The organism is Photobacterium sanguinicancri, from assembly GCF_024346675.1.
GTDB classification, from domain to species: domain Bacteria; phylum Pseudomonadota; class Gammaproteobacteria; order Enterobacterales; family Vibrionaceae; genus Photobacterium; species Photobacterium sanguinicancri.
The window spans coordinates 3114264-3171934 of record NZ_AP024850.1; the positions used below are offsets into that span (position 1 = coordinate 3114264).

33 protein-coding genes, 1 tRNA gene and 2 rRNA genes are annotated in these 57671 nt (G+C 45.9%); 25 read left to right on the forward strand and 11 right to left on the reverse strand.

Features of this window, described 5'->3' with window-relative positions:
* Positions 1 to 312 precede the first annotated feature (312 nt).
* Complete coding sequence (arcA, locus tag OCU87_RS14375; RefSeq protein ID WP_048900329.1) at positions 313 to 1032, forward strand: two-component system response regulator ArcA; 720 nt, start codon at positions 313 to 315, stop codon at positions 1030 to 1032.
* A 48-nt stretch (positions 1033 to 1080) separates the two neighbouring features.
* Here arcA and OCU87_RS14380 read toward each other — a convergent pair.
* From OCU87_RS14380 to OCU87_RS14400, 5 genes are all read right to left on the reverse strand, one after another.
* A protein-coding gene (locus tag OCU87_RS14380; RefSeq protein ID WP_261856952.1) for an IS3 family transposase occupies positions 1081 to 2285 on the reverse strand; the annotation gives its coding sequence in 2 pieces (ribosomal slippage) (positions 1081 to 1898 and positions 1898 to 2285; 1206 coding nt in all).
* A gap of 129 nt (positions 2286 to 2414) precedes the next feature.
* Positions 2415 to 2903, reverse strand: coding sequence for a hypothetical protein (locus OCU87_RS14385; protein WP_141226241.1), 489 nt, complete (start codon positions 2901 to 2903; stop codon positions 2415 to 2417).
* Complete coding sequence (gene arcB, locus OCU87_RS14390; RefSeq protein ID WP_261857443.1) at positions 2900 to 5254, reverse strand: aerobic respiration two-component sensor histidine kinase ArcB; 2355 nt, start codon at positions 5252 to 5254, stop codon at positions 2900 to 2902. The genes OCU87_RS14385 and arcB overlap by 4 nt, the downstream gene beginning before the upstream one ends.
* 163 nt (positions 5255 to 5417) lie before the next feature.
* Entirely contained in the window at positions 5418 to 7247 is a 1830-nt protein-coding gene (locus OCU87_RS14395) for a GGDEF domain-containing protein (RefSeq protein WP_241148991.1), read from the reverse strand.
* 159 nt (positions 7248 to 7406) lie between these two features.
* Positions 7407 to 8342, reverse strand: coding sequence for a TIGR01212 family radical SAM protein (locus OCU87_RS14400; protein WP_261857444.1), 936 nt, complete (start codon positions 8340 to 8342; stop codon positions 7407 to 7409).
* 623 nt (positions 8343 to 8965) lie between these two features.
* Between OCU87_RS14400 and gltB (OCU87_RS14405) the strand changes: the two genes are divergently transcribed.
* From gltB (OCU87_RS14405) to OCU87_RS14445, 9 genes are all read left to right on the forward strand, one after another.
* Positions 8966 to 13513 carry a glutamate synthase large subunit gene (gene gltB, locus OCU87_RS14405; RefSeq protein WP_261857445.1) on the forward strand — a complete coding sequence of 1516 codons (4548 nt, stop codon included), beginning with the start codon at positions 8966 to 8968 and terminating at the stop codon, positions 13511 to 13513.
* Entirely contained in the window at positions 13506 to 14978 is a 1473-nt protein-coding gene (locus OCU87_RS14410) for a glutamate synthase subunit beta (protein ID WP_062691242.1), read from the forward strand. Before gltB (OCU87_RS14405) ends, OCU87_RS14410 begins: the two co-directional genes overlap by 8 nt.
* 433 nt (positions 14979 to 15411) lie before the next feature.
* The gene (gene gltB / locus OCU87_RS14415) at positions 15412 to 19875 is read left to right on the forward strand and encodes a glutamate synthase large subunit (RefSeq protein ID WP_261857446.1); all 4464 of its coding nucleotides are present in this window, start codon (positions 15412 to 15414) and stop codon (positions 19873 to 19875) included.
* Between the two features lie 13 nt (positions 19876 to 19888).
* The gene (locus OCU87_RS14420) at positions 19889 to 21301 is read left to right on the forward strand and encodes an FAD-dependent oxidoreductase (RefSeq protein ID WP_261857447.1); all 1413 of its coding nucleotides are present in this window, start codon (positions 19889 to 19891) and stop codon (positions 21299 to 21301) included.
* Between the two features lie 147 nt (positions 21302 to 21448).
* A complete protein-coding gene (mtnN, locus tag OCU87_RS14425) occupies positions 21449 to 22147 on the forward strand; it encodes a 5'-methylthioadenosine/S-adenosylhomocysteine nucleosidase (protein WP_062691240.1) in 699 nt (232 codons plus the stop codon).
* A complete protein-coding gene (locus tag OCU87_RS14430) occupies positions 22147 to 23103 on the forward strand; it encodes a cobalamin biosynthesis family protein (protein WP_062691239.1) in 957 nt (318 codons plus the stop codon). Before mtnN ends, OCU87_RS14430 begins: the two co-directional genes overlap by 1 nt.
* A gap of 39 nt (positions 23104 to 23142) precedes the next feature.
* A complete protein-coding gene (btuF, locus tag OCU87_RS14435; protein WP_261857448.1) occupies positions 23143 to 23946 on the forward strand; it encodes a vitamin B12 ABC transporter substrate-binding protein BtuF in 804 nt (267 codons plus the stop codon).
* A 54-nt stretch (positions 23947 to 24000) separates the two neighbouring features.
* Positions 24001 to 24609, forward strand: a complete 609-nt coding sequence (locus OCU87_RS14440; RefSeq protein WP_094956472.1) for a TRIC cation channel family protein — start codon at positions 24001 to 24003, stop codon at positions 24607 to 24609.
* A gap of 176 nt (positions 24610 to 24785) precedes the next feature.
* Positions 24786 to 25202 (forward strand): VOC family protein, encoded by a 417-nt coding sequence (locus OCU87_RS14445; protein ID WP_261857449.1) that lies wholly within the window; start codon positions 24786 to 24788, stop codon positions 25200 to 25202.
* A gap of 70 nt (positions 25203 to 25272) precedes the next feature.
* Here OCU87_RS14445 and tyrS read toward each other — a convergent pair whose 3' ends face one another.
* Positions 25273 to 26460, reverse strand: a complete 1188-nt coding sequence (gene tyrS / locus OCU87_RS14450; protein ID WP_062691237.1) for a tyrosine--tRNA ligase — start codon at positions 26458 to 26460, stop codon at positions 25273 to 25275.
* A gap of 128 nt (positions 26461 to 26588) precedes the next feature.
* Here tyrS and OCU87_RS14455 point away from each other — a divergent pair, with 128 nt between their 5' ends.
* Positions 26589 to 27908, forward strand: coding sequence for a peptidoglycan DD-metalloendopeptidase family protein (locus OCU87_RS14455; protein WP_261857450.1), 1320 nt, complete (start codon positions 26589 to 26591; stop codon positions 27906 to 27908).
* Between the two features lie 111 nt (positions 27909 to 28019).
* Here OCU87_RS14455 and erpA read toward each other — a convergent pair whose 3' ends face one another.
* Together erpA and clcA are read right to left on the reverse strand one after the other, a co-directional pair.
* A complete protein-coding gene (erpA, locus tag OCU87_RS14460; RefSeq protein WP_048900320.1) occupies positions 28020 to 28361 on the reverse strand; it encodes an iron-sulfur cluster insertion protein ErpA in 342 nt (113 codons plus the stop codon).
* 59 nt (positions 28362 to 28420) lie between these two features.
* A complete protein-coding gene (gene clcA / locus OCU87_RS14465; protein WP_390960838.1) occupies positions 28421 to 29755 on the reverse strand; it encodes a H(+)/Cl(-) exchange transporter ClcA in 1335 nt (444 codons plus the stop codon).
* A gap of 340 nt (positions 29756 to 30095) precedes the next feature.
* On the opposite strand from clcA, the gene hemL reads away from it, so the two are divergent.
* The 14 genes from hemL to OCU87_RS14535 all read left to right on the forward strand — a co-directional run bounded on the left by hemL (position 30096) and on the right by OCU87_RS14535 (position 53011).
* On the forward strand, positions 30096 to 31394 hold the full coding sequence (gene hemL / locus OCU87_RS14470) for a glutamate-1-semialdehyde 2,1-aminomutase (protein WP_062691358.1): 1299 nt from the start codon (positions 30096 to 30098) through the stop codon (positions 31392 to 31394).
* Positions 31395 to 31783: 389 nt separating this feature from the next.
* Entirely contained in the window at positions 31784 to 32869 is a 1086-nt protein-coding gene (locus tag OCU87_RS14475; protein WP_083540989.1) for an AI-2E family transporter, read from the forward strand.
* A gap of 106 nt (positions 32870 to 32975) precedes the next feature.
* Complete coding sequence (gene rsmC / locus OCU87_RS14480; RefSeq protein WP_261857451.1) at positions 32976 to 33995, forward strand: 16S rRNA (guanine(1207)-N(2))-methyltransferase RsmC; 1020 nt, start codon at positions 32976 to 32978, stop codon at positions 33993 to 33995.
* Between the two features lie 339 nt (positions 33996 to 34334).
* Positions 34335 to 37721 carry a response regulator gene (locus OCU87_RS14485; RefSeq protein WP_062691234.1) on the forward strand — a complete coding sequence of 1129 codons (3387 nt, stop codon included), beginning with the start codon at positions 34335 to 34337 and terminating at the stop codon, positions 37719 to 37721.
* A 917-nt stretch (positions 37722 to 38638) separates the two neighbouring features.
* The gene (locus OCU87_RS14490) at positions 38639 to 40318 is read left to right on the forward strand and encodes an ABC transporter substrate-binding protein (protein WP_261857452.1); all 1680 of its coding nucleotides are present in this window, start codon (positions 38639 to 38641) and stop codon (positions 40316 to 40318) included.
* Between the two features lie 140 nt (positions 40319 to 40458).
* Positions 40459 to 41445: an ABC transporter permease gene (locus OCU87_RS14495; RefSeq protein ID WP_062691232.1), complete on the forward strand. Its 987-nt coding sequence runs from the start codon at positions 40459 to 40461 to the stop codon at positions 41443 to 41445.
* A gap of 2 nt (positions 41446 to 41447) precedes the next feature.
* Positions 41448 to 42473 carry an ABC transporter permease gene (locus tag OCU87_RS14500; RefSeq protein ID WP_062691231.1) on the forward strand — a complete coding sequence of 342 codons (1026 nt, stop codon included), beginning with the start codon at positions 41448 to 41450 and terminating at the stop codon, positions 42471 to 42473.
* Positions 42473 to 43444 (forward strand): ABC transporter ATP-binding protein, encoded by a 972-nt coding sequence (locus tag OCU87_RS14505; protein WP_062691230.1) that lies wholly within the window; start codon positions 42473 to 42475, stop codon positions 43442 to 43444. The genes OCU87_RS14500 and OCU87_RS14505 overlap by 1 nt, the downstream gene beginning before the upstream one ends.
* Before the next feature lie 26 nt (positions 43445 to 43470).
* Positions 43471 to 44466: an ABC transporter ATP-binding protein gene (locus OCU87_RS14510; protein WP_062691229.1), complete on the forward strand. Its 996-nt coding sequence runs from the start codon at positions 43471 to 43473 to the stop codon at positions 44464 to 44466.
* An 81-nt stretch (positions 44467 to 44547) separates the two neighbouring features.
* Positions 44548 to 46284, forward strand: a complete 1737-nt coding sequence (locus OCU87_RS14515) for a glycoside hydrolase family 9 protein (protein WP_261857453.1) — start codon at positions 44548 to 44550, stop codon at positions 46282 to 46284.
* A complete protein-coding gene (locus OCU87_RS14520; RefSeq protein WP_261857454.1) occupies positions 46277 to 47176 on the forward strand; it encodes an N-acetylglucosamine kinase in 900 nt (299 codons plus the stop codon). The genes OCU87_RS14515 and OCU87_RS14520 overlap by 8 nt, the downstream gene beginning before the upstream one ends.
* Positions 47176 to 49101 carry a beta-N-acetylhexosaminidase gene (locus tag OCU87_RS14525; protein WP_261858392.1) on the forward strand — a complete coding sequence of 642 codons (1926 nt, stop codon included), beginning with the start codon at positions 47176 to 47178 and terminating at the stop codon, positions 49099 to 49101. Before OCU87_RS14520 ends, OCU87_RS14525 begins: the two co-directional genes overlap by 1 nt.
* A gap of 32 nt (positions 49102 to 49133) precedes the next feature.
* Positions 49134 to 51539: a GH36-type glycosyl hydrolase domain-containing protein gene (locus tag OCU87_RS14530; protein ID WP_094956464.1), complete on the forward strand. Its 2406-nt coding sequence runs from the start codon at positions 49134 to 49136 to the stop codon at positions 51537 to 51539.
* 59 nt (positions 51540 to 51598) lie between these two features.
* On the forward strand, positions 51599 to 53011 hold the full coding sequence (locus tag OCU87_RS14535) for a phosphoglucomutase/phosphomannomutase family protein (protein WP_261857455.1): 1413 nt from the start codon (positions 51599 to 51601) through the stop codon (positions 53009 to 53011).
* A 1185-nt stretch (positions 53012 to 54196) separates the two neighbouring features.
* Here the strand turns inward: OCU87_RS14535 and OCU87_RS14540 are convergent.
* The 3 genes from OCU87_RS14540 to OCU87_RS14550 form a co-directional block, all read right to left on the reverse strand.
* Positions 54197 to 54273, reverse strand: a tRNA-Asp gene (locus OCU87_RS14540).
* A gap of 66 nt (positions 54274 to 54339) precedes the next feature.
* A 5S ribosomal RNA gene (gene rrf, locus OCU87_RS14545) occupies positions 54340 to 54455 on the reverse strand.
* A gap of 120 nt (positions 54456 to 54575) precedes the next feature.
* Positions 54576 to 57468 (reverse strand): 23S ribosomal RNA (locus OCU87_RS14550).
* Positions 57469 to 57671: the final 203 nt, after the last annotated feature.

Here is a 57671-nt window from a genome sequence, read left to right on the forward strand (position 1 = left end):
TCTGTTTGATATAAATCAAGAAATACCAAGAAAGCGGTAAGGAAACAATACACCATTATTGTTAGCGTGCTGTTAAGTGCTTAGAATCATCGCCATCCAAGGGAATTGTAAGCCAATGTCCGAATTTCGGACGATTTTGTCGTTGTTTAATGAAAGTAACGGTATAAATTTAGGATGGCGTACCACACAGGTAGTTATATCCGCAATAAACTGCGTTTTTTTGTAGAAGACTTTGCCTGTATGTGAATTTTTTTTATAGAATTTAACTATTCTGTGTTTGACCAGATTCAGTTTTTTAATTAGGTACTGCCAATGCAAACCCCTCATATTCTAATTGTAGAAGACGAGCACGTAACACGTAACACCCTTAAAAGCATCTTTGAAGCTGAGGGTTATACTGTCTTTGAAGCAAATGACGGCGCAGAAATGCACCAGATGCTTTCTGAGCACCATGTACACCTAGTTATCATGGACATTAACCTTCCGGGTAAAAATGGCCTATTGCTTGCGCGTGAATTACGCGAGCAAGGTGATATGGCACTGATGTTCCTAACTGGCCGTGACAACGAAGTGGATAAGATCCTTGGTCTTGAAATTGGTGCTGATGATTACATCACTAAACCATTCAACCCTCGTGAACTGACTATCCGTGCACGTAACCTACTGACTCGCGCAATGAATCAAGGTTTACCAACTGAAGATAAAAAACTTGTAGAGCGTTACGAGTTCAATGGTTGGTCACTTGAAATCAATAGCCGTTCACTAGTAAGTCCAAGTGGCGATCAATTCAAGCTTCCACGCTCTGAATTCCGTGCGCTACTTCACTTCTGTGAAAACCCAGGCAAAATTCAAACACGTGCAGACCTTCTTAAGAAGATGACTGGTCGTGAGCTTAAGCCACATGACCGCACTGTTGACGTAACGATTCGTCGTATCCGTAAGCACTTTGAGTCTGTTGCTGACACCCCTGAAATCATCGCGACAATTCACGGTGAAGGCTACCGCTTTTGTGGTGACTTAGGCGAAGAATAAGCCCAGCGTTTATTTGACCCGTCCTGATATGGGTTGACACTTGATTGACTAAAACGCTCGATGTATTTCATCGGGCGTTTTGTATTTTAGAGCTGTGTGAGGCCTATATTCATTATAGATTTTTACTGATTCGGCGACCATTTTCTTTGCTTCATCTAAATCATTCGGCTTATTCAACAGATACTCCATCTTCAGTATTCCGTTGATCCTCTCTGCCAACGCATTCTGATAACAGTCATAGCCATCAGTCATTGAGCAAGATACATCATACTGTCGATGCAACTCTTGGTATTCAACAGAGCAGTACTGAACACCTCGATCTGAGTGATGAACAAGCTCACCTGTATTCTTCCGCTCTTTCAACGCGTTTAAAAAGGCCTGCTTGACCGTGCGAGCTTTCATATCATCACCTATGTGATAGCCCACGATTTTTCTTGAGTAAGCGTCCGTCACTAAACTGAGATAAGTACTACCACGTCGCGTTGCTAGATAAGTAATATCGGCAACCCATAATTGCTCTGGTCTTTCCGGTATTAAGCCTTCTTTGATTCGATTTGGATGGCAGTAAAAGCGATGATTACTGTTTGTGGTTCGATGATAAGCCCTTCGATTTTGCACTAATAATCGATTCATTCTCAACAGAGAGAATAAGCGGTCTCGCCCGATTTCAATATCGTTCTGAGCAAGTAAATACTTGATCTTACGAGTCCCTATACGAGGGTGCATCATCCTTTGATCCTTCACGAAACCGAGTACTGATTCATCTTTCTTTGTTTGATGAATTTCTGCAACACAGCGCTTGTAGAAGGCTTGTCGTGTAATACCTATGAAGTGACAAGCTTTAGTGACGGTCAACTTTCTGACCGTTTTTTCCTTAATAACTCGGCCTTGCGCTTCTTTGAGATTCGGACACCGAAATCTCGATCCATGACTTTTACTACCGCTTCAAAGAACTCAGCTTTGAGCTGAGTCTCTTCCAATTGCTGCTCGAGTTCTTTGATTCGTTGCTCTGGGGTTTGAGTTGAGGAAGGGTTTGACATAGTCGCTCCTAACGCTCTCGATTGTTCTATTCCTTTAGACCAATCTAGTTGACCATGTTTGCGAAGCCAAACTAAAACGGTAGAGCGACCTTGGATCCCATAACGCTCTTGAGCTTGCTTATAAGTCATTTCGCCTTTTTCAACTTGGCTTACGACTGCCAATTTAAAGGCAAGAGAATAATCTCGTTGAGTACGTCTACTTGTTGTTTTCATGACACTCTCCAATTTCATGTTGGAAATGTGTCAACCATATTTAGGACGGTACAATTCCATAAAAAAAGGCACTGAGAAGTGCCTTTTTTGTTTCTATACCCCGCCATAAATCACATCAAAACAGCGTCGTTAGAAAACCTGATCAATTTTGACTTGGCGCTGTGTCAGAGTCATTTCTTTACCTTGATAGTTTAAGGTTAATGCCACATTAACCACCGTACCTGCTGGCCAATTTGGACCTTTACGCAGCATCACTTCAAACTCATTATTGTCCATCGCATTGACTTCAAGCTGACTATTCGCCAGCCATTGCTGATCATCAGTTGCCAATAACACTTGCTTCACAGTGACATCCGTTGGCAATGCTTTATTAGTCGCACTCACAACTTTAACCGATGCAAGCAAGGTACCTTGCTGGTTGTCCCCTTCACCCACGACTGGCATGCTATTAAGCCACAAATAGCTATCAAGCTTGGCTGGGGTTTCTGCTAGCATAACTTGACCTGGTGATTGCCAGATATCGCCTTGGGACGCTGATTGCGCCCCATTTGAACTACTGCATGCCATTAGCACCATACTGCTCGCTAGCACGCCTGCCATTTTCAATCCCTTCATCATCTATCCTCTTGTTGTGCAAGCCAATTGCGCAGCACTTGCAGATCAGGTTTATAGCCGTTTTTAATTTCATCAACCCAGTCGTTAATGTTTTCCCACCACGCTGGTAGCTCAGGTGATTGTGCTTTTTGGGCGACTTGCTGAATATGTTTCAAACCAATAGAGCCAGCGGCACCTTTGATTTTGTGCGCTTCAAACTTAATACCATCTTTATCTTTGGCTATCATGTTTGAATCGAGGATCGCGATATAATCAGGCATCATCTTTTCAAACATTGCGATACTTTCATGGACGGGTTTAGTGCCAACAATATCTACGTAAGACTCGAGCATTTCCAGGTCCAGTAATTGATTCATGATTTCATCGCTCTGCGGAACCGTCGGCTCAATCTCGTCAGCTTCATAATCAATTGGACAGGTCAGTACTAAGTTTTGAATCACATCGGTAATGGCTTTCACGCTCAATGGTTTACTTAATGCTTCATCCATTCCTTTCGCTAAATACTCGCTCTTATCACTGATCACATTCGCCGTCAGTGCCACTAATGCGGGTAAGTAGTCGTACTGCTCTCGCAGCTGCTGAGCAATATCAAAACCTGTCATATCGGGCAATTGAATATCCAGTAACACCAGGTCAAACGCTTCAGGATCGAAGATCGCTAACGCTTCATCCCCGCGCATTGCAACTGTCACCTCATGGCCTAAACTTTCAAGCAGTGCTTTGGCAACAGTGATGTTCAGTTCAATATCTTCCACCATTAAGATGCTAAGACTGGCTTGCGGGATCTCTGGCATGGTTTCTTCTTCCGCAGCCATTTCCACTACGGGTACGCGGATGGTCACAGTAAATGTACTGCCTTCACCCACGTCAGACATCACCGTAATATCACCGCCCATCATCTGCACTAACTGGCGAGAAACCGCTAATCCAATCCCAGTACCGACCGCATGTAAGTTGTCGTTTTCATCTTTCACTTGGTAGTACATAGCAAAGATTTTATCGAGTTCATCGTGCGGCATACCAATACCACTGTCTTCCACCTCGAAAATAATTTCGGCTTGATCATTATCCACCAGCTCACTGCTCACAGATAACACAACCCCACCGTCTTTGGTAAACTTGGTCGCATTGCTGATCAAATTCCACAACACTTGGCGTAGTCGTGTACTGTCAACTTCGATGCATTTCGGTAAATCAGACAAACGCTCTAAATCAAACCGCAGGTTTTTCTGCTCAGCCATCAAGTTAGAGATATTTTCCATCTCATCCACAAATTCATGTAAATCGAGCGGTTTAGGCAGTAACTCTAGTCGACGACGGTCAGATTTATCCATATCGATTATGTCGTTAAATATATTACCCAGCGTTATCGCACTAACGTGAACGGTTCGCATGTAGCCACGTTGCTCTGCATTTAACTTACTATCAAGCAACATGCGGCTAAGGCCAACAATGCCGTTCAACGGGGTACGAAGCTCATGACTAATCGTGGAAATAAAGGCAGTTTTATCACGGCTCGCTTTCTCTTGCGCATCTTGATACTGCTTGCGCTCAGTAATATCGCGACCAAAACCCATCAAGCCTAAGCGACGCCCATCTCGGCTGTAGAATGGGACTTTTCGGAGTTCGAATACCGCCTTGTGTCCATCAGGGTATTCCAACCATTGCTCGTAAGTGAGCGACACATTTTGATTAAATACTTGCTGATCGGTTTCCGCTATTTTGCTAGCAACCTCTTCGCTGTAAACATCCCAAGGTGTTAAACCCACCAGCTCTTTTTCTGTTTTACCCGTCAGTTCTTGCATCGCACGATTACAGCCAGAAAAACGACCTTTTTCATTGCGGTAATAAATTAAATCAGGAGAGGCATCAAGGAAGGATTTAAGCAATGCACTTTGTTCGGCGAGTTCTAACTGGGCATTCTCACGCTGATAGACCTCATTTTCGAGATCTTGCATCGCTATCTGACGCCCTTCCTCTGCTTTTTCACGTTCTTCAATTTCGGAATTTAACTGGCTGATATTCTCTTGCAACTGGTTATTAAGCTGCATATCACGAGAGCGCATTTCTTCTAATTTAGTGACGAGTTTAGATAACCGTTGGCGAGAGTCTTCAAGCTGATCAACCACGACAGAAAGAAAATAGACTGCCCATGGTGTGATTAGCAGGCCAAAGAACACCGACCTGACAATATCAATGTCGTTTACTTCCCCTTGTAGCACCAAGGTAACGCCAACCTGCACGACCACCGCTAGCGCTACAAGCGCCAAGGCCAGCAGCAAGCTAAATCGGACAAGTCCAAGCTTGACCAGTAAATCGACATAGAACTGGGCCAGCACTTTGATTTGTTTCATGATTTAATCCATTATTCACAGCATAACTCTCATCATAAGTGCCTGTGGCTATTTCCCCAAGGAGAAGTGGCTCAGTTCGCGTGATCCAGAGCAAAAAAAAACCTGCTTGCGCAGGTTTCTTGTTATGGATAAATCAATTCATTACTGTCGTAAATCACCATCGCTAAAAATCATTATTATCTGACATCACCATGGTGCAGTTTCGTCCTGAAGCCTTCGCTTTATACAGCGCAATATCAGCCATTCGCACGAGTTCACCGTAATCTTGATTAGGCACTGGCGTGACAGTGGCTACGCCCAAGCTGACAGTCAGTACATCTGTTACTTCAGAGTAAGCGTGTTCAATCGCTGCTTGAGCAATTTTTCGGTGTATATTTCGAGCTACCATTTGGCCACCGTTTAAATCAGTACAGGGCAATAAGAAAGCAAACTCTTCACCGCCGTAACGTGCCACTTCATCCGTTTCACGTTTAATGACTTTACTTAACGTTCTCGCCACGTCCAATAACGCTCGATCCCCTTGTTGATGACCGTAGTTATCGTTGTACGCTTTAAAGTTATCGATATCACATAGGATCAATGTCAGCGGCTTTTGCTCGCGAATATGACTGTGCCACATTTTCCGCAAGTGCTCATCAAAACTGCGGCGATTAGGGACTTTCGTTAAACAGTCAATGAAGCTCAGTTCTTGCAGCTCCATAATGGCATCTGCTAACTGCTGCTGAGCATGTTTACGCTCAGTCACATCACGTCCCATCACCAAGACACCAGCAGTCCCTTCAATCGGGTCTCGATAAGGCGATGTGGCGACTTCATACCAAATGGGTTTACCATCTGGCAAAATAACGTAATCTTCTGTTTTAACAGTGATACCTTCCCTAATAACTTGCTCATTGACAACCCTGAACTCACGCCATTTATCAGGATCCATCACTTCAGAAGCATTTTTCCCCAGTAACGACTCTTGGGTTTGGCCTAGCGCACGGGCAAAGGGCTCGTTACAACCAACGTAAATCCAATGTTCATTATATAAGCCAATGGGGTCTTGGCTGGCATTTAAAATCGTATCCAATAAGTTATTACGGTGCGCGAGTGCCTGCTCGGTGATTTCCCGCTTTTCAATTTCTTGCTTCAAGCTTTCTTGCATTTCATGCCAATCTGTTACGTCATGGCTGATGCTTAACGACCCGAGAATTTCGCCAAAACCACCGACCAAAGCCGTTTTATTGGTTTCCAATAAGCGACTCGCACCATCTGGTGATGTCGTCCATGTATGAGCTGAATTATTTTTCAATGAGACTTCAATGCTATCGATCAACCCTTCACTTTCACGGCCACGCCAAAAACGGTCAAACGCTTTGTTGGTTCCCATCACCTTGCCCGATTTATCTTGGAAATATACGAGCTCGGATAATGAATTCAGTACCCCCTGCAGCACACGATGCTCTCGCAGACTTGTTGTTTCGGGGGATGTGGCAGTGTTAGACGGTGAAACAAACAACAGCCAAGCGGGTTGCCATTTATACCGTGTATATTGCCCTGCAACTAACACTGAGCGTGGTGCTTTACCGAAGAGCTCTAACTCTTCCTCCCAGTTATTAAAGGTCGATAACGCCATATGTGGACGCAAAATATCACACATCATGTGTGCTTCTATTTCAGGGGGATAAAAGTAGTTATTACCTACTTTACGTATGCCCAACAAGGCTCGGCTGGCCTTATTACCATACATAAGTTTGCCGTCTTTACTGCTCACGATCAAAGTGGCAATAGGCAAATGAGTCAACATTGAATACAGTTTTCTAAAAGTAACCGCTTCAGCATTATGGAAGACGAGTGCCAAGATTGAACCAGCGAAGACAACCATCGCAAGAATCAAAGCAAATAGAAATAGGGGTTGATCGAGCAGCGAAGTCGCCGCGTGTGCAATGGGAGAGAATCCGGCGAGTAACAAAAAACAGGCCATGTGAACGGAAATTTTAGGCGGCGTCATAGGTCTGAACAAATTACCTTAGAGGATGTACGCTCATATTCAGCGTGCTGATAAGGCAGCACGCTATTTACTTGCAACGTAATAGAATGCTTACGTTACCACAATCCTCTGCGGTTTTTGAGTATTTACAACAAACCCACTCAATCAAAATGATTCAATTTATTTCACAAACGGTTCGTAAACAAAAGGAGTATCAAGGGCTGCGCCTTGACCGCCATGCTTATCGAGGTTACGGCCAATATCTGTCATCGCTAACCATCGGTTTTCACACCATTCAGGCGCTAATAACGTCGGACGTCGAGCACTCGCGGATACACGATGATAAATCACCTCTGGTGGTGTTAAACGGATCATTTCCGAGGCAATGTCAGTGTAATCGTCTAAGCTAATCGCTGTCAGGCGATCAGCCTTCCACGCTTGGCCCATTTTACTGCCTTCCACAATATGGAGTGGATGCAGCTTAATACCATCAACCCCTATCGCGACCACTTTATTAATGGTATCGAGGTTATCCGCTTTGGTGTCTCCCGGTAATCCCACTATCAAGTGAGCACATACCTTAATACCTAATGCGCGTGCACGTTGAGTAATCGCTTGGTAACACGCAAAATCATGACCACGATTAATGCGCTTAAGGGTTTTATCATTGGCGGTTTGCAAACCCAACTCAAGCCAAATTTCATAACCTTGCTGATGATATTCAGCCAGTAAGTCCAACACGGCATCAGGGACACAGTCAGGACGAGTGCCAACGCACAACCCCACGATATCGGTCGCTTGCAAGGCTTCTTCATACATTTTCTTTAATGTTTGTACTTCAGCGTAGGTACTGGTGTATGCCTGAAAATACGCAAGGTAACGTTTCGCACGGTGAATTTCCCCCGCACGTTGATCCAGCTGTTGTTCAATCGGAAGATATTGTGCTTGCTCATCAGCAAACGAGGCAACATTACAAAAAGTACAACCGCCACGGCCTATTGTGCCATCACGGTTAGGGCAACTAAAGCCACCATGTAACGTTAATTTATGTACTCTTTCACCATAGCGGCGCTGCAAATCTTGTCCAAATGTATTTACGAGTTCATGGAGCTGCATTGGGTCACCTGATTATTCAGCTATGGAAAAATAAGCCGCGCAGCGTAGCACCAATCCCCACGACCTAAATTGTGTTAAGACAAGAAAAACACGTAAATCCCCCAGACTAAATCAGCGTCTCCTCCCGTGTAAATAAAATACGACAAAAGAAGCCGCTAAACCTAGCCATTAACCACAAACTAAACATGGTTATGTAATATTCAAGACTGAGTTATATGCAGAATGAGAACGATTACCGAATAATTACGCATTGGTCCAACGCTTACATGCAGCCACAATGAACAGAGTCGATTAATCACGCTATTTTTTGTTGGTAATTAAAGTATCAAAACTGTAGGATAGTTACACTTATGTGCAAATAATGAGCAACATTTGTGACATAAAACCCGCTAAAAGCAGTGAATTATGTCACTAGTTCATTAAATCACCGCATATCTAATTACCAGAATGGATGTGCTGCAAAATTAAGTTTGCTAAATGATTTACACGTCATCCCACAGCAAGCGCACCGTTTTGTTCACGGGACAGGTAGTCCATACCAAGTGAGCAAAATGTGACGATATAACGATTAGGGATAACACAAACCTGGGAAAAGGTTTGTTGAACACTGGAAGGATGTATCTATGACAGATCAAGAGCTTAATGCTCAGGGGCTTTATGTACCTGAATTAGAGCACGATGCCTGTGGTATCGGCTTTGTTGCCCATTTAAAGAACCGTAAATCCCACGAGATTGTAACCCAGGCCCTTGATATGCTTGCCCGCATGGAACATCGCGGCGGCCAAGGGTGCGATCCATCAAGTGGTGATGGTGCCGGTATTCTTCTACAAAAACCGCACGAGTTCTTACTCGAAGAAACCGTTAAGCTCGGTATCAAATTGCCCTCTTTTGAGCAATATGGTGTCGGTGTGGTGCTCTTTCCAAAAGACGAGCACAAACGTCAACAGTGTCGCGACATCCTAGAGCGCAATGCTAAACGTCTAGATCTCGACGTGATTGGTTACCGCGTGTTACCCGTCGACAACTCGATGATCGGTGAAGACCCACTCAGCACTGAGCCTCAGTTTGAGCATGTATTTATTACCGGTGGTGCTAACCTCGATCCTGCAGTACTAGAACGTAAACTTTATGTATTACGTAATTACACTGTACGCGTATGCCTAGAAAGCGTATCGAATATTGGCGATGATTTTTATATTAACTCACTGTCTTATAAGACTTTAGTATATAAAGGCCAGCTCACAACAGAGCAAGTGCCACAGTATTTCCTTGATCTACAAAACCCAACTATGGTGACAGCACTGGCTTTAGTGCACTCACGCTTCTCAACCAATACATTTCCTCGCTGGCGTCTCGCACAGCCTTTCCGTTACATCGCACATAACGGTGAAATAAACACCGTGCGCGGTAACTTAAACTGGATGAAAGCACGTGAAGCGATTATTGAGTCTGATTTATTCAGCCAGCAAGAAATCGACATGCTGCTGCCTATCTGTCAGGAAGGCAGTTCTGACTCATCAAACTTCGATATGGCGCTAGAGCTGCTGGTACTTTCTGGCCGTAGTCTACCGCATGCTTTGATGATGCTGATCCCTGAAGCATGGCAAGAAAACAAAAGCATGGATCCTAAACGCCGTGCGTTTTATCAATACCACGCCAATGTAATGGAACCGTGGGATGGGCCAGCTTCTGTTTGTTTCACCGATGGTGTACAAGTTGGCGCAACCCTTGACCGAAATGGCCTACGACCATCACGCTACACAGTCACCAAAGACGATTTCTTAGTGATGGCGTCTGAGTCCGGTGTTGTCAAAATTGAACCTGAGAATGTGCAATTCCGTGGCCGCTTACAGCCCGGCCGTATCTTCGTGGCCGATCTGGAGCAAGGGCGCATCATTTCAGATGAAGAAGTGAAAGACAGCATTGCCTCTTCAAAGCCTTACGAGCAATGGGTAAAAGACAACCTATTAACGCTTAAATCGCTGCCTGAAGCCGATAACATGCACCACCAGCCAACACCTGAGCGCCTGCTGCATCACCAACAAGCTTTTGGCATGAGCTCAGAAGAAGTGAACGAAATTATCGTTCCTCTGGCAAAGACAGGCTACGAACCCCTCAGTGCGATGGGCGCGGATTGGCCATTAGCGATACTGTCACACCAGTCACAACACCTCTCTAATTACTTCAAGCAACTGTTTGCCCAAGTGACCAACCCACCGATCGACCCGATCCGTGAACGTATGGTCATGTCGCTAAATACCTATTTAGGTAAAGATCAGAACTTACTGGCTGAGACACCAGAACACTGCCAAAAAGTAGAATTAGAATCACCGGTACTCTCTAATGCTGAATTAGAAAAATTACGGGCAATCGATAAAGAACACTTACAAGCTAAAACCTTAGATATTGTATTCCGTGCCAATGGCGATCAAGGAAAGCTTGAACGTGCGCTAAAGCGTATTTGCCAATACTCGGAAGATGCCGTTCAAGATGGCTACTCCATCATTATCCTGACTGACCGTGCCGTTAACTCCAACCATGCCGCTATTCCTGCGATGCTGGCTGTCGGTGCTGTTCACCACCACTTAATCCGTAAAGGGTTACGCGCTAAGTGTGACATCATTGTCGAGACTGGCGATGCACGTGAAACCCACCACTTCGCAACGCTAGTGGGCTATGGTGCAAACGCCGTCAACCCTTATTTAGTTACCGAAACACTGGTCGACCTTCAGAAAAAACGTAAGCTCGATCCTGAGCTGCCAACAGAAACGCTATTCAATAACTACCGTAAAGGGGTTAATGGCGGCCTACTCAAAATCTTCTCGAAGATGGGTATTTCTACGTTACAGTCGTACCACGGAGCGCAAATTTTTGAAGCCTTGGGTATCAGTAAATCTGTAGTTGATAAATATTTCACGGGCACAGTCTCACGTATTCAGGGCCTAACCATTGATGACATTGCACAAGAAGTACTGATCCGCCACCGTGTGGGTTACCCACTTCGTGAAATTCCGATCCAGATGCTGGATGTTGGTGGGGTTTATCAATGGAAACAGCGTGGTGAGAAACACCTGTTTAATCCAGAAACGATTTCATTACTGCAACAATCAACACGCGGTAAGGACTACGACCAATTTAAAGAATACTGTCACGCAGTCGATTCACAAGGTGATAACGCAGCAACACTTCGTAGTCAGCTAGAATTCATTAAAAGCCCAGCAGGTGCAATCCCACTTGCCGACGTAGAGCCGATTGAAAGCATTCTTAAACGCTTTGCGACAGGCGCGATGAGCTTTGGCTCTATCTCTTACGAAGCGCACTCAACACTGGCTGTTGCGATGAACCGCATCGGGGCTAAATCTAACTCAGGCGAAGGTGGTGAAGACCCCGATCGCTTTGAGAAAAAAGACAACGGCGATTGGGAACGCTCAGCGATCAAGCAAGTTGCTTCGGGCCGTTTCGGTGTTACCTCTTACTACCTAACGAACTCTGATGAAATTCAGATCAAGATGGCACAAGGGGCAAAACCGGGCGAAGGTGGTCAGCTACCGGGTGATAAAGTCGATGATTGGATCGGTGCCACCCGTCACTCCACCCCTGGGGTCGGCCTTATTTCACCACCACCACACCACGATATTTACTCTATCGAAGATTTGGCTCAGCTGATCTACGATTTGAAAAATGCCAACCGCGCGGGTCGTGTTAACGTCAAACTCGTTTCTGAAGCTGGTGTAGGTACAATTGCCTCTGGTGTTGCCAAAGCAAAAGCCGATGTTGTCTTAATTGCAGGTTTCGATGGTGGTACAGGTGCCTCTCCAATGTCATCGATTCGCCACACGGGTTTGCCATGGGAATTAGGCCTTGCTGAAACACACCAGACTCTGCTGAAAAACGGTTTACGTAACCGCATTGTTGTTCAGTCAGATGGCCAAATGAAAACACCACGAGATCTTGCTGTCGCAACCTTATTAGGGGCTGAAGAATGGGGCGTGGCAACCGCAGCCTTAGTAGTTGAAGGTTGTATCATGATGCGTAAGTGTCATAAAAACACCTGTCCTGTTGGTATCGCCACCCAGAACAAAACCTTGCGTGAACGTTTTGATGGTCGTGTCGACGACGTTGTTACCTTCTTCCAATACATGGCTGAAGGCCTACGTGAAGTCATGGCTGAACTTGGTTTCCGTACTATCGATGAAATGGTTGGGCAGTCGCACAAGTTAAAAATCCGTGATGATATCGGCCACTGGAAATACAAGAACCTCGACCTAAGCCCAGTACTATTCGTCGAGCCTGCTCGTGAAGAAGACGGCATCTACAACCAACGTCAACAAGAGCATAATCTTGAAAACGTGTTAGACCGTAAACTCATCGCCGCGGCAGCACCTGCGCTTTACGACGGCAAACCTGTTAACGCCGCCTTTGACATCATCAATACCGATCGCAGTACCGGTACTATGCTGTCGAATGAAATTTCAAAAATCTACAAAGACCAAGGCCTACCGCAGCCAATGAACGTCAAGTTCACGGGATCTGCAGGGCAAAGTCTTGGCGCATTCCTTGCGAAAGGGGTGAAATTTGAAGTAGAAGGCGACGCTAACGATTATTGGGGTAAAGGTTTATCTGGCGGTACATTAGTGCTCTATCCTGATGCGCATTCTGACATTACACCAGAAGATAACATCATCGTCGGTAACGTCTGTTTCTACGGTGCAACCTCAGGTGAATCCTACATTCGCGGCCTTGCAGGCGAACGTTTCTGTGTGCGTAACTCGGGCGCAGAGGTAGTCGTTGAAGGCATAGGTGACCACGGTTGTGAATATATGACAGGTGGCGTCGCCGTAATTCTGGGACAAACGGGCCGTAACTTCGCCGCAGGGATGAGTGGTGGTGTCGCGTATGTCTGGGATCAGTTTGGTGATTTCGAAACCAAGCTTAACTCAGAATTGGTTGACCTAGACCCAATAGAGCAAGAAGACAAAGAACGTCTACTGCACATGCTCAGTAAGCACGTGGAATACACAGGCAGTAATGTGGCACAAACCTTCTTATCTAACTTTGAAGCAAACCTTCAGAAGATGGTAAAAGTCATGCCAAGGGATTACAAAGCCGTATTACTACAGCGAAAGGCGGAAGCTGCAAACAAGGAAGAGTTGGAGGCCGTAAATGGGTAAGCCTACTGGATTTTTAGAACATGGTCGTGAGTTACCACAAAAGTTAGATCCAATCGTTCGAATTCAAGACAACAAAGAGTTTGTCTTAAACGAAGAATTTGGCGACAAAATCAATACACAAGCGTCACGCTGCATGGATTGTGGCGTTCCGTTTTGTCATAACTCGTGCCCAATTGGAAACATCATCCCAGAGTTTAACGATGCTGTTTTCCGTGATAGTTGGGAAGAAGCGTGGAACATTCTGAGCTCTACCAACAACTTCCCTGAATTTACAGGCCGTGTGTGCCCTGCTCCTTGTGAAAGTGGCTGTGTACTGGGTATTAACCAAGACCCAATCACCATCTGTAATATTGAAAAGACCATTGTTGAGACGGCATACCGCGAAGGCTATGCTAAACCCAAAATACCGCGTGAACGTACTGGTAAAACAATCGCCATCATAGGTTCAGGCCCGGCGGGATTAGCCGCAGCCGAACAACTCAATAGTGCTGGTCACTGTGTGACGGTATTTGAGCGTGATGAAAAAGTCGGAGGTTTACTTCGCTTTGGTATTCCTGACTTTAAGCTCGGTATGGATATCATCGATCGTAAGATCGACCTGATGGCTGATGCTGGCGTGAAGTTTAAGGTTAACGCACACATTGGTGTTGAGATTAATGCCCAACAATTGCGTCAGGACTTTGATGTCGTGCTGCTAACGGGTGGCTCAACGGTACCGCGCAACCTGCCTATTCCTGGTCGTGAACTCAACGGTGTCCATTTTGCAATGGAATTCCTCGCCCAGAATAACCGCCGTGCCAATGAGATGGATTTAAAAACAAAAGAAATCCATGCCAAAGGTAAACATGTGGTGGTTATCGGTGGTGGTGATACAGGATCGGATTGTGTGGGTACATCTAACCGTCATGGTGCGGCAAGTATCACGCAGGTTGAGATCATGCCGATTCCACCCGAAAAGCGTCCAGTCAATCAGCCTTGGCCTTCCTACCCAATGATCATGAAGACATCGACATCGCACGAAGAAGGTTGTGAACGTCATTGGAATATTCTCACCAAAGAATTCATTAGTGATAAAGAAGGCAACGTAAAAGCCCTGCGTATCGCAGATATTCAATGGCTAGAAGCAAAAGCGGGTGAACGCCCTTATTTTGAAGAAGTAGCAGGGTCAGAACGCATTATTCCATGTGATTTAGCTTTCCTTGCGATGGGATTCTTACACCCAGAACCAACGGGTGTACTTGCTCAGCTAGACATTAAGCTTGATGATCGCGGCAACGTGGCGACTGAAGGCTTTGCGACTAATCAAAAAGGCGTCTTTGCTGCGGGTGATATGCGCACAGGTCAGTCTTTGGTTGTTCGCTGTATTAATGAAGGCCGAGAATCTGCTCGTGAAATCGATGATTTCTTAATGGGCGGTTCTAACCTTGAAGCGAAAGCTGATTCATTAATGCTTTCTAACGCATAATATTCCCCTTAAAAGGCTACACTATAAAGCCAGCTCAACAGAGCTGGCTTTTTTTATATGATTATTCAGTTGATAGCCCTCCTCTTCCCTAACGTCTCTTTACAAAAAGTGGCTCACCATCACCTTATTTCCTCAAAATAATCGCAACAATAAGATGATGCTCTTCCGAACACCACCTGTTAACAATTCGTTAAAATAAGTTTTAAGATCAATCCATTACAGTTTTTAATATCGCCATATTGCCCGATAAAAACGTAAACGGTCAAAATTTGACCTTTTTGTAATTTGCCGTTAACTTGGAAGATCGCAGGATGCGCAATGGTGGACGATCGGCGCCATAACTATGCAGTCAGACCACTTTTAACCTTATCAACCCACAAGTTATGAGATTAAAAGTTAACGCTCAGGATGAGCAGACCAAGGGAGAGTTGTCATGACACTGTATGACCCAAGGCTGGAAAAAGATAATTGTGGATTCGGCTTAATTGCCCATATCGAAGGCGAAACAAGCCATAAATTGGTACGAACAGCGATTTCAGCTCTGGATCGTATGACCCACCGTGGTGGTATCGCAGCCGATGGTAAAACGGGGGATGGTTGTGGGCTATTAATGAAAAAGCCCAGCGACTTCTACCGTATTATCGCCGAAGAACACAGCTGGAAATTGGCCCGCGAATTTGCCATTGGGATGTTATTTCTTAGCACCGACCCAATCAAAGCCGAGCAAGCCCGTAAAATTATCACTGAAGAACTCAGTAAAGAAACACTCTCCATTGTCGGTTGGCGCGATGTACCCATTAATTCACAAGTCTTAGGCCCTATCGCCAAAGAGTCACTGCCCGATATTGTCCAGGTATTCATCAATGCTCCTGCAGGCTGGAAGCCACGCGATATCGATCGTCGCCTGTATATTGCGCGTCGTCGTATCGAACAACGGATCAACCAAGACCCTGATTTTTATATCTGTAGCCTGTCGACCCAAGTGACCGTCTACAAAGGCCTTTGCATGCCCGCGGATTTACCGCGATTTTATACCGATTTGGGTGATCTTCGCTTACAGTCATCCATTTGTTTATTCCACCAGCGTTTTTCTACTAACACCCAACCTCGCTGGCCACTGGCACAGCCATTTCGTTACCTCGCACACAATGGTGAAATCAATACCATCGCAGGTAACCGCCAATGGGCACGCGCTCGAGGCTATAAGTTTTCCTCGCCATTATTGCCCGATTTACAAACTGCAGCCCCCTTTGTCAATGAAAGCGGCTCAGATTCATCAAGCCTAGATAACATGCTGGAGCTCTTTCTAGCAGGTGGGATGGATCTCTTCCGCGCGATGCGGATGTTAGTACCACCCGCATGGCAAAATCACCCAGACATGGATCCTGAGCTTCGCGCTTTTTACGATTTTAACTCCATGCACATGGAACCCTGGGATGGTCCCGCTGGCATCGTAATGTCAGACGGACGCTATGCCGCCTGCAACCTTGATCGTAATGGCTTACGCCCTGCTCGCTATGTGATCACCAAAGATAAACTTATCACTCTAGCTTCTGAAATTGGCATTTGGGATTACGCCCCCGATGAAGTATTAGAAAAAGGCCGTGTCGGTCCTGGCGAGCTGCTGGTTATCGACACCAAATTTGGCAAGATTTGGCACTCTAAAGACATCGACAACGATTTAATGGCCCGTCACCCGTATAAAGAGTGGCTCGATAGTCATGTCAAACACCTCACGCCATTTGAACAATTGGATGATGAGCAAGTCGGCAGCCGATCGTTATCCGATAACGAATTAAGCACCTACCAAAAACAATTTGGTATGAACCGTGAAGAAATAGACCAAGTACTTAGAGTGATTGGGGAAAATGGCCAAGAAGCCACAGGTTCGATGGGAGATGATGCACCGATGGCCGTGCTTTCTTCCAAAGAACGCAGTGTGACTGATTACTTTCGCCAAATGTTTGCCCAAGTGACCAACCCGCCGATTGATCCACTGCGCGAAAAGCATGTGATGTCGCTGGCCACCTGCATTGGTCGCGAGATGAATGTGTTTTGCGAAACCGATGGTCATGCCTACCGCGTCGCCTTTAAATCGCCCGTGCTGCTGTATTCCGATCTGGTTCAGCTACTTGAGCTCGACAGTCAATATTATCGCAACAGCATCGTAGACATTAACTACGACCCCGCAGAGAAAGACTTACAGCAAGCTATCCTCGATCTGTGTGATCAAGCCGAGCGCTTAGTCCGCAGTGGCACCGTGCTTATTGTGCTATCAGATCGGGGCATCAATGCCAGCAAAGTCCCAATTCCAGCGGCGATGGCAGTCGGGGCAGTACAAACCCGCTTGGTCGATACCCATTTACGCTGTGACGCTAACATAGTGATTGAAACCGCCACCGCCCGCGATCCACACCAATTTGCAGTATTACTCGGTTATGGCGCGACTGCCGTTTATCCATACCTTGCGTATGAATCGCTAAGCCAACAAATCGACAGAGGTGCAATCAATAAGCCGTACCGTGATGTCATGATCAACTTCCGCGATGGTATCAACAAAGGCTTATTTAAGATCATGTCAAAGATGGGCATTTCCACCATCGCCTCGTACCGCTGTTCACATTTATTTGAAGCGGTAGGGCTTCATCAAGATGTGATCGGCCTTTGTTTCAAAGGGACGGCTAGCCGTATTTCCGGTGCAAACTTCGATGATTTCCAACAAGATGCCATCAACTTAGCGCGTCGTGCATGGCTCAAACGTAAACCCATCGAACACGGCGGTTTGCTCAAATATGTGCATGGCGGTGAATTTCATGCCTATAACCCCGATGTTGTCGGCACACTCCAACAAGCGGTTAAATCAGGAGATTATCAAGATTATCTCGCCTTTGCCCGCGAGGTAAATGAACGTCCAGTTGCTGCTATCCGAGACTTGCTACAACTGACGAAAAGCGAAAGCCCTATCGCAATAGAACAAGTCGAAGCCGCCACTGAGTTATACAAACGCTTCGATTCTGCGGCAATGTCAATTGGCGCCCTTAGCCCCGAAGCACACGAAGCACTCGCCATTGCTATGAACCGCTTAGGCGGCCATTCCAACTCTGGCGAAGGTGGCGAAGACCCTCGTCGGTTTGGCAACGAGCGTAACTCACGGATCAAGCAGGTCGCCTCTGGTCGTTTTGGCGTTACCCCGCATTACTTAGTCAATGCCGATATTATCCAAATCAAAGTCGCCCAAGGCGCAAAACCCGGTGAGGGCGGTCAATTACCCGGCCATAAGGTCACTACCGAAATTGCTAAGCTGCGCTATGCCGTCCCTGGGGTCACGCTCATTTCACCGCCCCCGCACCACGATATTTACTCGATTGAAGATTTAGCCCAACTGATCTTTGATTTAAAAGAGGTCAACCCAGCCGCCATGGTCTCGGTCAAGCTGGTCTCTGAACCAGGCGTGGGAACGATTGCCACAGGTGTTGCTAAAGCCTATGCCGACTTGATCACTATATCAGGCTACGATGGCGGAACAGGCGCGAGCCCATTAACCTCCGTTAAATATGCAGGTAGTCCGTGGGAGTTGGGGCTAGCTGAAACGCAACAGGCCCTTGTGGCCAATGGCTTACGCCATAAAATCCGCCTGCAAGTGGATGGCGGCTTAAAGACAGGGTTAGATGTTATCAAAGCCGCCATTTTAGGTGCAGAAAGCTTTGGTTTTGGCACGGCGCCCATGGTGGCATTAGGCTGTAAATATCTGCGTATTTGTCACCTCAATAACTGTGCAACAGGCGTTGCAACCCAGGATGAAAAACTGCGCCGAGATTACTTCAAGGGCTTACCTGAGCAGGTAATGAATTACTTTGTTGGACTTGGCCAAGAAGTACGAGAGTTACTGGCACAACTTGGCGTTGAAAAACTCACCGACTTGATCGGCCGTACCGATTTACTGATCGCCCTTGATGGCTTCAGCGCCAAACAACAGAAGCTCGATTTAACTGGCCTACTTCACGCCCCCACCCCCGCAGAAGGCAAAACCTTGTATTGCAGCGAGCCCAATACCCCCTTCGATAACGCAGTCTTGAGCCAAACTTTACTGGAAGAAGCATTGCCCGCGATAACCGCACGCAGCGGCGCAGATTTATACCACAACATACGTAACACTGACCGCTCTATTGGGGCTAGATTATCCGGTGAAATTGCAACCCGTTACGGCAATCAAGGTATGGCATCTTCCCCCATTAATCTTCATTTGACGGGCACCGCAGGGCAATCTTTTGGAGTCTGGAATGCGGGCGGTCTTAACCTTCATCTTATTGGCGATGCTAACGATTATGTCGGCAAAGGTATGACAGGGGGGAAAATCACCATTCACCCCCCAATGGGCTCGGCCTTTAAATCACATGAAGCCACCATTATCGGAAACACCTGTTTATACGGCGCAACAGGCGGAAAACTGTTTGCAGCAGGTACCGCAGGTGAACGATTTGGCGTAAGAAACTCTGGCGCCATCGCTGTGGTTGAAGGCGTGGGCGATAATGCTTGTGAGTATATGACAGGCGGGATAGTCGCCATCTTAGGGACAACAGGTGTGAACTTTGGCGCAGGCATGACAGGCGGCTTTGCTTACATCCTAGACCAAAACGGTGACTTCGCCGGACGGGTAAACCCTGAACTGGTCGAAGCGCTTCCACTCGATGATTTAGCTATCCACCAAGAACACCTTCGTGGGCTTATCGACCACCATTTGGAAGAAACAGGATCACGCCGAGCCCAAGAAATTCTGGCCGATTTTGATCTATGGATTCCTAAGTTCTATCTCGCGAAACCGAAGTCAGCCGATGTGAACACCCTCTTGGGGCATCAAAGTCGTTCAGCCGCTGAACTACGCGTTCAAGCACAATAAGGAGGGAACCTTCATGAGCCAGAACATTTACCAATTTATTGATGTATCTCGCGTAGATCCAGCGAAAAAGCCACTCAAAATCAGAAAAATTGAGTTCGTTGAAATCTATGAACCCTTTACTCAGCAACAAGCCAGCGCCCAATCCGATCGCTGCCTCGATTGCGGTAACCCGTATTGTGAATGGAAATGCCCTGTCCACAATTACATTCCACAATGGCTTCAATTAGCCAATGAAGGCCGCATTATTGAAGCCGTCGAGCTCTCGCATCAGACCAACACCTTGCCTGAAGTCTGTGGTCGGGTGTGCCCACAAGATCGTTTATGTGAAGGGTCTTGCACCCTCAATGCCGATTTTGGTGCCGTCACCATCGGCAACGTCGAAAAGTACATTACCGATAAAGCCTTTGAAATGGGCTGGAAACCTGACATGTCACATGTTGAGTGGACCGACAAAAAAGTCGCGGTGATAGGCGCAGGACCTGCTGGCCTATCATGTGCTGATATTCTGGTGCGCAATGGCGTCAAACCCGTCGTCTTTGATCGTTATCCTGAAATTGGCGGCCTGCTCACTTTTGGTATCCCCTCGTTCAAATTAGAAAAAGAAGTGATGATTAACCGCCGTAAAATCTTCACTGAAATGGGCGTTGAGTTCCAGCTTGAGACTGAAGTAGGCAAAGACGTGCAACTGGCTGACTTAATCAAAGACTATGACGCGGTATTTCTTGGCGTTGGCACCTATAAAAACATGCGAGCAGGCCTAGCCAACGAAGAGGCCAAAGGCGTGTACGATGCACTGCCCTTTTTAATTTCTAATACTTACAAAGTGATGGGACTCGACACACCAACACCCTTTACCGATATGAAAGGAAAACGTGTGGTGGTACTTGGCGGCGGCGATACGGCGATGGACTGCGTACGTACCTCAGTGCGCCAAGGGGCCAAAAAAGTCATTTGTGCTTATCGCCGTGATGAAGCCAATATGCCGGGTTCCAAACGCGAAGTGAAAAACGCACGAGAAGAAGGGGTTAACTTTCAGTTTAACCTACAGCCACTAGGCGTCGAGGTAGACCAAGCAGGGCATGTCACTGGCATCAAAGTCGTCAAAACCGCCCTTGGTGAGCCCGACGATGCTGGCCGCCGCCGCCCTGAGCCCGTCGCTGGCAGCGAACATATTATTAAAGCCGATGCCGTGATCATGGCCTTTGGTTTTCAGCCACACGCCATGCCTTGGCTCAGTGATTACAATGTCGAGTTGGATCAATGGGGGCGTATTCAAGCACCACAAGATAACGCCTTTCCATTCCAAACCTCCAACCCTAAAATCTTTGCGGGCGGTGATGCTGTGCGCGGCTCCGATCTGGTAGTTACCGCCATTGATGAAGGGCGACGCGCAGCCGATGGAATCATGGATTTTCTGGATGTCTAATCGTTAACTGATTACCACAAGAAAGAAAGATAAAAACAGCGAGAGAGACGAGGCGTTAAGCTCTGACCTCTCGCTTTTTATTTGTTACAATCTCGCCATTATGCGCTCAGTGTGAGCGCACATCTGAACAACAAAGAGAAGCTAGCTATGAAAATCGGCATTATCGGTGCGATGGAGCAAGAAGTTGCGATCCTAAAAGACCAACTGACTAACTGTGAAACACACAAAAAAGCAGGTTGTACCATTTATACAGGTACGCTAAACGGTGCCGATATCGTGTTACTGCAATCAGGTATTGGTAAAGTAGCCGCAGCTGTTGGCTCTGCAATTATGCTAGAAGTTTTCCAACCTGATGTGGTACTTAACACAGGTTCTGCGGGCGGCTTTGATAGCAGCCTAAACGTAGGTGATGTCGTGATTTCAAGCGAAGTTCGCTACCACGATGCCGATGTAACTGCATTTGGTTACGAAATCGGTCAAATGGCACAACAACCTGCCGCTTTTGCATCTGATGAAAAACTAATGGATATCGCTGCGCAAGCACTGGCAACAATGGAAGACGTGCACGCTATTCGCGGTCTAATTTGTACTGGCGATGCGTTTGTATGTAGCGCAGAGAAACAACAATTCATACGTGACAACTTCCCAGCAGTTATCGCTGTTGAAATGGAAGCAGCGGCTATTGCCCAAGCATGTCATCAGTTCAACGTACCATTTGTTGTTGTTCGCGCAATTTCAGATGTAGCAGACAAAGAATCGCCAATGAGCTTTGATGAGTTCCTACCACTGGCAGCGAAAAGCTCTTCAGTGATGGTAGCTAAAATGGCTGAGTTACTGAATCAGTAATGAACGACCTTTTAGCGATACTCGCTAACAATAGCACCCTACTTGCAATGTGGGGTGCCATTGCATTGCATTGGCTTATTGCCATTCCGCAAGACCTTCACCCGCTCAACTTATGGCAACGCTTGGCCATCATGCTAGCCAGCCGCGTTAATAAACCTAATGATAACCGCCACCAACGTTTACTATCAGGTTTGCTAACTTGGTCACTAATGTGGCTTACCATGCTCATTATGCTGATTGCCTGCAAACAGTTAGTCTGGATTGACGCCCTGTTTGATCTCACCTTGTTATGGTTCGCATTGGGTTGGAAAAATATCAGCCAACTCAGCCACCAGCTGATCAAAGCCTATAGCGCCGAAAATAAAACCCTCTGTCGACGCCTACTCAGCACCACTCTTAATCGCCAAACGGAAAGCCTGTCTTTATTAGGGCTAGGAAAGGCGGGGGCTGAAACACAACTGCTCGGCTATGGTCGCCAAGTCATTGGCGTGCTGTTTTGGTACGGGCTCGCAGGTGGGATTGGTGCGCTTATGTATCGTCTTGCGGTCAGCCTAGCGCGCGTATGGTCACCAACCCGCAAGCAATATGTATTTTTTGGTTATCCTGCCATTCGCATTTTAGCGGTACTCGATATAGTTCCATTACGCTTATTCGCCTTACTTATCGCGCTGGGACAAAACGGAAAAGTGGCGTTACGCAGTTTATGGCAGCAAGGTGAAAACTGGCAGCTTCCAGGACCTGGCTGGCTACTTGTCGCAACGGGCAACAAACTATCACTTTCTCTCGGAGGGCCTGCAATTTATGAAGACCGTAAATTGGAACGTCCACGCTTAGGCGGGAAAATAGCCCCTGCGGCTTTACACCTTGCTCAAATCGAGCAAGTCGCTAAAAGCCGAGTCATCATTTGGCTGGTGGTACAAAGTTGTCTTATCATTCTTTTCCAAGGAGCTTTTTAAGTGCGTTTCGCTTGCTGCTGTTTTTTGTTTTTTTCCACGATGAGTTTTGCAACACAACCCGCAACTCGAGTGATAAGCTTATCTCCTCACATGACTGAGCTAGCGTATGCCGCAGGGTTAGGCGATAAGCTGATTGCAGCAACGGAATACAGCGATTACCCCAAAGCCGCACTCAAGCTAGAACGCGTCGCCAATCATAGAGGCATTAAATTAGAACGCATTGTTGCCCTTCAGCCCGATCTGATCCTGGCATGGAAAAGTGGTAACCCCCCTCGAGAAATGGCCAAGCTTGAGCAGCTGGGATTCAATGTTGTCTACTCCACTTCAAAAGAACTGCCAGCCATTGCCGACACCATCGAGCGACTGGGTCAATACGCCGACTCCCCCGTACAAGCACAACAAGCACAACAAGCAGCGAACGATTACCGTGAAAAGCTCGCAGCACTGACCCTGAAATATCAGCGCCAAGAAAAAGTACGCTACTTTTATCAGCTCAGCGCCGCTCCAATAATCACCGCCGCGGATGGACACTGGCCGACTCAAGTGTTTCAAGTCTGTGGTGGTGAGAACATTTTTGCCGCAAGTAAAGCCCCATATCCGCAGGTATCACAAGAGCAAGTTGTGATCCGCCAACCAGAAATCATATTTGGTACCTCTCACGCCAATACAAATGTTGATATATGGCAAGACTGGCAGGGTAAAATACCTGCTGTCGATAATCGACAGATATTTACCGTGAATTCAGACTGGCTTAACCGCCCGACACCTCGAACGCTAAAAGCGATCAAGCAGGTATGCGATCACCTAGACACGGTACGAGAACAACGACGTGCGACACAGTAGTCCGCTGCTCTGCCGTCATCTTTATTTTCGCTTTCTTTATCAGGTAATACTTTAATGCTTATCTATCTCCTTGATATGTTTGGTACTGCTGTATTCGCAGTATCAGGTGTGCTCTTGGCTGGACGGTTACGAATGGATCCCTTTGGCGTTGTGGTACTCGCCAGCGTAACGGCTATTGGTGGTGGTACTATTCGTGACATGGCGCTGGGTGCAACGCCTGTGTTCTGGATCACTGATACCAATTACCTTTGGGTGATCTTCATTACATGCTTATTCACGATGGCCGCTATTCGTCGACCTCAAAAGCTGCCGTGGTATGTTCTCCCTGTTGCCGATGCCATAGGTTTAGCGGTATTTGTCGCCATTGGTGTTGAAAAAGCATTACGTTTTGGCGCATCACCTATGGTGGCTGTGATCATGGGTGTGCTTACAGGCTGTGGCGGTGGTGTGATCCGTGATGTACTGGCGCGTGAGATCCCCATGGTATTACGTACTGAGGTATACGCGACTGCCTGTATTCTTGGTGGTATCGTGCACACAACAGGTTTGTTAACTGGTTTTACAACCGAAGTATCCTCACTTGCGGGCATCATCACCACGCTGACGATTCGTCTCGCGGCTATCCGCTGGCACTTGTCGTTACCATCACTGACACTACGCTAATAACAAAACTATTTATTACTTTCCGTTTCAAAAAACCGCCGACCCTGGCGGTTTTTTTATGCTTCACCCCAACTAAGTAATATAAAAACTTTACTTAATGACAAGCACTACTACTATGTAAAGTATAAATATTACTTAACCTTTTTATTCCATTCGATATGAAGCGGAGAGCAACCATGAAACCCTACGTTGAGCATGCCAACATTACGATCAAAGATATCGTTCACACCATTACGTTTCTACAAACTGCGATACCTGAATTTAACGTTCGACATCGCGGATACAACGAGACTTATCGTTGGTGTCACATAGGCACGCAAGACAGCTATTTAGCATTACAAGAGGTACTTGAGCGCACTCAGGTCGACCGTAACCCGTATGTCGATATTGGGATTAATCATGTGGGTTTGGTGATTGACGATGTGGATGCAGCCAAAGTGCGATTGCTGGCCGCTGGCTATGTGCAGAATGATCTGGCGACCGATCACCCTTGGCGAAAACGTATCTATTTCTTTGACCAAGATGGTGTGGAGTGGGAGTTTATTGAATACCTGAGTCAGCAAGCGAAAGAGCGTAATGACTATGATCTTTGATATTGAATAGCGTAGCGGCATTAAAAAAGGCGCCGAAGCGCCCTTTGATTCTCTGAATCAGCAATAATGATTACTTCAGAGTAATACGTGCAAACTTACGTTTACCGACTTGGTAAACCGCAGTACCTGCCGCAGGAATTAGCTTAGTATCTTCGATTTTATCACCGTCGATCTTGGCTGCACCTTGGCGGATCATACGCATCGCATCTGATGTCGAGTTAACCAGGCCTGCTTCTTTTAGTAGGTTACCAATCGCCATACCCGCTTCAAACTCAAGCTCAGGCATTTCTTCTGGCATCGCACCTTTTTGGAAACGGTTGATGAACTCTTGCTCTGCTGCGTCAGCATCGGCTTCAGAGTGGAAGCGAGCAATGATTTCTTTCGCTAGCAAGATCTTAACATCGCGAGGGTTTTTACCGTTCGCCATGTCTTCTTTAAACTGCGCGATTTCTTCTAGTGGACGGAATGACAAGCATTCGAAGTAGTTCCACATAAGATCGTCAGAGATAGACATGATCTTACCAAACATTTCGTTTGGCACGTCGTTCACACCAATGTAGTTGTGCGCCGACTTCGACATTTTCTTCACGCCGTCTAAACCAACCAATAGTGGCATGGTTAACACAACCTGTGGTTTTTGACCGTTCGCTTTTTGTAGCTCACGCCCCATCAGAAGGTTGAACTTCTGATCAGTACCACCAAGCTCTACGTCAGTTTCCATCGCCACAGAATCGTAACCTTGTAGCAATGGGTACATGAATTCATGAATAGCAATTGGACGACCGTCAGCATAACGCTTTTTAAAGTCATCACGTTCTAGCATACGTGCAACCGTTTGGTTTGCCGCTAGACGGATCATACCTTCAGCACCTAGCTCAGATAACCATGTAGAGTTGAACTCAATTTTGGTTTTTGCTGGGTCTAGAATTTTGAATACTTGTTCTTTGTACGTTTCAGCATTTGCTAAAACATCTTCACGAGTCAACGGTGGACGCGTGGTGTTTTTGCCTGTTGGGTCACCCACCATGCCGGTGAAATCACCGATTAGGAATGTCACATCGTGGCCAAGCTCTTGGAAAGTGCGTAGCTTGTTTAGGATAACTGTGTGACCTAGGTGGATATCTGGGGCTGTTGGATCTGCACCCAGTTTGATACGTAATGGACGGTTTTCTTTTAACTTGGCAATCAGCTCTTCTTCTGGAATAAGCTCATCGACACCACGCTTAATCTCAGCTAAAGCCTGTTCAATGCTGACCATTCTTGTTCGCTCCCACAGAATTGGCAAAAAAGTGATAATCGACCATCTTACTTGAATAGCGATGTTTTTTGAAACCAGTTAGACTGCGTGTTGTCTATTTTTTTATTCAGGCCATTTATAGATCCACCATGCCGTTTAGTAAGCTAGCTCAATTACCCAAGATTCATCAGATACTGATCGCCACGATCAGTGCTCTTATCGTGCTGTTGCTTCTGCTACCTTCACCCGACAATATGGCGCCGGCTGATCGTAAATTTGAAGTAGGCAAGGCGTATCCCGTTGCTGTCAATGTGGACACCCCGCAACTGCTTCCCGCAGAAAGTACAACTTTACCTTCAGCGCCTCTGACATGGAAAAAACACAAAATAAAATCAGGAGAAAGCCTTGCTGTTGTCTTCGACAAAGTCGGATTAAGTCCAGCAACCTTATACCGTCTCGTCAATGCCGATGAAGGCACGCGCTCTCTCACCAACCTGCGCCCAGGCGACACATTAAAATTTGGCTTTGATGAAAATAACGAGTTGATCCAACTCATCAAGCCCAATACAGCTACCGACACTCTCGTGATTACACGTACCGCTGATAGCTTTGTTTCAAAAGCAGAAACGAAAACCGTCGATACTCAACTTAACTTTGCTAAAGCAACCATCACATCCAGCTTTTGGAATGCCGGTGATAAAGCGGGGTTAACAGCTAATCAAATTATGGAGATTGCTGGGATTTTTGGTTGGGATATCGATTTCGCGTTAGATATTCGCGGGGGGGATAAGTTCTCTGTATTGTTTGAAGAACAATTTGTTGAAGGTGAATCCATTGGTCGAGGAAATATTCTCGCCGCAACCTTCACCAACCTAGGTCAGACATTTACGGCGGTACGCAGTGAAGACGGTAAGTATTACGATAAAAATGGTAACGCCATGCGTAAAGCTTTCCTCCGCTCACCAATTAACTTCCGTTATGTCAGCTCTAACTTTAACCCTCGTCGCTTACATCCAGTGACAGGCCGAGTAAAAGCACACCGAGGCACAGACTATGTTGCACCAGTTGGCACCCCTATTTGGGCTGCGGGTGACGGTATAGTGATGAAGTCGGCGTATAACAAGTTTAATGGTAACTATGTCTTTATTCGCCACACCTCAACGTATATCACCAAGTACCTGCACATGACCAAGCGTAAAGTCAAAACAGGTCAACGGGTTAAACAAGGACAAACCGTCGGTACACTTGGTGGGACAGGCCGTGTAACTGGCCCCCACTTACACTACGAGTTCTTGGTTAACGGCGTACATAAAAACCCACGCACAGTGAAATTGCCTCAGGCAGAGTCTCTTCATGGGAAACAAAAGACCGCCTTCAAAAAGCATGCTGATAAACGCTTAAATCAATTAGCACAGTTCAGTAACTTGCTGGCTGGCACAAATAGCCCATTAATTATCAAACAAGGATAATTAACCTATTCGCGCACAACAAAAAAGCCGTCACTTACAGTAAGTGACGGCTTTTTATTTCTCTAATTTCACTCAAAAAGACATGTTCGCTTTTAGAGTAATCAGGCTAGCTTAAACGCTAAACGATGCACCACAACCACAGGTTGTCGTTGCATTCGGGTTGTTTACGAAGAAACGAGAACCTTCAAGGCCCTCGGTGTAATCAACCGTACCACCGATCAAATATTGTAAGCTCATAGGGTCAACAACAAGTGTTACGCCCTGTTTTTCAATTGTCATATCGCCTTCGTTTACCTTCTCATCGAAAGTAAAACCATATTGAAAACCACTACAACCACCACCGGTGATGTACACACGTAGCTTCAGTTCTGGGTTTTCTTCTTCAGCGATTAACGTTTTCACTTTATTCGCGGCAACATCTGAAAAATTTAGCGGCAAATTGGTGTCGCTCATCAAGACCTCACAAACATATCGAGTTATTAAGCGGATTATCTAATACCTGACTATCTCGTTCAAGTATTGACCACCTCTGCGCGTAACTTTTCTTTTTTAATTGCTCGGTGCAGTAGTTGAGAATAAATCGGTTTACCCCCTAATACCTGCGCTAACATGGTTGCGCCAAGCGTCGTAATAATCAAGGGGACAATCAAATGGTAGTTGTTGGTCATTTCAATAACTAACAATATACCTGTGATTGGTGCTCGTACGGTTGCTGCAAACAATGCGCCCATCCCCGCAATCGCGAACATACCGGGTTCTAAACCAAATTCAGGGAACCACGCTTGCGCAATAGAACCAAAGAAAGTACCAAACAAAGTGCCTAGCGCCAGCATAGGAGCAAAAATACCGCCAGGTGCACCCGAGCCAAAACACAATAACGTTGTCGCAACACGTGCCAAAAATAAGATAAACAATAAGCTGACGCTGTATTTACCGTTAGTGGCATCTGGAATAATCGCAATACCACCGCCAGTGAGCTCTGGTAAATAAAGCAATAGCAAACCAAAACAACCACCGAGCAAAGTGCCAGTAATCAAATAACGGCGACGGTCATTGTTGTGAATTCGAGCAAACAGATCTTGAGAAAGAGTAACTAAACGGTTGAAGATCACCCCGAACACACCAAAAAACATACCCAGCAATAAGAATAGCCATAGCGACGTCAGCATCGGCGCTTCATATTGCGGCATGGATATCACGGCTTCTTGCCCTCGAATACTACGAAAGACAATATTGGCAACGATTGCAGAGATCATTACACACTTAATTGAAATAAGGCTGTATCGAAATTGTGGCCGCATTTCTTCGACTACAAACATGATCCCTGCCATTGGCGCATTAAATGCCGCCGCCAGACCACCTGCCGCACCCGCTGCTAATAAAGAGTGACGACCTTCTTCGTCTTTCAAACGAAAGATATCTGTGATCATTCGGCCGATGTTACCCCCCATCTGCACCGTTGGCCCTTCGCGACCCAGTACCATGCCTGAACCTAACGCCCCTAAGCCACCAATAAATTTCACTGGGATCACACGCCACCAGCGAACAGGACGAATGTCTTCCATTGCCCCTTCAATTTCAGGAATGCCAGAACCAGCCGCTTCAGGCGCAAAGCGCTGCACTAAAAAATAGCCAATAAATGCCAATCCAGCGCTCACCATAAATGCCGTCAGCCACAACGGTAAGCTACTGCTGATTTCAGCACGTAACCAGTCTGTTCGCTGTTCAGATACCCAATGCACTCCGATTTCAAACAGTGTCCCCATCAAGCCTGCGATGACACCGACAATGGCAGCAAGAAGTAACACTGATACAGGCGTTTTATCTTGCGATAAAAAACGCCGCATTAGGCGCGTAGGATGACGACGATGCGAGGTCGCCTGAGATTGAGCAGGTTCCGTCATGGTTTAACCGTATAAATTAGTAAGCAGCAGAAAGGATAGACATGATTTGTATAGTCTGTAGTGCAAACTACTGAAAGAATATGCAGCAGTTTGCTCCTACTAGCTTAGCCAATACTGGTTAAAGTTAACACTCACAATGTTGAAAACTAGCTTTCCATCACTGATAGCTTAGTTAGAAATTGAAAAGAACTGCGAAATGGTGACAAACATCCCTAGCGCTGGCGCTTTTCCTTTGGGTACAATGCCGCAGCCTGAATTAAATAAATTAAATAGGACACTACTAATGAGCAAATCAGCAGAGTTATTTGCTAAAGCACAAGAAGCCATCCCGGGTGGCGTAAACTCACCAGTTCGCGCATTTGCCGGCGTTGGTGGTCACCCTATCTTTATCGAACGAGCTGACGGTGCCTACATTTTCGATGCTGATGGTAAAGCGTACATCGACTACGTTGGCTCTTGGGGTCCTATGATTCTTGGTCACAACCATGTGGCTATCCGTGATGCCGTGATCGATGCAGCACAACGTGGCCTAAGCTTTGGTGCGCCAACTGAAATGGAAATCACCATGGCTGAAATGGTGTCGCGCCTAGTGCCATCAATGGAACAAGTGCGCATGGTAAGCTCAGGTACTGAAGCTACCATGAGTGCGATTCGCCTTGCACGTGGCTTCACTAACCGCGACAAAATCATCAAATTTGAAGGTTGTTACCACGGTCACGCAGACTGCCTACTAGTAAAAGCTGGCTCTGGTGCATTGACGCTAGGTCAACCTAGCTCACCGGGCGTACCTGCTGATTTCGCTAAGCACACACTAACTTGTACCTTCAACGACCTTGATTCAGTACGTGAAGTGTTTACTCAAAACCCAGAAGACATCGCTTGTATTATCGTTGAGCCTGTTGCGGGTAACATGAACTGCATTCCACCAGTACCCGGCTTCCTTGAAGGCCTACGTGAAATTTGTGACGAATTTGGTGCGCTACTTATTCTTGATGAAGTAATGACAGGGTTCCGCGTTTCTCACGGTGGCGCACAAGGTTACTACAACATCAAGCCAGATCTAACTACGCTGGGTAAAGTGATCGGTGGCGGTATGCCTGTCGGTGCTTTTGGTGGCCGCAGAGATGTGATGCAATATATCGCGCCAACAGGCCCGGTATACCAAGCTGGTACACTGTCAGGTAACCCAGTCGCAATGGCTGCAGGTCATGCTTGTCTAACGGTACTAACAGAAGAAGGTAACGAACGTCGCCTTTCTCTTGCCACTAAGCACCTAGCACAAGGTTTTAAAGCCTTAGCTGAAAAACACGGTATTCCACTAGCAACAAACCAAGTGGGCGCAATGTTTGGTTTCTTCTTCACCACACAAGAAAACGTAACTTGCTACGAAGACGTGACTAAGTGTGATGTTGAGCGCTTCAAACGTTTCTTCAACTTAATGCTTAAAAATGGTGTTTACCTTGCACCATCAGCATACGAAGCATGCTTTACATCACTGGCACACGGTGACAAAGAAATCGAAGCTACGCTGGCTGCTGCCGACCATGCATTTGCTACGATTGCCGCAGAAGCTAACGCTTAATTAACGCAGTCCAAAGCAGAAACAATAACGCCACGCTCTTAAGCGTGGCTTTTTTTATGCCAGCTATTGCCAAAATACGACTGCTAATACCACTAAGCCAATTAAAACCATTAGAGCAAAAGGTGGACGACGTTTAACTTTCTTGTCGCACTGATTGTCACAACATCCCATTTTTCATTCCTCTTATTTTACCCTGATTCAATCAATATTTTTGAGGCTGTTCTATTCTTTGCATTATAACTAAAACAGCATGTTAGTCTTTTCTTGTCATCACTATTGCATAGACAGAAATTGATGCGATGATAAGCGCTATCGACGGATCATTAACTGCTTATTTTCGCTGATAGGTAACTAGCCTGTCGGCATATTGACCTTGTAAGGACATGAAAGTGCCAAAACCATTTAAAGCCGAATCCAGACATTGGATGTTAATTGTGGCATTGATCATTGCCGCGTATGCCAGCTACCGCCTGATTGAACCTTATTTAGGCCCCATCGTGATGGGCTTCATTATCTCGTTGCTGTACTACCCAATTCACGAAAAAATTGAAGCGAAAATGCCAAAACGCCCCAACAGCGCCGCGATTTTGTCATGTACCTTATTAACCTTCATCATAGTGATCCCATTGCTGGTCGTATTTAGCTCGATCATTCAGCAAGGCACTACCTTTTCAAAAGGTAGCTATGTATGGTTAACAAGTGGCGGGGCAGAACAAATGCTTAACCACTCCTATGCGCAATCAGCCTTAGCCTTAATCGATAAATACTCACCATTTGATGGTATTGACGCCCAAGTGGTTATCCAAAAGATCGCCTCTGCAGCCTCTAAATTTGGCTCACAACTTATCAATATGAGCGCCAAGTTACTGGGTGATGCCACCAACTTTTTGGTGAGCTTCCTCTTGATGCTGTTTGTCTTATTTTTCTTATTACGCGATCACGAAAAAATGGTCTCAACGCTACGCTTGATCATTCCACTATCACGTAGCCAAGAAGACACCCTACTTAACGAAGTAGAACAAGTGGCTAAATCCGCAGTACTTGGGGCATTTCTTACCGCGATTGTGCAAGGTTTTGTCGGCGGCTTTGCAATGTGGATGGCTGGATTCCCCGCGCTATTCTGGGGATCGATGATGGCCTTTGCTTCCTTTATTCCTGTGGTTGGTACCGCGCTTATCTGGTTACCAGCTTCACTTTACTTGCTCTTGATTGATCAATGGGAATGGGCGCTGTTCTTATCAGCGTGGGGGATCATTGTCGTAGGTTCCATCGATAACGTGGTACGCCCATTACTGATGCAAGGTAACTCAAGCATGAATACCCTGCTGATCTTCTTCTCCATTTTGGGTGGGTTACACCTGTTTGGTCTTATCGGCATGATTTACGGCCCAATCATTTTTGCCGTTACTGCAGTGTTATTTAGTATGTATGAGGTTGAATTTAAAGACTTCCTCGAACAGCAAGACCGAAATTAACCACTACGGCCGCTGTATCCCCACTGATACAGCGGTGCTTATCTTCCTTTCATGTTGGTTTTGTGGAACAATTCGCGCCCTTCGTGATGTTTATTAAAGGCCCATTATGTCCTATACCGCAGCCAGTCAGGTCGTTGCACGTCAACTTGAGTTTTTTGAGAACCGTAAAGTACTTGTCGTCGGTGAACTCAGCGATGACTATCCGCTGGCATTGGTAGACGTTGCCCAGTCTGTGTCGGTATTTACCACCAACTATGCCTACCACAAACAAATCAGCCGCTCACTAAAAGTGGTTAGTCACTTTGGCGCTGAACTCACGGCAGATTTAGATATCGACATGATCCTACTGTACTGGCCTAAAGCCAAAGCAGAAGCGGATTATTTGCTATCGATGGTATTGGCAAAATTTGGTACCGGTACCGAAATCTGTATTGTGGGTGAAAACCGCAGTGGTGTACGTAGCGCAGAAAAAATGTTTACGCCATACGGGCCACTCACCAAATATGATTCGGCTCGCCGTTGTGGTTTTTATTGGGGCCGTTGCGATAACCCAGCACAACCTTTTGAGCTTTCAGCATGGTTCCGTAATTACCCATTAACGGTTGCAGGTACAGAGATCACTATTCGATCTTTACCTGGTGTATTTAGCCACGGTGAATTCGATAAAGGTTCAGAATTACTGCTGAATACTCTACCTAAACTTCGCGGCAAAGTGCTCGATTTTGGTTGTGGTGCTGGTGTGATCGGTGCAGTAATGAAAACCAATAACCCAAGCATTGAATTAGAACTGTGTGACATCAGTGCGCTGGCGCTTGAGTCAGCAAGAGAAACCTTCAAGCTCAATAACCTTGAAGCCAAATTTACCGCAACAGATGTATTTACCGAACTGCCAGGTTCATACAATTACTTGGTGAGTAATCCTCCGTTCCATTCAGGGCTAAAAACCTGTTACGAACCAACGGAAAACTTTATTGCCCAAGCGCCACAACACTTACACAACGATGGTGCACTTATTATTGTGGCAAACAGCTTCTTACAGTACCCACCACTGATTCAAAAAAGCTTCGGTGAGTGTCGTACGGCAGCGACAACCAATAAATTCAATATTTACGCTGCGAAAAAATAGTACTAAAGGCAGACTGAAATTGTTCAGTCTGCTTTCAATTACGTCATTTATCACGCACACCCTCCGTTAAGTCCGTCAATTTTGTGTTTTAACACACGCTTCATTACCCACTTGCTTGATCCCTCAAAAAAACTCAGTATAACAAGTGTAAAGCACGATTAGTTTGTCACTTTGTTATCGTTACAGGCTTTCTCTTACGCTGAATACGTCAAAAAAAACACCTTAGATACAGGGTGTTAAATTTACATTCTGTACGCGTGCTTTTAATCAGCCCTCGAACGACTAATCGTATTAACATCCATATAACTTGCAAAATGATGACCCTACACAGGCACCTTAATGAAAAACATCACGCAATTTAAGCGCCTCCAAAATACCTTAATGATCGCTTTTTTAGTGCTCAGCATTACCCCCTTAACGCTGTCTGCGCTGTTTTTCATGAACTCACATACCAAAGATTTGGTTGAACAAAGTACCTCGCACCTAGCATCACTGCTTGATAATAAAAAGAAACAGCTTAATAACTTCTTTACGGCAAAAGAATCTGAAGCACAAAGTTTTGCTCGCTCAGAACTCGCCAATGCCAGTGGCGGTCGATTTTATGGTTTAGTGGGTGCTTTCCATCAGCTAGGTGAACTCCCAAGCAAACTCGATGACAATAATCGCAGCACCTATTTCACCCATACGCTCACCGAAAAAGGCAAATCAATTAATGCGCATAGCACTAATTATATCGGCCACGAACGTTATCGATTAATGTACAAACGCTATCACTGGGCCTTTGAGGAATACTTAAAACGATCTGACTTTAGTGACATCATGCTGGTCGATATTAAGGGTAATGTGGTGTATTCCGTCAATCACCCTGAACGATTTGGCATTGGTTTAAACGATCCTCGCTTTTCTGGCAGCGAGCTCAGCAACACCTTTAAAGCTATTAAAGAACAAACAAGTGATATGCAAAGCCAGCCTGAACAGGTACCTATTGCATTCACTGACTTTTCAGCGAATAAAGATCAATCGTCACAAACGGCATGGTTTGCCGCGCCTGTTATTCAGCAAGGCTACTTACACAGTTATGTCTTTTTTGAACTCAGTAATAAGCGGATCAGCTCCCTAATTGCAGACACACCACCCACCAGTAACTACGTGCAAACATTGCTAGTCGGCAGCGATCATCAGCCAAGGATCCCAACCACCAGCGAAGGCAGTAACCCACTAAACAGTGAGAGTATTAACCAAGCTCTCGAAGGAAATATCGGGGTCGGTAGCTTTTTAAACTTTAGTCAAACACCAGTACTCAGTGCCTTTTCCCCGATCAATGTTCTTGGTAACACTTGGGCTTTAGTGGTTGAACTTCCGGAAGAGGAAGCTTTTGCTCGGATCCGTCAAATAGAAAAAATATTCCTCGTCGCCATGATCACCGCGATTGTGCTGGTCATCATTGCTTCGCATTTACTTTCCAATTCAATTACCGCCCCCCTATTGCGCCTTACCTGGGCTGCAGAACGGGTATCTGCAGGCGATTTAGATCAGAAAATTGAAGGTATTGAACGGAGTGATGAAATTGGCCGATTGGCCGTTAGTTTTGCCCGAATGCAACGCTCTGTCCGTGAAAAAATAAGCCTAATCCGCGATCAAAATACCGAATTAGAACAAAACCTTAAAGTGATACAGCAACAAAACAAAGAACTTCAAGTTACCGACAAGCTAAAAGATGAATTCCTTGCGACCACTTCGCATGAACTGCGTACCCCACTGCACGGCATGGTTGGCATTGCAGAGTCCCTTTTAGCCGGTGCGAATGGCCCAGTACAAGCATCGCAGCGTCGTCAACTGGAGATGCTGATCAATAGTGGCCAGCGATTAACAAACCTAGTGGATGATTTATTGGATTACCACAAGATGCGTTATGGCGATCTCGACATCAATAAACATGCGGTGGATCTATCCTCTGCAACACATCTAGTACTTGAATTATCACGCCACTTGGTTGGCAGTAAACCAATTCGCATCATTAACCAGATCCCTGCTGATTTGCCACCCGTTTTAGCTGATGAACAACGCTTAGAGCAAGTGCTTTATAACCTGATAGGCAATGCCATTAAGTACACCTCGGAAGGTAAAATTGTCTTGTCTGCAATGGTGCTAGAAAATCAGATCCGAGTCCAAGTGGTTGATACCGGACAAGGGATCCACCCAGAGCAACTGGAACACATTTTTGAACCCTTAATCCAAGCCAATACGGGATCATCACACTATAGACAAGGTGCAGGACTAGGCTTATCAATCAGCCGACAGTTGATCGAACTAATGGGCGGTCGCTTGTATGTCAGTAGCCAGCCTATGGTAGGGGCGACATTTAGCTTCACCTTGAATCTTGCGAGTGACCAAGATATTGCAGACAGTAAGCTCGGCAATACCAACCATTTCACAGCACCTACATTGGGGGTTTCAAGTTGTAAAGATGAAGCACTACCAAATAATCCTGATGGTGAGTTGCTACTGATAGTTGATGATGAGCCCGTGAATTTACAGGTGCTAAACAACTTTTTACGCCTTGAAGGTTACCAAGTGCTCACGGCGGAAAGTGGTCCCCAAGCGCTTAAGTTAATGGATCAACATCAGCCAGCATTGATTCTGCTCGATATCATGATGCCAGAAATGAGCGGCTATGAAGTATGCCAGCACTTACGCCAACAATATGACCTACGAGAGTTACCAATCATTATGCTCTCAGCACTAGGACAAGTGCAGGATCGCGTCAAAGGCTTTGAGTATGGCGCCAATGACTATTTAGCAAAGCCGTTTAATAAAGAAGAATTAATCGCTCGTATTGGAGCCCATATTCAAGCAGGGAAAGCCGAACAACAACGCCAGCATAACCTTGTTCTGCAACAAGAAATAGACCGCCGAGAACAAGTGGAAGAAGGGTTACTCGAAACCCAAACCCGTTTAATGGGTTTACTCGAATCGACCAGCGAAGCCATTGTTTGTGTGCAAAATGAAGGGCGGGTACGTTACGCTAATGCAGCTGCAGGAAAGCTCTTTAGACGAGCACCGGAGCAGCTCGAACGCCATAATATTGATGATATATTGATGACCCACTTACCGGATGATATTAGCCAAAGTCACCATTTTAATGGCCAGCTTACCTTCCGGATCGGTGATGAGCTCAAAGCGCTTGATACCGATGTGATCAATTTACCTGAAGAGTCAGGGCTTAAGCGTATGTTTATCTTCGATAATATAGGCCCTTCTGCCCAACATCGTATCAGTGAGTTAGAAAGCGCTATTGATGTACTCTCTGGGTTTGCTTTTGATGGTGATAGAAATAACCTTCAGCAACTGCGTGAATTAGGTGGTGAATTTACGCGCCTAGCGGATAAGCTTGGTAGTGATAACAAAGATAAAGGCAGTATCGTGCGTGAATTACTGGTGGAGGTAATGAAAACAACTCTCACCACATGGGAGCAAACAACCCAAAAGACTAAATTCGATTTAGCCGAAGAAAGCGGATTATGGCGGGTTTACCTCGATCGAAGTACTTTACAGACACGTACATTAGATAAGTATCTACACGTTGAAACACTGCCTAAAACCCCCCGTTGGCGCACAGTGCTCAGTACCATTAACTTTGTGATGGCACGCTGTGACGAGCATTCCAGCGCACATCAAGAACTGATGGTAAAACGCGATAAACTGCAGCACCTTATCACGCAATAAATCAGTGCTTCATATTAAGCTCACAGTAAAGAGTTACTCTTGACGTAATCCCTTTCTGTGGGCTTTTTTATGCCTATAGCGTAAGCCAGCCCACAACTCAGCCTATCCTCTTTAATCTCTATTCCATGTAACCCGCCCTATCATATTAGCTATTTCTCACGAAGCCTCAGTCTTTATCCGCCCACCTAACGGCCTTTATCATGAGTTGCCTATCGCGACGACTGTAAAAACAACCAGAGCACACAAGCAGAACGAAGATATAGCCGCGATACGTCATACGAAAACCACGAGCATCACGGAATACTCCCATCACAGCTAGAAACAAAAAATGCGATCTCCCTGCTCTAAAATTAGCTTGAAAGACTAATTTCACGCTTGAAAAAAGCTTTAAAACAAGAATAAAACCAGCCAATTTATTGCGCTTTTAGTGGTGAAAAATAGCGCAAAAAATAGAAGTTACCGCCTATCCAGAAAAATATTGTGGTTTATGAGAAGCGAATCACAACAAATCCCAACTATAAATTTTCCGCAAGGAATTAACTAAAAAACGGCTATTGAGTTACATCACAAAAGAAAAACAACCTAGCGAAACACCTTATTTTATAAGGGATAAAGGGTTTGTATTCACTAACAAAAGCGATGTAACAACGAGACTCAAGTGTGACGCAAAACACACTCTTTCACCGCGTCATTCTTAGCTTTAAAACGTAAAATAACGTTTTTAACGTCAGTGTTAAGTTTTTTAACGTTTTTAACGAGCGAGCAGATTGACGAGTTTCCGTTTCAAGCGTTTCCTTAAGGTACTGAGAGCCTACACGACCATTTGAAAGAACCACGGTTGGTCTCCTTCATAGTAGGTTCGATATGTCCGGAACTTATTTCCATTAAGTGAAACTAAGCACAAGTAAGGAACAGCTATGCTTGCCAATATTAAGAAAACCAAGTTAGCACTTGCGGTAGTTGCCGCTGCTACAACAGTATTCACAGCGCCAATTGCCGCTGCAGCTGAACGTAGTGAACTAACTATGGTACCTAAGTTCTACCCTACATTTGTTCGTAACTTTAACCCTTACCTTCAAACTCAGTTAGATACAGTTCAAGACTTTATCTACGAGCCACTTGTGGTATTTAATGAGTTAAAAGGTAATCAGCCAGTCATGCGTTTGGCGAAAGACTACTACATGTCTGACGACCTAATGAAAGTGACATTTGAAATTCGCGATGGTGTTAAGTGGTCTGATGGTAAAGCGTTTACTGCACAGGATGTAGCCTTTACATTCAACATGCTAAAAGAGCACCCAGAGCTTGACCGTACGGGTATCAACAAGCGCCTAAAAGGCGTGAAAGTGTCTGGCGATAAAGTAACGTTTGAACTAACGGAAGCAAACTCAAACGTACCTTACCTAATTTCTAAAGTTTCAGTTGTTGCGAAGCATATTTGGGACAAAATTGAAGATCCAACACGCTTTACCAACACCAACCCTGTAGGTACTGGTCCATTTACAGAAATCGAGACATTCACACCACAGCTTTACACCCAATGTCGTAACCCTAACTACTGGGATAATGGCAACCTTGACGTTGATTGTCTTCGCCTACCACAAGTTGCAGGTAATGATCAGTTCCTAGGTCAGGTTCTAAGTGGCCAATTTGACTGGACTTACTCTTTCATTCCAGATGTAGATAGCACATACGCAGCAGCTAGCCCGAACAATAAATACTGGTACCCAGCAGGTGGTAGCCAAGCATTTATGTTCAACTACAAATCGCCAAATGCAGGTAACTCAGAAGCAATTAACAACGTTGATTTCCGTCGTGCATTCTCTATGGCTATCGACCGTGAGACTATTATCGATATCGCATTCTACGGCGGCGGTGTTGTGAATGATTACGCATCAGGTCTTGGCCAAGCATTTGCTTCATGGTCTGATAATGCGGTTTACAACAAGTACAAGCCATACATGACGTACAACGTCAATAATGCGAAAGCACTACTGAAAAAAGCTGGCTTCAAAGATCGTAACGGCGATGGTTTCGTTGAAACACCATCAGGTAAGAGCCTTGAGCTTGTTATCCAATCACCAAACGGTTGGACTGACTTCAACAACACAGTACAGCTAAGTGTTGAAATGCTAGAAGAAGTCGGTATCAAAGCGAAAGCAAGCACACCAGACTTCTCTGTATACAACCAAACCATGCTAGATGCTAAGTTTGATGTGGCTTACACCAACTACTTCCACGGTGCGGATCCATACACTTACTGGGATAGTGCTTACCACTCACGCTTCCAAGCAAACGAAGGTATGCCTCGCTTCGCACTTCACTACTGGAAGAGCGCAGAGCTAGACAAACTGCTTGATGGCTTCTACAAAACAGCAGACCGTGATGAGCAAGTTCAGATCGCACATAAGATCCAGAAAATCATCGCAGAAAACCAAGTTACCGTTCCTGTAATGTCTGGTGCGTACACTTCTCAATACAACACCTCTCGCTTTACGGGTTGGTGGAACGAGAAAAATCCGAAAGGCCGTCCAATGCCAATCACCAATACGCAAGAACGTCTGCTACAAGTACTTGATCTAAAACCTAAAGCATAATTTAGGTAACTAACTTGCGGTGTGCACCTTGCACACCGCCTCTCCCCCACTCTTTTTAAAGTTATGGCGCTTTGCGTCAGGGGGATTTCTGTCCTGAATCTAGCACAGGGATTAACTGCTGGATGATTAAGGTGTGAGTTATGGGATTCTTTATACGTCGGTTATCGTTTTATTTGATAGCGCTTTTATTTGCAATAACACTGAATTTTATTTTGCCGCGAGCAATGCCAGGTGACCCAGTGACAATGATGTTTGCGAATGCATCAGTCCAAGTAACACCAGAACGCATTGCGGCAATGAAAGAACTACTGGGCTTTGTTGATGGCCCTATTTACCAACAATACTTTATTTACCTACAAGGTATTTTTGCTTGGGACTTGGGTATTTCTATCCAAACCTTCCCGCAAACAGTAAACGAAGTAATGGCAGGCGCTGTTGGTTGGTCACTATTCCTAGCTGGTACCGCGGTTATCTTGGCTTTCTGCCTTGGTTCGGTATTGGGTATTTACGCGGCATGGAAACGCGGCAGTAAATATGATGCCTTCATATCACCAGGCATGATGGTTGTTCAAGCCGTCCCGCCGGTTGTTGTCGCCATGCTGGTACTTTACACCTTTGCCATCGGCACTAAATGGTTCCCGTCTACCTACGCATACACAGCAGGTACAGTACCTGATTGGACAAGCTGGGCATTCATTAAAGATGTGGCTTACCACGCTGTACTTCCTTTGTTCTGCGCCACCATCATTCAAATTGGCGGCTTCTTGATCAACATGCGTAACAACATGATCAACTTACTGAACGAAGATTACATCACCATGGCTAAAGGTAAGGGCCTAAGTGAACGCCGAGTGGTATTCAACTACGCAGCACGTAACGCCATGCTACCAAGTGTCACCGCGCTATCCATGGCACTAGGGATGGCCATTGGTGGTCAGCTAATTATTGAGATGATTTTTAACTACCCGGGCTTAGGTACCGTACTACTGAACGCTATCAAAGCACGTGACTACCAAGTACTTCAAGGTCAGCTGCTTATTATGACGCTGTTCATGCTGTTCTTTAATTTCATGGCCGACATCCTCATCGTGGCACTTGACCCTCGTCTACGTAAAGGCGGTAAATAATTATGAAAGGTTTAATTAAACTACTCTCAAGTAATCCAAAAGCGCTTTTTGGTTTATCGATTATCCTAGTTTTTCTCTTTGGTTCGATTTTTGCTCCGCTCATTACCGAGCATGCACCAAACAAAAGAACAGGTAACCCACACGAATACCCAGCTTTCGTCGTAAAAGCGGCACAAAACAACCCTGATGGCTGGGTAGCGACCAACCTTGCTGACAGTAAGCGTACATTACGCATGTCAAAAGATGCTGACCATGTACTAGGCACCACCCGTATGGGCCGTGATATTTGGTCGCAAGTAGTTTATGGCGCACGCACCTCACTGGCTGTAGGTTTTGGTGCCGGCATCATGGTGTGTTTCCTTGCAACCATTATTGGTGTATCCGCAGGTTACTTTGGCGGGCGGGTCGATGACATACTTTCTGCCGCCATGAACATCATGCTGGTTATACCGCAAATGCCATTACTGTTCGTTATTGCCGCCTTCATTGGTGAAGCAGGGCCGACCACTATTGCACTGGTTATCGGGATAACCTCCTGGGCGTGGGGTGCGAGGGTTGTTAGAGCACAAACCCTGTCAATTCGAGAAAAAGAGTTCATCAAAGCAGCTGAAGTACTCGGTGAGTCACCAGCACGTATTATCTTTGTAGAAATCCTACCTAACCTGATTTCTATCGTCGGTGCTAGCTTCATTGGTTCCGTTATGCTCGCCATCATGACCGAAGCAACCTTGTCATTCCTTGGCTTAGGTAACCCAAGCACCATTAGCTGGGGCATCATGCTGTACAACGTACAAACCTCATCATCAATGCTAGTTGGCGCATGGTGGGAATTGTTAGTCCCTTGTCTGGCTCTGACGTTCATTGCCGTAGGCCTTGCTCTACTTAACTTCGCCGTTGATGAAATTGCCAACCCGCAACTTCGTTCACACAAAGGCATGCGTCGCTGGAAAAATCTCGCGAATAAAAAAGACAAAGCGCCAGCAATGACTGAAGCACCTCAACCCGCTCTTCAAGGAGGCGATAAATAATGACTAATCCACAAATCTCCATCCGCAACCTCTGCGTGGATTACATTACTGATGCTGGTGATGTCCGCGCCGTGAATAACGTAAGTTTCGATATCGGTAAAGGCGAAGTGTTTGGTTTGGCTGGTGAATCTGGCTGCGGTAAATCAACCGTTGCGATGGCCTTAATGCGCCTACATAAGCCGCCTGCATTCATCACTGGTGGAGAAGTGCTATTTGATGGGCAAGGTGACATTCTCAAGCTCAGTGAAGCCGATATGACGGCATTCCGCTGGAGCCAAATGTCGATGGTATTCCAAAGTGCAATGAATGCACTCAACCCTGTACTCACCATGGAAGATCAGTTCTGCGATGTGCTCATGCGCCACACTAACATGAGCCGCAAAGATGCTATTCGCCGTGCACAGGGGTTATTAGAAATCGTAGATATTCACCCTAATCGTTTACGTGATTACCCTCACCAGTTTTCTGGTGGTATGCGTCAGCGTTTGGTTATCGCTATCGCTCTCGCGTTAAACCCGAAAATGATCATCATGGATGAGCCAACCACGGCGCTTGATGTGGTGGTACAACGTGAAATTCTTCAAAAGATCTATGCGCTAAAAGAGGAGTTTGGCTTCTCTATCTTGTTCATTACCCATGACTTGTCGCTCATGGTCGAGTTCTCAGATCGCATTGGCATTATGTATTCCGGTGAGTTAGTCGAAGTTGCGCCATCAAAAGAGATCTTGGAAAAACCGTTCCACCCATACACGGAAGGGTTAGGAAGTTCATTTCCACCACTTACTGGGCCTAAAACGCGATTAACGGGTATTCCTGGTAATCCGTTGAACCTGTTAGAAGTTCCACAAGGCTGCCGCTTCCAAGCGCGTTGCACCAAAGTCCATGGCGCGTGTTCTAGTATCCCTACTCAACTTCGTCAACTAGAACCTAATCGCTTTTCAAACTGCCACCTTTTCAATAAAAGCAGTTAATAAAAAGAATTAAGTAAGGAAACATGATGAGCAAGCCAACAGGATCACCAATTATTGAAGGGAAAAATCTAGTTAAAGATTTTCCCGTCAGCAGTAACTCCTTAAAGAAATCAATGATGCGAGCCATCAATGATGTCTCATTCAAAATGTACAAAAGCCGTGGTCTATCAGTGGTAGGCGAATCAGGTTCGGGCAAATCAACAACGGCGAAAATGATTGCCAAAATGTACGCCCCAACGTCTGGCCACATTGAATACTTTGGTCGAGATATTGCCGACATTAACAGCCAAAAAGACTTAATGCAGTACCGCCAAGGTGTGCAGATGGTATGGCAGGACCCCTTTGGTTCATTAAACCCAACCCATACCATTTTTCACCATATCGCTCGCCCTTTACTGATCCATAATAAAGTCAGTAAAAACAACAAAAAAGAGCTAGAAGAGCACGTCTACAGCTTGCTGGAACAAGTGGGGCTGATCCCACCCAAAGAGACTGCTGAAAAGTACCCACACCAACTATCGGGTGGCCAACGTCAGCGTGTCAATCTTGCACGTAACATCGCGGTTGGTGCAGAGGTAGTACTGGCTGATGAGCCAACATCCATGCTCGACGTTTCTATCCGTGCCGGTGTGCTTAACCTAATGGAAGAGATGAAATTCGAACGTGAAATGGCGTTACTTTACATCACGCATGATATCGCTACGGCGCGCTACATTGCCGAAGATCTTGCCGTCATGTACGTCGGCCATATGGTTGAGTGGGGGGATACGGAAGAGATCATCCACGATCCACAACACCCATACACTCAATTATTAGTCTCTGCCGTACCCGATCCAAGTAAATCCATTCATGAAAAACTGAAAGGCAATAAAGGTGAGATTCCATTGTGGACGCCTGAAAGCTTGGGTTGCCCATTTGCTGGCCGTTGTACGCATGTCACCGAACAATGCCGCGACAAACTGCCAGGTATCACCCAGTTGTCTGATAATCACTTTGTTCGTTGTTACTTATACGAAAACTAATCGCCGAAAGCGAAACACTAAAACAGTAGAAACACTTTAGTTATCTGACCGCTTTCTGTGAAAGCGGTCAAGGGAGGAAACATGCAGCTGTTAATCAATCATCTAGGCTATGAGCGCATTGGCGTTAAACACGCACTTATTCAGACCCATACTGAATGTACGATTAGCCATGCTCAATTAGTCTGCTGTACTGATGGCGAGTCCATTACACAGCTGCAAATTGACCATTGTGGCCAGGTTGATCAATGGCATACAGGTGATCTTTACCGCATTGATTTCAGCCATATAGAGGCGGAAGGTGAATATTACTTAACGGTGGGTGATATGCGCACTGCTAATTTCCAAATTGCCGAAGGTCTTTTAATGAAGCGTACATTCAGTGACGTTATTCATTACTTCAAATCTCAACGTTGCAGTGGTCAATTTGATCTTGCCGATCACGCAGCTCCCTTGTTGAACAGCGATCAAACCGTCGATGTTCATGGTGGTTGGTACGATGCCTCAGGTGATGTCAGTAAATACCTCAGTCATCTTTCTTATGGTAACTACCTTAACCCTCAGCAAACACCGATGATCGTGTGGAATATGGCGCACGCATACACCCAACTTGAAGATGAGCAAGATACCGCTGATTTTACCCGCGTTCGTTTATTAGAAGAGCTTGTTCATGGGGCTGACTTTTTATTGCGGATGCAATCTCCGCAAGGTTTTTTCTACATGACAGTCTTCGATAAATGGAGTAAATCAACACGCCAACGCGACATCTGCGCTTACACCTCACAAAGTGGTGACAAAACCGCAGATTACCAAGCAGGCTTTCGTCAAGGTGGCGGCGTCGCTATTGCAGCACTTGCTGCGACAGCCCACCTATCACAGCAACATTCAATTAAACGGGTATCGCCAGATTACGCCATTTCAAGTCTCGATTATTTAGCGGCAGCGTGTAAAGGCTACTGGCACTTAAAAGAAAATAACACCCAATATCTTGATGATGGTGAAGAAAATATCATTGATGAATACTGCGCCTTGTTAGCCAGTGTCGAATTATATAAAGCAACGGAACAAGCCGTATTTCTCGATGAAGCACGTGACTGGGCAGCACGCCTGAGTATTCGTCAACATTCTGATAAGCAACAAACACATTACTGGTCAGCAACGAAAGACGGCTCACGCCCTTTCTACCATGCTGCTGAAGCGGGATTACCCGCTATCGCTTTAATGCGCTACCTCAGTATTGAAAGTAAAACTGAACACTACCAACCGATTGCCACCACGCTACAACAAGCATTGCAATTTGAAATGGCGATCACTCAAGAAGTGAACAACCCCTTTGGCTACCCTCGCCAATATACCAAGGCGGTAGATGGAGAAAAACAAAGTGCTTTTTTCATTCCACATAACAATGAAACAGGCTACTGGTGGCAAGGAGAAAATGCCCGTATTGCCTCGCTAGCGGCGATGGCTTTCATGGCACAAACCTATATTGAAGATCCTCACTTAGCTCGTCAGTTGAAAGATTATGGTCATCAATCCCTTAACTGGATTGTAGGACTAAACCCTTTTGATATGTCGATGATTGATGGCCATGGAAATAACAACCCAGATTACCTACCACACCTAGGTTTTTGTAACGCCAAAGGTGGTGTGTGTAATGGCATCACGTCTGGATTTACCAACGAGCGTGATATCGCCTTTAATCCTGAAGCACAAAAAGATGACATGCTCCAAAATTGGCGCTGGGGTGAGCAATGGATCCCCCATGGGGCGTGGTATTTACTGGCGATCACATTGCAATATAAGGAACGCTATCATGCATAAGTCCATTCGTTTTCTTGTCGGTATTGATGGTGGCGGTACGTCATGTCGCGCCCGTATTTGCGACCTTGATGGCACATTACTTGGTGAAGCCAAAACTGGCAGCGCGAATATTTTGCTGGGCGCAGATGTCGCACTGAGCGCCATTAATCAAGCCATCGCGCTTGCTGCTGAACAAGCAAATTTAACCGCTGATAATTATGCTGAAATGTCAGTGGGCTTAGCACTCGCTGGCGCTGAACAGAAAAGCGCATGGTATGCCTTTATGCAGCAATCCACCCCTTATGGCGCCGTAACACTCAATACAGATGCCTACGGTGCATGTTTAGGGGCGTGGGGCGGCAATGATGGTGCAATCCTAATTGGTGGTACCGGGTCATGTGGTATTTTCATCAACAACGGCCAACAACACATTGTCGGTGGCCGTGAGTTCCCAATTTCGGACCAAGGCGGCGGTGCTGTCATGGGATTACGCCTTATTCAACAAGTATTGTTAAGTGTTGATGGCATCATCGAACCAACACCACTGACCCAGCATGTTCTTCAACACTTTAACCATGATGTCGATGCTATCGTCGAATGGTCGAAAACCGCACGTCCATGCGACTATGGTCAGTTTTCACCACAAATATTTGCCCTTGCTAATGAAGGTGACACCCTCGCGATAGAACTCTTACAGCAAACAGCACGAGATACAGAAATGTGGATGCGAGCATTGATCAAGCAAGGCGCTCACCACATCTGCTTGATGGGAAGCATTGCTGAACGTATTCACCCTTGGCTTACACCACCGATGCAACAACATATAGCGCAACCTCAAGGTGATGCTATGGATGGCGCGATTGCAATGGCACATGCAGATCATAATCTTTACTCATTGGATGAGGAGGCATGATGAGCTTTCGCCTTGATATGACGGTGATAGAAAAAAATACGGCCGCGATCCGTTTTGCTATCACGCTACATAATCTCACCGATAAAGCACTGGAACACTGGGTGCTACATTTTGCCAATAGTCGTAAGCTCAATGCTGCATCATTCACCGGTGGGCAATTGGAGCAACAGGGTAGCTACTGCGTATTTACCCCGAATAACGCGCCCGTCTTAGCACCAAACTCCAGTTTCTATACTGAGTTTGAAATTAATACCACAGCTTTTTCATTTCATGATGACGGTATTAACGACGCTTTCCTTAGCTCGACTATCGAACAGACGCAGTTAGTCCCCATTCCAGTTGAAGTCACAACCGTGGATTTGGGAGCGTCACCCGTTGAACGCTACACTACGCCACTACAACCAGCAAAAGACATCAACATCATCCCAGTGCCTGCGCTGTTAACCCCGCTTTCTGGGCAATTTACCCTGTCAGCGGCGACAATCATTGCACAAGCCGATCCACTCGCAGAAAGTGCTATCCGTTGGCTGCAATCCGAACTGGAGCTGCATTTCTCACTCCAATTAACCTTACAACGCAATGGTCATGTTCATTATCAGTTAAGCGAAAAAATCGAGCGAGATGGCTACCATATCTTAATTGAAGAAGATCATATTTGGGTACAAGCCAGCACTGCTGCAGGGTTTACTCACGCAACGGCAAGCTTACTGCAGTTGATCCCTTTAGATGCAGACTCCCAAAATAGTTATACGATTCCGATGGTCGAAATCACCGACCAACCTCACCATAACTATCGTGGCATGATGTTAGATTGTGCTCGCCATTTTCATCCGATGGTGCGTCTGAAATCTTTTATTAACCAATTAGCGCGCTACAAATTCAATGTTTTCCATTGGCATTTAACCGATGATGAAGGCTGGCGAATCGAGATCGATGCTTACCCAGAGTTAACATCTATAGGTGCATGGCGTGGTCCCAATGAAGTACTTGAACCTCAATACACTCATTTAACTCAACGTTACGGCGGCTATTACAGCAAAGTTGAGATCCGAGAACTGATCCAATATGCGAGCGATCGCGGGATCACCATTATCCCGGAAATTGATATCCCAGGGCATTGCCGTGCAGCGATAAAATCATTACCCCACTTGCTATTGGATCCTCAAGATCAATCGCAATATAGCGGCGCTCAGAATTACACCGATAATATTTTATCTGCTGCTTTACCCGGTACTTACCAATTTATTGCTACGGTCTTAGGGGAAGTAGCCGAACTCTTCCCTGCTCCTTATGTTCATATTGGCGGCGATGAAGTCCCTGCGGGAGCATGGGAAAAAAGTGATGCATGCCAAACCTTTATGGCTGAGCATAACTACCAACAAACCATGGAATTACAAAGCCATATTTTACGATTTGCCGATGAAATATTACGTACGAAAGGCAAACGTATGATGGGCTGGGAAGAGGTAACCAAAGGCGGAGAGATTGATAACAATACCGTTATTTATTCTTGGTTAAGTGAAGACGCGGGGCTCGCATCCGCTAAAAAAGATTTCGACGTCATCATGCAACCGGCACAATTTACCTACTTAGATCTTGTTCAAGGCTACTCGCCTGATGAGATGGGCGTTGATTGGGCTGGTAAGTTACCGCTCGACAAAGTCTATAGCTACCACCCACTCGCAAACCTCGCGACGAATGATCCTATCCATCACAAAATCATGGGGATCCAAGGAGCGTTATGGTGCGAGCGCATAGATACCCAGCAACGTTTTGACCACATGATCTACCCACGATTATTGGCCTTAGCTGAGGTTTGCTGGAGCCAACCTAATTTACGACACTGGGACGACTTTACTGCTCGTCTTAATGGTCAACTTCAATATTTAAATAAGGCCGGTATTCAATACCGCCACTGTGAATAACACAGCATCGAACAGTAAAAGGATAGTTACAAATGAAATACGGCTATTTTGATAACGACAATCGTGAATATGTTATTACTCGACCAGATGTTCCAGCGCCTTGGACTAACTATCTAGGAACTGAAAAGTTCTGCACGGTAATCTCTCACAATGCAGGCGGTTACTCGTTCTACAATTCTCCAGAATATAATCGTGTGACTAAATTCCGTCCCAATGGCACGTTCGACCGTCCTGGGCACTATGTATATCTTCGTGATGATGAGACGGGCGACTACTGGTCAATCTCATGGCAACCCGTTGCAAAAAGTTTAGAAGAAGCATCATACGAAGTTCGCCACGGTTTATCATATTCAACATTCAAATGTGACTACAACGGCATCAAAGCACAAAAGACCTTATTTGTGCCTAAAGGCGAAGACGCCGAGATTTGGGACGTTGTCCTGAAAAATGACAGCGATAAACCTCGTACTATCAGTGCATTCTCATTTGTAGAGTTTTCATTTAGCCACATTGAGTCAGATAACCAAAACCACCAAATGAGCCTTTACTCTGCGGGTACGGCTTATCAACAAGGTGTGATTGAATATGACCTGTATTACAACACCAATGATTTTGAAGGCTTCTACTACTTAGCATCAACATTCGACCCAGATAGCTACGATGGTCAACGCGATAGCTTCCTTGGCTTGTACCGTGACGAGTCAAACCCTATTGCGGTAGAGCAAGGCCAATGCAGTAACAGTGCGCAAACTTGTTACAACCACTGTGGCTCTCTCCACAAACAATTCGTGATTCAACCTGGGGAAGAAGTTCGTTTCGTTTACATTCTAGGTTTAGGTAAAGGCAACGGTGCAAGACTGCGCGAGAAATACCAAGATCTCGCCAATGTCGATACTGCTTTTGCTGAAATAAAAGCACATTGGGATGAGCGCTGCGCTAAATTCCAAGTGAAATCACCTAACGAAGGTTTAGACACCATGTTAAATACATGGACACTTTACCAAGCAGAAACCTGTGTAGTTTGGTCTCGCTTTGCTTCATTCATCGAAGTGGGTGGACGTACGGGCCTAGGCTATCGCGATACAGCACAAGATGCGATGGCGGTACCACACTCAAACCCACAGATGACGAAAAAGCGCCTAGTGGATCTGCTGCGTGGTCAAGTGAAAGCGGGCTATGGTTTGCACCTGTTTGATCCTGATTGGTTCGATCCTGAAAAAGCAGATGTAGAGCCATCAAAGTCACCAACCGTAGTTCCAACACCAAGTGATGAAGATAAAATCCATGGTATTGATGATACCTGTTCCGATGATCACTTATGGCTAGTACCAACCATTTGTAAGTACGTGATGGAGACAGGCGAAACCGAGTTCTTCGACCAAGTGATTCCTTATGCTGACGGCGGCGAAGCGACGGTTTACGAACACATGAAAGCCGCTCTTGATTTCACCGCGGAACATGTTGGTCGTACCGGTATCGCAAAAGGCCTTCGTGCTGACTGGAATGACTGTCTAAACTTAGGCGGTGGTGAATCCTCCATGGTCGCATTCCTCCATTACTGGGCAATCACAGAGTTTGTTGAACTCGCTAAATTCTTAGGTAAAGATGACGATATAGCGCGCTACCAAGATATGGCTGGCGGTGTTAAGCACGCATGTGAAAGTCACTTATGGGATGAAGATGGTGGCTGGTACATTCGTGGTATCACCAAAAATGGCGATAAAGTCGGTACTAACGAACAGACCGAAGGCAAGGTTCACCTTGAATCTAATACCTGGGCAGTGGTTTCAGGTGCCGTTACACAAGAACGTGGCGAAAAAGCCATGAATGCTGTCGATGAATATCTATACTCCGACTACGGTTTACATCTCAATGCCCCATCCTTTGCTACCCCAAATGACGATATTGGTTTTGTTACTCGCGTATACCAAGGTGTTAAAGAGAATGGCGCTATCTTCTCCCACCCTAACCCATGGGCATGGGTAGCTGAAGCTAAGCTAGGGCGCGGCGATCAAGCAATGAAATTCTACGATGCGCTGAATCCATATAACCAAAATGACATGATTGAAACTCGCATCACAGAGCCCTATTCGTACGTGCAGTTCATCATGGGCCGAGACCATCAAGATCATGGTCGAGCCAACCACCCATGGTTAACAGGTACTTCAGGCTGGGCTTACATTGCAGCAACGAATTATATTCTCGGTGTTCGCTTAAGTTTTGATGGCTTAATTGTTGACCCATGTATTCCAACAGCATGGCCAGGCTTTGAAGTCACTCGTCAGTGGCGTGGAGCAACATTCAATATCACGGTCGAAAACCCAACGAATGTAAGTAAAGGCGTTGCCTCTATGACACTCAATGGTGAAGCCATTACAGGTGCAATCCCAGCACAAGCAGAAGGTTCGGTTAATACCGTAACAGTAGTACTAGGCTAATAATTTTTAGGGGAGATTTTCTCCCCTTATTTTAAGATTGAGAGAAATAGGAGTTCCACATGATCAAGTTTGGAACAGGCGGCTGGCGCGCCCTTATCGGTGAAGAATTTACTCGAGATAATGTCAGATTAGTGGCTCAGGCCCTCGCTAATATTATGATGACGGAACAAGTACAAGAAAATGGATTTGTGATTGGCTACGATCGTCGCTTTTTATCAGATAAAGCTGCTGCATGGTTTGCTGAGGTACTGGCGGGAAATGGCATAAAAGTTAGCTTCATCAATAAATATGTACCAACCCCAATTGTGATGTTTCAGTGCAAAGAAATGGGGGCGACATACTCGGCATGTATCACGGCTTCACACAACCCAGCAGACTATAACGGAATAAAAGTGTTCATTGAAGGTGGCCGAGATGCTGATGAAATCATCACCGAAAAAATTGAACAGCAAGTCGCTAAAATCACGCTACAAACCGTTAAATCAGTTGAATTTGAATCGGCTCAGCGCGACGGATTAATTGATGTAATCAACCCCATGAACGACTTTGTTGATTCCATCATTAACTTTATTGATATTGAATCAATTAAAAAAGCCAACCTTAGGGTGTTAATCGATCCTATGTTTGGTGTTGCTAAAAATGCCCTTCAAACCGTATTAATTTCAGGTCGTTGCGATGTTGATGTGATCAACGATGGACAAAACCCCTCTTTTGGCGGGCTTATGCCATCACCAAATGCCGCAACCTTATACCGCCTCAAGCACATTGTGGCTCACGAAGGCTATGACATTGGTATCGGCACCGACGGTGATGCCGATAGGTTAGGTATTATTGATGAGAAAGGAAACTTCATCCACCCTAACGAAGTACTGCTATTACTTTACTACTACTTACTAGAGTACAAAGGCTGGAAAGGTTCAGTTGTACGTAATATCGCAACCACACATCTTCTTGATAAAGTTGCTCATGCACATAATGAGAAATGCTTTGAAGTGCCAGTCGGCTTTAAACACATCAGCTCACAGATGGAAGCCGATGATTCATTACTGGGTGGAGAAAGCTCTGGCGGCCTAACGATTCGAGGCCACATTAAAGGAAAAGATGGGGTGTTTGCTTCTAGCTTACTGGTTGAAATGATCAGTGTTACAGGGAAAAAACTCTCTGAGATGCTCGATGAAATCTACGCTAAATATGGTTATGCCTATACAGCTGAAGGAGATTGTACTTTCAAAGCCTCAGAAAGAGAGAACCTTTACAATAAGATTTACATTGAGAAGCAACTCCCTGAATTTGAAGATGAAATAGAGAAAGTCAGCTACGCTGATGGCGCTAAAGTTTACTTTAAAAATGGAGGTTGGGCACTTGCTCGTTTTTCGGGTACAGAGCCGTTGCTTCGTATTTTTGTCGAAATGGAAAACAAAGAAAGAGCAGAAGCTACAGTAGAAAAAATGCGTAAATTTTTACTAGTGTAGTTCCCCCAAATAGTACGATATAGGCCAGTTATATCGTGCTATTACAACCTAGCTATAGGTTAATGTTGAGTCCTTCGGTAACACGCATCTCGCTGTTACTTTATCGCATCCTACTGGATTCAGGCTTTCGCGAACAGGGTGGCAATTATGCCGCCCTTTTCTTTCATCAAAAAATTCGGCATCTGTTTTTATTTATAAAAAATAAAAGGCTCAGTAATTGTGAGCTAATTACCGAGCCTTTAACTATAAATATTCTTTTATTTATACTTGCTGCTTTTTCTTTTTATACAATCCATATGCAATAACAGCAGGACCAACAACCAGCATTCCCATTCCGACACACGCCAGAGCGGTCATCACTAACATTTCAAACTCAGACATATTTACCTCGTTGACTTTACTTTCGTTGATTTATGTTCTTTTTTTAAGCGTATTTAACGCTTTTATTTAAACAATACGATAACAAAATAAACATCAAAAACAAATAGTTAACAATTAACAGGCAGGTCAATATTATTAACAGGTGAAGTATTTTTATGTCGATATTCGCATTTCTATTAATGATCATTTGGGTAAATATTAATAACCTTAACGTGTTCCACTTTATATGGCAGACATAAAAAAGCCCAAGTCGTACTTTTCTATTTGATAACAAAAGGGGGCTTAGCATAAGAAGCGGAGCGGACGGAGCTCCCCACACCGAAAATCAGCGCGCCCCCGGCGTGATAGGCCGCCGCCTTCAAGGTAAATAGGCTAACCAACTGAACTACCGCTTCCGCTCCATGATTAGCCAAAAGACAAATGCAAAAAAGCCCAAGTCGTGAGACTTGGGCTTAGTATAAGTGGCGGAGCGGACGGGACTTCCCACACCGAAAATCAGCGCGCCCCCCGGCGTGACAGGCCGCCGCCTTCAGGGTAAATAGGCTAACCAACTGAACTACCGCTTCCGCTCCATGATTAGCCAAAAGACAAATGCAAAAAAGCCCAAGTCGTGAGACTTGGGCTTAATATAAGTGGCGGAGCGGACGGGACTTCCCACACCGAAAATCAGCGCGCCCCCCGGCGTGACAGGCCGCCGCCTTCAGGGTAAATAGGCTAACCAACTGAACTACCGCTTCCGCTCCATGATTAGCCAAAAGACAAATGCAAAAAAGCCCAAGTCGTGAGACTTGGGCTTAATATAAGTGGCGGAGCGGACGGGACTCGAACCCGCGACCCCCGGCGTGACAGGCCGGTATTCTAACCAACTGAACTACCGCTCCACACGGTGATAAACAGTTGCCTGTCTATCCGATAAATGTCGTTCAATACATTTATCTAAATTTGAAGCCTGGCGATGACCTACTCTCACATGGGGAGACCCCACACTACCATCGGCGCTATTACGTTTCACTACTGAGTTCGGCATGGGATCAGGTGGGTCCATAATGCTATGGTCGCCAAGCAAATTCGGTTTATCTTACGCCGTAGCGGAAGATACAATCTGGGAAAATCTAACTAGTTACAATTCGTTCTTAACACGCATTCAAGCGTTATGGAGTCCGTAAAACCCCTTGGGTGTTGTATGGTTAAGCCTCACGGGCAATTAGTACAGGTTAGCTCAATGCCTCGCAGCACTTACACACCCTGCCTATCAACGTCGTAGTCTTCGACAACCCTTTAGAGACCTTAAAGGTCTAGAGATGACTCATCTTGAGGCTCGCTTCGCGCTTAGATGCTTTCAGCGCTTATCGATTCCGAACGTAGCTACCGGGCAATGCTATTGGCATAACAACCCGAACACCAGCGGTTCGTCCACTCCGGTCCTCTCGTACTAGGAGCAGCCCCTCTCAATCATCTAACGCCCACGGCAGATAGGGACCGAACTGTCTCACGACGTTCTAAACCCAGCTCGCGTACCACTTTAAATGGCGAACAGCCATACCCTTGGGACCGACTTCAGCCCCAGGATGTGATGAGCCGACATCGAGGTGCCAAACACCGCCGTCGATATGAACTCTTGGGCGGTATCAGCCTGTTATCCCCGGAGTACCTTTTATCCGTTGAGCGATGGCCCTTCCATTCAGAACCACCGGATCACTATGACCTGCTTTCGCACCTGCTCGAATTGTCATTCTCGCAGTCAAGCGGGCTTATGCCATTGCACTAACCTCACGATGTCCGACCGTGATTAGCCCACCTTCGTGCTCCTCCGTTACTCTTTGGGAGGAGACCGCCCCAGTCAAACTACCCACCAGGCACTGTCCGCACCCCCGATTAGGGGGCGACGTTAGAACATCAAGCATACAAGGGTGGTATTTCAAGATTGCCTCCACATCATCTAGCGACAATGCTTCAAAGGCTCCCACCTATCCTACACATGTAGGGTCAATGTTCAGTGCCAAGCTGTAGTAAAGGTTCACGGGGTCTTTCCGTCTAGCCGCGGGTACACAGCATCTTCACTGCGATTTCAATTTCACTGAGTCTCGGGTGGAGACAGCGTGGCCATCATTACGCCATTCGTGCAGGTCGGAACTTACCCGACAAGGAATTTCGCTACCTTAGGACCGTTATAGTTACGGCCGCCGTTTACCGGGGCTTCGATCAAGAGCTTCGACCGAAGTCTAACCCCATCAATTAACCTTCCGGCACCGGGCAGGCGTCACACCGTATACGTCATCTTTCGATTTTGCACAGTGCTGTGTTTTTAATAAACAGTTGCAGCCACCTGGTATCTGCGACTCCCAGCAGCTTAGAGAGCAAGTCTCATCACCGCGAGGAGCGTACCTTCTCCCGAAGTTACGGTACCATTTTGCCTAGTTCCTTCACCCGAGTTCTCTCAAGCGCCTTGGTATTCTCTACCTGATCACCTGTGTCGGTTTGGGGTACGATTGCTTATAACCTATCGCTTAGAGGCTTTTCCCGGAAGCATGGCATCAATGACTTCATCACCGTAGTGACTCGACATCGGGTCTCAGCCTTAAGATAGTCCGGATTTGCCTAAACTATCAGCCTACACCCTTGAACTTGGACGACCGTCGCCAAGCCCACCTAGCCTTCTCCGTCCCCCCATCGCAGTTATAAGCAGTACGGGAATATTAACCCGTTTCCCATCGACTACGCCTTTCGGCCTCGCCTTAGGGGTCGACTTACCCTGCCCCGATTAACGTTGGACAGGAACCCTTGATCTTCCGGCGAGGGAGTTTTTCACTCCCTTTATCGTTACTCATGTCAGCATTCGCACTTCTGATACCTCCAGCAACCCTTACAGATCACCTTCAACGGCTTACAGAACGCTCCCCTACCCAATATGAACAAGTCATATTGCCGCAGCTTCGGTGTATAGCTTAGCCCCGTTAAATCTTCCGCGCAGGCCGACTCGACCAGTGAGCTATTACGCTTTCTTTAAATGATGGCTGCTTCTAAGCCAACATCCTGGCTGTCTGAGCCTTCCCACATCGTTTCCCACTTAGCTATAACTTTGGGACCTTAGCTGGCGGTCTGGGTTGTTTCCCTCTCCACGACGGACGTTAGCACCCGCCGTGTGTCTCCCGGATAGTACTTACTGGTATTCGGAGTTTGCAAAGGGTTGGTAAGTCGGGATGACCCCCTAGCCTTAACAGTGCTCTACCCCCAGTAGTATTCGTCCGAGGCGCTACCTAAATAGCTTTCGGGGAGAACCAGCTATCTCCAGGTTTGATTGGCCTTTCACCCCTAGCCACAAGTCATCCGCTAATTTTTCAACATTAGTCGGTTCGGTCCTCCAGTAAGTGTTACCTCACCTTCAACCTGCCCATGGCTAGATCACCTGGTTTCGGGTCTAATCCTAGCAACTATGACGCCCAGTTAAGACTCGGTTTCCCTACGGCTCCCCTAAACGGTTAACCTTGCTACTAAAATTAAGTCGCTGACCCATTATACAAAAGGTACGCAGTCACCCAACAAGTGGGCTCCTACTGCTTGTACGTACACGGTTTCAGGTTCTATTTCACTCCCCTCACAGGGGTTCTTTTCGCCTTTCCCTCACGGTACTGGTTCACTATCGGTCAGTCAGGAGTATTTAGCCTTGGAGGATGGTCCCCCCATGTTCAAACAGGATATCACGTGTCCCGTCCTACTCGTTTTCACTAATAATGCGTTGTCGGTTACGGGGCTATCACCCTGTATCGCTGTGCTTTCCAGCACATTCACCTAACGCAAGACTGGCTTAAGGGCTAATCCGATTTCGCTCGCCGCTACTCTCGGAATCTCGGTTGATTTCTCTTCCTTCGGGTACTTAGATGTTTCAGTTCCCCGAGTTCGCCTCGTTACGCTATGTATTCACGTAACGATACGTGCTTATGCACGTGGGTTTCCCCATTCGGAAATCCCAGTCTCAAGTGATTTTTACTATCTAAACTGGGCTTATCGCAAGTTAATACGTCCTTCATCGCCTCTGACTGCCAAGGCATCCACCGTGTACGCTTAGTCACTTAACCATACAACCCCAAGAGGTCTGTATGTTCAAACAACCAAGGTTTATCGTCACTCATTTCCGATCAAGAAAAATGAGGACATTGGTTTTTCGCCGGACTCTACACAAGACACTTGAATGTGTGTTGTTTTGAGAACTCGTTTTTATCATTAAAGATAAAAACTATTGTAATTGAATCTAACGATTCAATTTACTAGTCAGCTTTCC

Excerpts from the sequence above, each read along its gene's own strand:
- arcB (WP_261857443.1), bottom strand. The coding sequence starts at position 5,254 with ATGAAACAAATCAAAGTGCTGGCCCAGTTCTATGTCGATTTACTGGTC.
- OCU87_RS14500 (WP_062691231.1), top strand. The coding sequence starts at position 41,448 with ATGAAAGGTTTAATTAAACTACTCTCAAGTAATCCAAAAGCGCTTTTT.
- OCU87_RS14515 (WP_261857453.1), top strand. The coding sequence starts at position 44,548 with ATGCAGCTGTTAATCAATCATCTAGGCTATGAGCGCATTGGCGTTAAA.
- OCU87_RS14455 (WP_261857450.1), top strand. The coding sequence starts at position 26,589 with ATGCCGTTTAGTAAGCTAGCTCAATTACCCAAGATTCATCAGATACTG.
- OCU87_RS14535 (WP_261857455.1), top strand. The coding sequence starts at position 51,599 with ATGATCAAGTTTGGAACAGGCGGCTGGCGCGCCCTTATCGGTGAAGAA.
- clcA (WP_390960838.1), bottom strand. The coding sequence starts at position 29,755 with ATGCGGCGTTTTTTATCGCAAGATAAAACGCCTGTATCAGTGTTACTT.
- OCU87_RS14420 (WP_261857447.1), top strand. The coding sequence starts at position 19,889 with ATGAGCCAGAACATTTACCAATTTATTGATGTATCTCGCGTAGATCCA.
- OCU87_RS14495 (WP_062691232.1), top strand. The coding sequence starts at position 40,459 with ATGGGATTCTTTATACGTCGGTTATCGTTTTATTTGATAGCGCTTTTA.
- OCU87_RS14490 (WP_261857452.1), top strand. The coding sequence starts at position 38,639 with ATGCTTGCCAATATTAAGAAAACCAAGTTAGCACTTGCGGTAGTTGCC.
- OCU87_RS14520 (WP_261857454.1), top strand. The coding sequence starts at position 46,277 with ATGCATAAGTCCATTCGTTTTCTTGTCGGTATTGATGGTGGCGGTACG.
- hemL (WP_062691358.1), top strand. The coding sequence starts at position 30,096 with ATGAGCAAATCAGCAGAGTTATTTGCTAAAGCACAAGAAGCCATCCCG.
- mtnN (WP_062691240.1), top strand. The coding sequence starts at position 21,449 with ATGAAAATCGGCATTATCGGTGCGATGGAGCAAGAAGTTGCGATCCTA.
- OCU87_RS14430 (WP_062691239.1), top strand. The coding sequence starts at position 22,147 with ATGAACGACCTTTTAGCGATACTCGCTAACAATAGCACCCTACTTGCA.
- OCU87_RS14505 (WP_062691230.1), top strand. The coding sequence starts at position 42,473 with ATGACTAATCCACAAATCTCCATCCGCAACCTCTGCGTGGATTACATT.
- OCU87_RS14440 (WP_094956472.1), top strand. The coding sequence starts at position 24,001 with ATGCTTATCTATCTCCTTGATATGTTTGGTACTGCTGTATTCGCAGTA.
- erpA (WP_048900320.1), bottom strand. The coding sequence starts at position 28,361 with ATGAGCGACACCAATTTGCCGCTAAATTTTTCAGATGTTGCCGCGAAT.
- btuF (WP_261857448.1), top strand. The coding sequence starts at position 23,143 with ATGAGTTTTGCAACACAACCCGCAACTCGAGTGATAAGCTTATCTCCT.
- arcA (WP_048900329.1), top strand. The coding sequence starts at position 313 with ATGCAAACCCCTCATATTCTAATTGTAGAAGACGAGCACGTAACACGT.
- OCU87_RS14525 (WP_261858392.1), top strand. The coding sequence starts at position 47,176 with ATGAGCTTTCGCCTTGATATGACGGTGATAGAAAAAAATACGGCCGCG.
- OCU87_RS14400 (WP_261857444.1), bottom strand. The coding sequence starts at position 8,342 with ATGCAGCTCCATGAACTCGTAAATACATTTGGACAAGATTTGCAGCGC.
- gltB (WP_261857445.1), top strand. The coding sequence starts at position 8,966 with ATGACAGATCAAGAGCTTAATGCTCAGGGGCTTTATGTACCTGAATTA.
- OCU87_RS14385 (WP_141226241.1), bottom strand. The coding sequence starts at position 2,903 with ATGATGAAGGGATTGAAAATGGCAGGCGTGCTAGCGAGCAGTATGGTG.
- OCU87_RS14395 (WP_241148991.1), bottom strand. The coding sequence starts at position 7,247 with ATGACGCCGCCTAAAATTTCCGTTCACATGGCCTGTTTTTTGTTACTC.
- OCU87_RS14510 (WP_062691229.1), top strand. The coding sequence starts at position 43,471 with ATGAGCAAGCCAACAGGATCACCAATTATTGAAGGGAAAAATCTAGTT.
- gltB (WP_261857446.1), top strand. The coding sequence starts at position 15,412 with ATGACACTGTATGACCCAAGGCTGGAAAAAGATAATTGTGGATTCGGC.
- OCU87_RS14445 (WP_261857449.1), top strand. The coding sequence starts at position 24,786 with ATGAAACCCTACGTTGAGCATGCCAACATTACGATCAAAGATATCGTT.
- OCU87_RS14410 (WP_062691242.1), top strand. The coding sequence starts at position 13,506 with ATGGGTAAGCCTACTGGATTTTTAGAACATGGTCGTGAGTTACCACAA.
- rsmC (WP_261857451.1), top strand. The coding sequence starts at position 32,976 with ATGTCCTATACCGCAGCCAGTCAGGTCGTTGCACGTCAACTTGAGTTT.
- tyrS (WP_062691237.1), bottom strand. The coding sequence starts at position 26,460 with ATGGTCAGCATTGAACAGGCTTTAGCTGAGATTAAGCGTGGTGTCGAT.
- OCU87_RS14485 (WP_062691234.1), top strand. The coding sequence starts at position 34,335 with ATGAAAAACATCACGCAATTTAAGCGCCTCCAAAATACCTTAATGATC.
- OCU87_RS14530 (WP_094956464.1), top strand. The coding sequence starts at position 49,134 with ATGAAATACGGCTATTTTGATAACGACAATCGTGAATATGTTATTACT.